Below are 49,865 nucleotides of genomic sequence, written 5' to 3' on the forward strand. Positions count from 1 at the left end.
GCAGCTGTTTCGCTTCCTGGAAGCCGCCGAGTCCGATGCCCATGGTGCCCGCCTCGGGCGTGACGATGACCACGGGGCTGTGCGCCCAGTAGGCGGCGGCAATCGCGGTGACGGCGTTGCTGATGCCCGGGCCGTTCTGCCCGATGACCACGCCATGGCGGCCCGAGACGCGCGCATAGCCGTCGGCCATGTGACCGGCGCCCTGTTCGTGGACGACGGGGATCAGGCGGATGCCCGCGGGCGCGAAGATGTCCATCGCGTCCATGAAGGCGGAGCCCATGATGCCGAACATCTCGGTGACGCCGTTGGCGGCCAGGGTTTCGACAAAGGCTTCGGACGGGGTCATGGCCTGCGGACCGCTGGCCGTCTGGGTTGGGGTCTTTTCGCTCATCAACTGTCTCCGGTTATCGTTTGACGGAATGCCGTATCTCGAATGCTATTCGGTGCCCCATACGGGTCAAGGGATTCCGCCGTCGTTGCATGAATTTGAAATGAAATGGAACGTTTTGTTTCAAAATGACCGGCCCGAGCAAGCGCCGATGCACTCGGGTCAGGCGGGCTGCTGAAAAAGCCGGTGCCGTACGTCAAAGGAGAAGACGGGCGCGGCACGGTATATCGACACGTTAGGGTTTGCCCGTCGAAGGCGGTAGCACCAGTGCGAAGCTTTCGCCTGGGCCAGCGCGCGGATCGAGAGAGCGTCGCAAAACCGTATGCGATCCCTTCGCCGTTGATCGGCAGATCAAGAAGAACAATTGATCGAACTGGCCGTAGACGAAGGAATATGCGTAGTTCTGCAAATTGGCCGGACGTTTGTGAGACTGGTTATCGGCCAGTCAATCAACACCCGGTATTCAATACCAGCCGCCCGAGTCGCTCAGGTAAATTCAGACTGACTGTTGGCGATGAGACAGTCCGAACAGCGGCTTCGGGAACAAGCTCAACACGAGCGCGGGCGTCGTGCCCTTGCTGCGGGCAGTTCTGCAGTCGAAATAATCGGAAGAAACCAAGCCAGGTTTCCCGCGACACCGCGAAAGACAAAGAACGATGCTCATCGGGCGCTGGACCCATCGGATCTTCTCGCCTGGTACTACCCCCCGCTTTATTGATTGAGAATGCTTGACTTAACGAGCGAGATCGCAAGTGCGAATGCGAGAAGCTGAAATCTGTCCGGGTAGCCGCTGACTATACTTGAGACGGAACCAAAACAGGACGCGGAACTTCAAGTTGCCGACCGGCAGTTCAACGTCGCAATCGTACGCCGCGCGTGCGAATTGGGTGACAAAGGGCGTTCCTTGGCGTGCTCATTGTTTTTCAACTTGAGGAGACGGCGGTGAGAGCCTTACCCAGACTAGCAAGGACGATGAAGCATCCCGCCGACTCGACAATCGAGCCGGTGATCAAGATCCGCCGCGCCCGCGGGAAATGGAATTCGTACTGGTTGACGACTGCTGTACTCGTGGTATCCGTCATGCTTTGGCAGGCGGTATCGATGGCGGGAATCTTCCCTGCGTTCGCGCTGCCGTCGCCGGTGGCGGTGTGGCAGGCCTTCGTCGAAATTGTCCACAATGGATATGGCGGGCAGACGCTGGTCAGCGACGTTCTGATTAGTTGCTTTCGCATCGTCATCGGCTTCGTTGGCGCGATTGCGATCGGCGTTCCAATCGGACTCCTGATGTCGCGGAACAAGATCGTTTTCGACATCATCGATCCCTTGCTGCAGTTCGTCCGGCCAGTTCCGCCGCTCGCCTATATCCCGTTGCTCGTGGTGTGGTTCGGCATCGGCGAATTGCCTAAAGCCATCCTGATTCTCGTTGGCACGATCCCCGTCATCATCATCGGCACCATGTCGGGCGTGAAAAGCACGCCGCCTTTGCGCATCTCGGTCGCTCGCACGCTCGGTGCGAGCAACGCGCAAATCTTCCGCAAGGTCGTGCTGCCTTCGGCGATGCCGGAGATCTTCACCGCGATGCGCGTGGGGATCGGCGTGGCCTGGACGTGTCTTGTTGCAGCGGAACTGATCGCGGCGAGCAGCGGGCTGGGCTGGCTTGTGCAGTTCGCCGGACAGGCGCTGCAGGTCGGCATCGTGATCGTTGGCATCGTGATCATCGGGTTGATCGGGTATGCGATGGAGCTGGTGATTCGCAAGATCGAGAATTTGGTCGTTCCCTGGCGCGGACATAACTGATCGGGTTATCGGAGGAGACGAAAAATGAAAAAGATGCAATGGGTCTTTGGTGTCACCGCGGCTATGCTTGCCGGCAGTTGTCTTGTTCCGGGCGCGGCTTACTCGCAGAACAAGCCCGAGGTCATCATCGGCTACGAGGATAACGGCGCCGATCCGTACATGGTGTCAATGGCCGAGCATATGTTCGAACACCAGATGAACGCTAACGTGCAGTACAAGCTCTTTAGTTCGGGCCCTGCGGCGATGAGCGCGTTGGCGTCGAACAGTCTCACGTTCATGTGCGGCCTCGGTGTTCCACCGCTCGTCACCGCGATCGCGCAGGGCTTGCCGATGACGATCGTATACAACCAGGAGCGCTACACAGAAGCGGCCGGCATCGTGGTCAAGCCCGACAGCGGCATACATGACGTCGCTTCATTGCAAGGCAAGAAGATCGCGATCGTGGCCGGCTCGCAGGCCTCCTTCGAACTGGCGACTTTCCTCGCGGCTGCGCATGTGCCGTATTCGTCGGTCACGCAGATCAACATGGCGCCGCCGCAGATGCGTACGTCCTGGGTGACGGGCGCGATCGATGCGGCAATCGTCTGGGACCCGGTATTCAGCGCGCTGCGCGCGGCCGGCGGCAAGGCAATCAAGACCGATGGCGATCTGCCGCGAGAAGCCTCGAGCTACAACGTCTGTATTGCCAACTCGGAGTGGGCGAAGGCGCATCCGGATCTGGTCCGCGGTTTCGTCGCGGCTCTCGACCAGGGCTATCAGGTGACGATGAAGAACCGGGACCAGGCGCTCGCTGAAATGGCGCGCGCGACGGGCGTGACTGTGCCTGTTGCGAAGAGTGAGCTTGCCGGTTACGAACTGTTCTCCGGCGCCGACCAGACCACGCCGAAAGTAATGGGCCTCGACGCAGGCGTGAAAACCTCCGCAACTTATCTGACGCTGGTGAATACAGCCAAGGTGCTCAACATGATAGGCCGCATTCCGTCAGTGCCGGCGAACTTCGACTCGAATGTCGCGCCACAGTACTCCAAATCTTTCGCACATTGATCCATTGACTGTCTGACCATCAAGCAGGAGACGAACTTGAACATCGTCATCGATTCACTGTACAAGACATTCGGTGCGACATCGGCACTGGAAAACATCAATCTGCAGTTTCGGGGCGGCGAATTCGTCACCGTGCTCGGCGCCTCCGGCTGCGGAAAGACCACCTTGCTGCACCTGCTCGCCGGTCTGACGTCACCCTCGCGGGGCAACATCTATATCGATGGCGAGATCAAGGACCAGCCTGGTGCCGACCGTGTCGTCGTGTTTCAGCAGGCCGGTTTGTTTCCGTGGCTCAGCGTGGAAGAAAACATCGAGTTCGGACCGTCACTGCATTCGGTGCCCAAGGCGCAACGCCGAAAGGACTCGGCCGACATCCTGCGGATCATCGGCCTCGAGTCTTTCGCCCGGCACAAAACCTATGAACTGTCGGGCGGAATGCAGCAGCGCGTGGCGATCGCGCGGGCACTCGTCATGAAGCCGAAGGTCCTGCTGATGGACGAGCCTTTCGGAGCATTGGATGCGCAGACCAGAAGTTCTATGCAAACCTTTTTGACGGAGCTGTGGGAGCAGCTCCACTGCACGGTCGTGTTCATCACCCATGACATCGACGAAGCGATCTTTCTCGGTACGCGCCTTGTCGTGCTTTCGGCGCGACCGGGGCGAGTCGCGCTCGACGTGCCCATCGAACTCGAACGGCCGCGCACGCCGAAGGTCGCATTCGAACCGCACTTTCTGGAGCTGAAGAAGCGCGCGATGGGAATTCTCGCGCATTGATGTTAGGCGGGAAGGGCGTTGTCATTGATGGCCGTAGGTTAACTGTGGCGCAAGAATGATTACTCGTATCAGACAACTGCATCGACCGCGGACGAGACAGTTCAACCATGCCATGCGCCGCGACTACGGGTCAGTTGGTGGCTGTTCTCGGCGCGGTTGTTCACGCGTGCAGCCGCTTTGACGAGAATGTGGGTGCCCTGAGCGCGCTCAGGTGTATCGGCCTTTGCAGCCGGATAACTGCGCAGTTGGTCGGTAACGTGCGCGTGCAATCGAAACCTTGAACACGGAGACTCCGTCACGCAGACCGCGTGGTGCAAAAGTGAAGTGTCGCGAGAACGCAGCCGCAAAGTGCTTCTTTCGGCGGGTGCTGCGTTCGAACCCGATGCCGCGTAGATTGCACGCGAAAAATATTTCAGACCCGAGAGCGATACCTCAAGGCCAACGGGGCGTGCTTGCTGTCTGGATGATCATCCAGACAGCAATGGCGTGTCAGCCTTGAGGACTAAAATTCTCGCTATGCAATCGATGCGCGGGAGGGCGATCATGGTCAGGCTTTTCGGCATACTGGCTTTAGCGGCCGGCGTTGGTGGATGCGTTGCCGCCCAGCCGTACAGCAGCTACCCGGCTGACGGATACGGCCCGGGCTATTACGCGCCAGGTCCCAGCATTGGCGTCGGCGTTGGAGGTGGCAGCTATGGTGGTGGCGTGGGTGTGGGTGTCGGCGTCGGTTTCTAGCCGATGAACGCAAAGGCAAGCGGGCACGTACAAACTGGGAAAATTTCACGCGGGAAGACCGAATTAGCCACGTTTATTAGGATATCGAACCAGATTGGAGGCTACTGTGTAATAGTCTTTCGACTAACCGATGAAATGAACACCGCCGCCACGTTCCTCAAGACGGTGCACCGTGCAGGTGTGATCGCATACCGCAGCATGGTCGCGCAGGTCGAGGACAGTACGCAGTATTTGTCGACGACGATCTGAACGCGATAGCACGCTACCTGAAGTCGTTGCCCGCGCAGCGCGCGTCCGGCACGTATTGACCGAAAGCCGATCCCGCGCGCTCGCCGGCCAATGGCAGCCGCGTGCCGGATGCGTTGTCGACGGGATTCAATGTCTGCTCACGCTGCCACCAGGACGATGGCGCGGGCATTCCCAGCGTGTTTCCGGCACTCGCGGGAAACCCGTCGGTGCTCGCGGAAGATACGACATCGCTGATCCGGCTGCTGGTCGAAGGCGGCAGCAGTCCCGCCACGCGCGCCGGGCCGCCGCGTCAGCAGATGCCTGTGTCTATGAAACAGTATTGGACGGGACCGCTCGCGACGCCTTCGACGGGCGTGGTCGGATCGAGGCCTTGTGATACTGCGCGCACGACGATGTCGCGGTCCGTCACGATGCCGATCATCGTCACTCCGTCGCAGACAGGAAGCGCACCGACATTCAGCCGCTCCATCATGGACGCCGCATGGCGGATGGTATCGCTGGGCGCGAGCGTCGCGGCATCGCGCGTCATCACTTCGCTTACGGTGGTCATGAGAGGCTCCTTCAATGTCACCGAGACAGGTATCCAGCGAGCACCCGCCGTTCCATCAGCCGATGAGGCTCGGCAAGCGCATTCAACCTGCACATGCGCGCCCGTGATCGATTCCTGTCGCCCGCCAATGCGGATCCGGCATAACGGATACTCATTATCCGGGTGCGAAAGGATTGCGGCGTCAGGCTGGCGCCGTTGCCCGCATGCGAGACGAGGTTGGGGATGGAGCTGGGCTGAAGGCTTGCACGAAAGGAGGCGGATATGAAAACACTCCTGGGTTGCGTGGCTGCCGCGGCGGCTGGCGCGGTGGCGATGTTCCATTTCGACAGGCAGTCGGGGAGACGGCGGCGGGCGATGCTGCACGACAAGGTGACCGCTTCCGGAAGAAAGCTCGGAAAGCGAGCCCGCGCGCAGGCGAGACGCATTGCAGGGCGCGTATACGGAACCATGCATGAAGCCGTATCCAGTGCGCCGACGAGCGACGTGCAGTTGGTCGAACGGGTGCGTTCGCGGTTGGGCAGAGTGGTCAGCAATCCGAAGGCGGTCGACATCAGCGCGGAGCACAGCCATGTTTGCGTCAGCGGAAATGTGCTGGCTGCGGAGCGTGCCCGGATGATCAGGGCAATCAACGCCGTGTCCGGCGTCGAGCATGTGGACGACCATCTTTCCGTGTACGACGGACCGGGTAAGGTTCCAGAACTGCAGGGCATTGCAGGGCTCAGGCATTGAGCGACCCGTTGTCAAGGCCTTGCAGATGGATGGCACAGCAGAAGCGGCATGTTCGTTCCGTGCTGCCAGGCAGACTGGCTACTGCGACACGCCCTTTTTTGCCGCAAGGTCTTGAGCCATCTGGTAGTGCTTCTGGATAGTCGGCAATGCGTTCTTTGCCGCTTTTTTCAGGCTGCCGTCCTGGCCGTCCGAGATTTCCTTTTCAAATGCGGCTACGGCTTCCTTGTGACCCACGAGGCCTATCCTGGAGATATAGGCATCGTCGAATGCCTTACCCTTGAGACCTTTCAACGAATCGATCATCGCCGTGTCCGGGTTGTCCTTTGGCACTGTCACATCATGCGGTACGGCGAGCTTCAGTTGCATCGCCAGTTTCGTGTGATCGACCATCATGCGATGCGCGAAGGACTTCACGTCCTTGTCGTTCGTATTGTGCAAAGCGAGCTTTGACGCATCGACTTCCGTCGATGACGCCATCGACGCCGCTTCTACGAACTCCTTGTCGACCTGACCGACGGAGCTTGCGGCCGTCGCCGAAGGCGCGGGCGTTTGCGCTGACGCGAGCGAAGGTATCGCGAGTGCACTCGTGCACACGGTTGTGCAAATGACGATATGGCTGAATTTCATCGCTGCTCTCCCGATCATGCATCGACTTGCCGATCGATGGTTTGTGGACCTTTTATACCGGGAGCAAGTGGCGAGCCGCTCGCTCTTTCTTGCAAGAGGTTGCGTCGAACGGACATGGGCGCGGGCATGGCGAATGCTCAGCGCAACGCGCGCGTCATGGTGGCCGGCGCCACTCGTGTACGTCAAAGGCAGGGTCAGCGTAGGGCATAGCATCTGCTCCGAACCATGTGGAGCCAGTCGGTTGACGCGCTGGTTGTCCCGGAGGGGTCCAGGTTCGGTCGAAGAAGGGAGAAAATCACGTACGAAATACCGCACTCATATAGCTCTGTGACTCGAAAGGCACCCGCACGCGGACCCGCAGCGGAGGCCCTATTTGGCGCTAGCCAAGGCACGTAAATGAGAAAACCCATCCGGTGTTGGTCTCCGATCGACGTTTTTCAGTGAGGTCGCCGTTGGCGCTGCACATCGGTAGCACCCATCTAAGTTTCATCCGACCAGATGCGGCAGCGCCGGCTCATACGTCAAGGCCGGGGTGAGCATCGTCGTGCAACAGGACATCCTATGCTGCAGCCATTCGCGTCATCAGATCCGTTCACGATTGGAGTCGAACTTGAAGTTCAGGTCGTCAATACCCACGATTACAATCTGACGAAGGCGGCGACGGAGTTGCTGAATCTGGTGAGAGAGCAGCATTTTGCAGGGGCGATGAAGCCGGAGACGACGGAAGGGATGATCGAGCTGTCGACAGGCGTGTGCCGGAATTTCGACCAGCTGAAGAACGAATTGCAGGCCCTTCGTGATACGTTGGTCAGGGCAGCCGACTTTCTGAATGTCGGGGTTTGCGGCGGAGGCACAAATATTTTCCAGAACTGGTACGACCAGCGTTCTGACGGGCGCGAACGCTCAGAATACCTGATGGGACAGTATGGGGCTCTCTATCAGCAATTCACGATCTTTGGCCAACACGTGCATGTAGGCTGCTCAGACGCTGATTCGGCGCTCGTTCTTCTGCATTCGCTTTCGCGTTACGTTCCACACTTCATAGCCTTGGCTGCTTCCTCGCCGTTTGTACAGGGCTGCGATACGCAGTTCCAGTGCGCCCGGCTGAATTCGGTCGCCCCATTTCCCTTGTCTGGGCAAGCGCCTTTCGTTACGAGGTGGTCCGAATTCGAGCAATATTTCGATCGCATGGCGGTCACGGGCCTCGTCAATAGTCTGAAAGACTTCTACTGGGATATACGTCCAAGCCCGGGGTATGGCACGATTGAAGTACGTGTCATGGACACACCGCTACGCGTGGAATGGGCCGCCGCAATCGCCGCTTATATTCAGGCAGTTGCGCGTTATTTGCTCGTGGAAAAGCCTGTGCGCTTCAGTGAGCGGGATTATGAGGTATACAAGACGAATCGGTTCATGGCGTGCCGCTTCGGGCTCGATGGAGTATGCGTGAACCCGCAGACCAGGCATCGCGGTCCGATTCGAGACGATATTCTTGCCACGCTGGAAGCAATCGCTGGCCACGCGCAGATTCTGGGCGCTGAGGAAGGCCTTGATACCATCAGGCGCACTGTGGCTGACGGTTTCGGCGACGCCATGTGGTTGCGCCGCATTTACGCCGCGAATGACTCGTTGCATGAAGTTGCCCGCCAGCAATGTCAGATCTGGCGTGGTGCGCAGATGGAATAGACGTTGGATTTCCGCGAGCTCTATGTTTATCCGATTTATGCACGCGATCGGGCACGCCAGGCGAAGCCGGTAGGGACAAGCCGCTTGAGCGTGTACTACGTGTGACGTGCTGCAGGCGACACCGAACCGGCGTTGATGCGTCGTATCGACGAGTACATCTGGAGCATCCGTTTGCTGGTGCCGGGGTGACCCCATGACCCCTCACGAGGTTTATCAACAGTTCACCTATGTTGCACATACGGAACCTGCCTGACCTTCACGCCGCACTGCGGCTTGAGAGAGACCGTCCTTGTGTGGTTTTGCGCCCCTCGTCTCAGCGATGAGGCGAATCAACGATGTGACGCTTGCGAAGGTTTCGTGCAACTCGGCGAGGCCGGCGTCAGCGGGACGCTTAATGCCGTGCACGCACGTGCGGAGTGCGGTGAGAGTCGCACGCTCCGTTCTTCGGGGGCCGCTTTTCCGAGAGGGAATGCGGCTACCCTCTAATCTATGAGCTCCCGCATCGTAAGCAGAAATTTGAGCGCGCGTTGAGGAGCAGTTCCGTCTCATGTCCTGAACCGTATATGCCGTTTTGCGGCTTACCAGGCGGACGCGCGAAATCGTCGTCAATCGTCAGCATCTTTATTGTCACGAGCGGAACCCGGCCTTGCTCTTTTTCATTCGAAAACACCTTCTGTGAGAAAGCATCCGCAACTCTGGCGAGCAGGCATCGATTGCAGCAGATGGGTCAAGGCATGGAGCTTGCGCTTTCGGATGGAGGTACGCGTGGTCTTTCGCAGATCGCACGGCAGCGATCCCGTCTGGTCACGAATCAGAATGTTTTCGTCCCGTTGAATGACGAAAGGAGAGACCGTGCAGCCCCATCCGGATACCAGAGATATTGTCGCAGTCGGCGCCTCCGCAGGCGGGGTACCGGCGCTGACTGCCCTGTTCAGCCGTTTGCCTGCTTCGCTGCCCGCGGCTGTGCTTGTGGTGCTTCACATTCCTTCACATTCTCCAAGCTTCCTGCATAGCATCATCTCGAGAGCCACGCGACTCCGTGTGGTCGCCGCCGAAAACGGGATGCGACTGGAGAAAGGGACTGTTTATGTCGCCATCCCTGACAGGCACCTGACGGTGGATGCGGACCGCGTCAAGCTGACACGCGGCCCGAAAGAATGCCGCGCAAGGCCATCTATCGACGCCCTGTTCAGGTCAGCGGCTGTCCACTGTGGGCCTCGCGCCATTGGCGTGCTGCTTACGGGCGCATTGGATGACGGCACGGCCGGCCTATGGGCGATCAAGGATCAGGGTGGCATGGTATTGGTGCAGGAGCCCTCCGAAGCCGAACACGCATCGATGCCAGAAAGTGCGATCGAGCACGTTGAAACAGACTTCGTTGGCAATCTCGCATCGCTGGCGCAACAGATCGCCGAACGCTCTGGGGAACCGGTTGCAACAGGCCGTCGCGGCGTTGCGCCGGAACGCATGGTCGTGGAAAACCGTATAGCCGGTGGTGCGAGCGGCATGGAGTCGGGAATCATGGAGCTTGGGAACGTATCGCGATACACATGTCCTGAATGCCACGGCGTTCTGGTCGAGATCCACGAAGGTTCAATCGTCCGGTTCCGTTGCCACACAGGTCACGCCTTTTCCATGAAGACGCTGATGGCGGAACTCAATGTCGAGATCGATCGGACCTTGTGGGATACGGTCAGATCCATTGAGGAAAAAATCATGCTTTTGAGGCAGGCGGCGGAACTGGCCCGGCATTCGGGAAACCTTGCCAATGCAGACCGATACCTACGGGTTACCGAAGCTGCCAACAAAAGCTTGAAGCCACTGCGTGAGCTCGTGGAGGACCCAGCTCTCTTCCATGACGGAGAAAGCAGTAGTTAAAGGCCGGCGATAGCGCGCACGTTCACCGACTGTCCTGCCGGGTTGTGTGCTCGTCAAGACCACGCAGTCACAAAAAACATTGATGTGGCAGCCCGGCGGCTAATCCCGACGGGTGCTGCCCTTGATGCCCGTCAAGCCGCGCCCGATCATAACGAGCCCCGACCAGACAGACCTTGATTTCAGGCTTGAACGCCAACCGGTCAGCGGGTCACGCTTGAAACGTCAAACTGGCTACCAACCGCGATTTTGCATCGGCTCCGCTTGAGATGGAGCCTCGGATTCGCTCGCTCACATCCCGAGATGATCTCACCGTCCGCCAGCGGGTCGCCGTTAACCGGTACCTGCAGGGGCTGCGGCTCATCAGTCCATCAGCTTATGTGTCACGCCTCGTGGCCCTCAAAAGGCGCTAGTACTTTTCGAGCGTGGAACTAGCATCGGTATTCAGAAGGACAGTTCGATAGCGTTGACAAAGAGCAAGCCCTTCGCACCAGTCAAACGCGACCTCAACATCCAGTACGGCTGACGGGGCGGAAGGTGAACGCCTATTGGGACGAGCCAAACCGGTCACGATCATCGGCCGTCCGTTGCGCCTCAGGGCCATACGCGACTCCGGGGCGCAACGTCTAGTGCGAGCACTTGGACTTGTGTTTTGCCAGGAAGGCTTCGATCCCATGGCTGCGCGGGGACGCTTCCTCGACGGCCGCGCCCCAACGTCTCGCCCATCGGCGGTGTAGAGATCGGCGACCGATGCGGTCCCGCTGCCCACCGGGATGTCGACGGTGGCCGCGATAGCGATGAAACACGTGAGCATCGTGCGCCCGCGGGTCACGAGCGCCGGCGGGCTGGCGATGCAGATACGGTACGGCCTCCGGCTTTTTCCCGAGCTTGCCGCTACGGACTCGATTGCACTGCTGCAGCGGTTGAAAACGCCTCCGTGAAGGATGCGCGGCGAGCTTCAGTTGGGAGCGAGTACAACTCACCAGCTCGCGATGGAAGAGCCGGAAAACAGCCCAGCAGGAGACCGAGAGGCTGAGAAAAAAGCGTAAGCATCTCGGGAAAGGGAAGCGCTAACTGTTAGACGCCTAGTCAGGAGGTTTTTCTATATCGAACGACCGTTGGACATTCAAGAACAGCCGTTGCAGGGGCGGCGACCCGGATGGCGACAACGGGTCGTTCTGGGGCATCGGGCCACGGTCTCAAGTCCGTGGCAGCGATTGTCGTTCATCAACGTTCGATCCTCTTAGCAACCGAATCGGTCAGCGCGGAACGGAAGAGGATCCGCGACCGGTTTGGCGCCGGTGATCATCTCAGCGAGCAAACGCCCGGTGACAGGGCCGAGCGTCAACCCGTGATGCGCGTGTCCAAAGGCGAACCATAGATCTTTGTGTCGGTTCGCGGGCCCGATGATCGGCATCATGTCCGGCGTGCAGGGGCGACGACCGAGCCACGGTTGTTCATCGAGCCGCTTGTCGAGCGGAAACGTTTCCCGCGCGATCGGTTCGATCGCGTCGAGTTGCAGGGGCGTAGGAGGCGCATCGCAATAAGCCAGTTCCGCGCCCGTCGTGAGACGAATGCCGCGCGCCATCGGCGTCATCATGTAGCCGATTTCGGCGTCGAGCAAGGGCTGATTCAGGCGCGCGCCTTCCTGCGCCGCGTAGTGCATGTGATAACCGCGCTTGACGGCAAGCGGCAGTCGATATCCCAGACGCGTCGTGACCACATCCGACCAAGGGCCGAGCGCGATCACGGCCGAACGCGCATCGATGCGGCCTTCCTCCGTCGCGACGCTCCATCCCGTTTCGAGCGTCGTCGCATCGCCGATGAAAAGGCGTCCGCCCAGCTTCTCAAAATAGCGTGCGTACGCGGTCACGAGCGCGTTCGGGTCCCTCACGGAATCGGCGTCGGTGTACCGCAATGCACCGATCAACGCGTGACTCAACGACGGCTCGTCGTGCCGCAAGCGCGCGGCATCGAGCGCCTGAAAGCCGACGCCGTATTCTCTTCTCCACAGTTCCGCGACGCGGACCTCGGCGTCGTGCTTGGACGCGCTTCGAAACACCTTGAGCCAACCGCCGGTGCGCAACAACGCCTGCGCACCAGATGCCTCGACCAACGCACGATGCTCGCTGACGCAGTGCTCGATCAGCGTCGCGTAAGAACGCGCGATGGCCGCATGGCGATCCGCGCGCGAGTGATGCCAGTATCGAACCAGAAACGGCATCACCGACGGCATGGCGCGCGGATGGTATCGGACATCCAGCGAACGGTTGCAAGCGTAGCGCGCGAGTGTCCCAATGTCGCGCGGGAGCGCATAGGGATAGACGCCTTCGCGCTGAATCAGCCCTGCATTGCCGAGCGACGTCTCGTTTCCCGGCGTCTTGCGATCGACGAGCGCGACGGACAGCCCACGCTTTTGCAGATGCACGGCGATGGACACGCCCACCATGCCGCCACCGAGTACGAGAGTATCGAACTTCATTGCGGTTCTCGTTATGCGAGCGCGGTGACAGCAACTTCGACATTGAGACCGGGCTTCATTAGCAATGCCTGCACGCAGGCGCGCGTCGGTGCATGGCCTGATGGAACCCATGCTTCCCAGACCGCATTGAATTCGTCGAAGTGCTTCGGATCACTGAGCCAGATATTGGCCGAGATGACGCGCGTCTTGTCGATGTTCGCCGTCGCGAGCAGCGCATCGATGCGCGTCAGCACTTCCGTCGCCTGCACGGTGACCGATGCATTCGCCGTATCGGGTACCTGTCCCGATAGATACACGATGCCATTGGCGATCACCACCTGGCTCATGCGTGTGTTGGTTTGCAGTCGTTTGATTTCGTTGGACATGAACGGCTCTTCAAAGTTAGACGGATGACATGCCAGATTCCATTGCGCTGTTCGCATCGAGGACAGGCGGCGCCGTGACGATCGACTTCAGCGCCGGGTTCGGCTGCGTAAGCTTCGACAAATCGGGGCGCGGTCTGCGCAGTGCCGGGTCGTTGTCAAACGCGCGCTCCATCGCGCGCGCAACGGACAGCGTTTTCAGGTCGCCATGGAACGGGCCGACGACCTGCAAGCCGAATGGCATGTCCGCATGATCGACGCCGCACGGCAGCGAGATCGCCGGATGCGTCGTGAGCGTCACGACATAGGTCAGCGCAAGCCACCGATAGTAGTTCTCCTGCGCGCGGCCGTTGATCTGCGCCGCATACAACTCGCGCCACGGGAACGGCGACACCGGCGTGGTCGGCGACACGACCACATCGTATTGCTCGAACGCCCACTGGAAGCGCTTGAAGATGCGCGTCTGCTCGGCTTGCGCCCAGGCGCTGTCGGCGAGCGTCATCGATGCGCCCATTTCATAGTTCGCGCGCGTATTGGGCCCGAGCGCGTCGGGATCGCGCGTATAGGCATCGCGCAATCCGGCGACGAAGCTTTCCGCGTCGTCGGGATCGCGCGTATAGGCATCGCGCAATCCGGCGACGAAGCTTTCCGCGCGGATCACATCGAACGCGCGGTGCGCATCGCCGAGATCGAAGTGGACCGGCTCGCACGTATGCACCATCTTGCCGAGCGCAGCCATGCGCGAGCGGAACACCGCGCGAATGTCGTCGTTGACGTCGCACGCGCCGAAATCCTCTGTGTAAGCGACGCGTAGCGTCGCCAGATCGAACTCGGGCAATCTCGTGAAACGGCTCGCATCGACTTCGTAGCTGAGCGGATCGCCCGAACAGAGACCCGCCGTCGCCGCGAGTTGCAGGGCGGTTTCTTCGACGTCGCGGCCCATCGGACCGACAACGGAAATCGGCGTCCATCCGAGGAGTCGGCGCGAGTTCGGCACGAGTCCCGCCGACGGCCGAAAACCCACGACGCCGCATTTCGATGCGGGAATGCGCAGGGAGCCGCCAGTATCCGATCCGGTGCAAACGGGGAGCATGTCGCAGGCGAGGGCGGCGGCCGAGCCACCCGAAGAACCGCCCGCGTTCAGTTCAGGATTGAACGGATTGCCCGTCGCGCCCCAAACGGGATTGCGCGTGTTGGCGCCGGCGCCGAGTTCCGGCACGTTCGTCTTGCCGACGAGAATCGCGCCCGCCGCGCGCAGCCGCTCGACCAGCACTACATCGCGCGAGGGCACATGAGCGCGCGACATCGGCGAGCCATATGTCGTGAGCAGGTTGGCCGTATCTTCGAGATCCTTCACGCCGAGCGGCAAGCCGTGCAACAGTCCCAGCGGCGCGCCGGCGAGCACCTTGCGTTCGGCGGCCTTCGCGGCTTCGCGCGCGGCGTCGTAGCAGGTCGCCGTAACAGCATTCACGGCAGGGTTGATGGCTTCGATCCGATCGATGCACGCATCGAGCAGTTCGACGGGCGAAATCTCTTTCGCGCCGATCATGCGCCGCAGTTGGACTGCATTGCGGCTCACGAGGTTGTTATCGGACATGGCTTTTTTGTGGATGCGAAGAACGTTCAGTTGAGGGCTTCACCTGTGCGGTCGCGCAGCCAGATGACTGGCACGAGCGAGATTGCGCAAGCCGCAGCGACGTACCACGCCGGCGCGAGCACATTGCCGGTGCGCTCCACGAGCCAGCTGGCGATGAACGGGGAGAAGCCGCCGAAGAACGAGGCGCTCACGACATAGGTCAGGGCGATGCCCGTCGCGCGCACGTGCTTGGGGAAAAGTTCGGGGATCATCACGAGCACCGGCACAATTTGTCCCGCGACGAAGACCGAAAGGAATGCGGACACGGCGCACAGCAGGGCCATCGACGGCTGCGCGGACAGCCACGCAAACGCGGGATAGATGCTCAGCAACAGGACCACGCGCGACGCCACGAGCACGCGCTTGCGGCTGTAGCGATCCGCGAGCTTTCCCGCGACGGGCGCGGCGGCGAACAGCGCAAGTGAACTGATCAAACCCGCGACGACCGATGCCGTCGATGAAAGATGCAGCGTGCGCACCGCATGGCTCGGAAGGAAGAACGCCGTGATGTACACCGAAACCGAGCCGCCGAGTTCAGCGAACGTGCCGAGGATGGTCAGCTTGAGGTGCGTAGTGAGCGCCGCCTTGAATGCGCCGCTTCGAGGCGTGCGGCCCGACGATGCGTCGCTCAGCGTTTCTTCGAGGCGTCGGCGGATCAACATGCCGACGGGGGCCGCGACGATTCCCAACACGAAAGGAACGCGCCAGCCCCACGCGAGCACGGCTTCCTTTGGTAGCAGTAGGTTGACGAGCGTCGCGACAGCCGCGCCCAACGCAACACCGAGCGCGGTGGCCGAAAAATTCCAGCTTGCGAAGAAGGCGCGTGTCGAATCGGATGCATATTCGACGAGTAGCGTCGTACCCGGGCCGAACTCGCCGCCTGCCGCGAAGCCCTGTATCAATCGCGCAGCGAGCACGATGAACGGCGCCGCCATACCCGCGACCGCATAGGTCGGCGCGCAGGCGATCAGTGCGCAGCTGAGCGCCATCAACATGATGGTCAGCACCATCGCCTTCTTGCGTCCCGCGCGATCCGCATAAGCGCCGATGATGATGCCGCCCAGCGGTCGCACGACGAAGCCCACGCCGAAGACGCCGATCGACAGCAGGAACTGGTTCACCGGCGACGCGGAAGGGAAGAACAGTTGTCCGATCTGGATCGCGAAGAAGCTGTAAATCGTGAAGTCGTAGAACTCCAGCGCCGTACCCAGCGTCGTCGCGGCGATAACCTGTGTTTTCGAGAGACCTGCCTTTTCCAGTGCAAGCGTTGACACGGCGACGGCTCCTTCGGGATAGGTCTCGATGTGAGTTATCATATACGAGAAAAAATCAGTTCTCGTATACGACAAAACCCTCATACCCGATTCGAGCGTACCGGTCATGGCCAGATCCAATGGGCGACAGGCGTCCACCTCCGTCGAAAGCTCGTCGCAGATCGATCACAAGGCGGTCGGCGCACGCCTGCGCGATGCGCGCAAGGCGCATGGACTGACGCTGATGGAGTTGTCGGCGCGCTCCGGCATCGCCCTATCGACGATCTCGAAGGCGGAGCGGGGCGACATCGCGCTGACCTATGACAAATTCGCGGCGCTTGCCCGCGCACTGGAAGTCGGCTTCGACGAGCTGTTCGGGCGCGCGCAACGAGCTGCGGGCCATATCGTGCCGACCTTTACGGCAGCGGATCAGCAAATGGTCTACGACACGCCTAACTACGAGTACCACATGCTCGCCAACGAACTGACGGGCAAGCGGATGGTGCCTATGCGCGGACATGTGCGGGCGCGCAAGCTTTCCGATTTCCCGGACTATATTCGACACAGTGGCGAAGAGTTCGTGTTCTTGCTTCAGGGTTCACTTGAACTCAGGTTTGAGACTGGGGCAGTGTTCGAACTGAAACCCGGCGACAGTCTGTACTTCGACAGTTCTGTCGGACATGTGTATCTGAGCACCGGCAAGAATCCTGCGGAAGTGTTGGTGTGCTGCGTGGACACGGACGCCTATCGGCCCGCTGATGCGATGTGATCGCGGGTTGAATCGCGCTGACGCGGGGGCGGGGCGGCGGAACTTCGCGTTCAGGCCCGATGCACCTTCATATTACGATCAGATACTTGCGGTCTCCCGCTTGTGAAGCGTACCGGATCACTCCAACAGCGGCGACGGGAGGCGAAGCAGGGCAACGGCGTCGAAGCTTGCAGGAAGTGCCGGCATACCTTGTCTTCCATACTTTTGACGAGCCAACAAAGCGACTGGATGAGTACGTCCGGCCAAGAAGCGTCGTTGGTCTGATCGGCTACAACGACATTCAGACGGCGGCCTCCGCTCAACTATCGGTCGTTCGATCCCCCAGAATGGTTGTGACCCATGGACCTTTGCGCGCGTTTGAGGAATTCCACGCAGAGGTGCGGAATCTCCTCCACCTGGTGATGCGCCTCACCCGATCGACGAAAGGCCCCCGCGATCTGGACCCGTTGTCTGCGCCTTGCGTCCGGTCCGCGATCTGAGGCCTCCGTTATGTGGAAAATTGAAAGCCTGTCTCGGGTTTCGCCGTGTGAGCGGCTGGTTGGCATTAAACCAGCCAATGACCTGCACCTACCAGGGCCATGCATGGATCGTGCGTCGTCGGCTCGTGCGAAGCTAGTCGAAACGAACCTTCTGTCCCCGCCGCACGCCCCCAGATCTCCGTCGATGTCGACCGACTTGCTCTATCCCAGATTATCCATAGCCGCACCTCGACATCACGCGAATGCTTGTAACGTCCACCCGTTTCGAGTCTGAACGCGGTGTCTCACGAGGTTTATGCCACGCCTGATTGCATCCGCCGTCGCGTGCTTGTGAGTTTGCGAATAGCAGAGGCGTCGACCGACTTTCACCGTCTACCACCCGCGCACGACTTCGCGCGAGCTGCTGAAATGAGCTTCGACGCTCCTCTGCCAGCGACACAAAAAATCAATCTAAACGGCAAAAAAAGTAGTTTGCGTCGCAATCGCGGGCAAACCTACGATGCCTCCATGTGCTCAGTTGGCGGGACGGTACGTTCCGGTTCCCCACGCTAATCGCTCGAGATGCTGGCTAACTTTCCGCGCACTTAGATGCGGAAAGTCGGGCAGGCATTTGCGCGACACCACGACTGACAGTCCGCTTTAGCAATGAAGATCGATGGAGACAGAAATGAATACCACAGTATCCGACGTTATCGTGGAACGGTCGGTCCCGTTCACGCGCGAGCAGAAAAAAGCGATTGCCGCCGCGACTCTCGGCACTATCGTCGAGTTTGCCGACTGGATTATCTATGCAACGTTCGCGTCACTATTTTCGCGGCATTTCTTTCCGGCTCACAACGAGAAGATCTCGCTGCTCTCCGCTTTCGCGGTATTTGCGGTCGGATTCGTCATGCGGCCAATCGGTGGTGCGGTTCTCGGCGCCTATGCGGATCGTCACGGGCGAAAGAATGGTCTGACGCTTTCGGTTGCGTTGATGGCCGGCAGTTCTCTGGTCATTGCAGTTTGTCCCGGATACGCGACGGCCGGCGTGCTCGCGCCGGTGATTCTCGTTGTCGCACGGCTGGTGCAGGGCTTTGCAGCCGGTGGAGAATTCGGTTCCGCCTCCACCTTTCTCATCGAGTCGTCAGCCCCGTCACGGCGCGGATTCACTGGCTCCTGGCAGCACTTTGCGGTGAACGCCGGGGTGCTTGTCGCTGCGATGATCGGCTATGTGCTGACCTCCTGTATCAACGAACAAAGCATGGCAAATTGGGGATGGCGGCTGGCGTTCGCGATTGCTGGTCTGATGGGATTCGTCGCGCTGTGGGTGCGGCTTTCGGTTGCGGAGACCGAAGCGTTCAAAAAGACAGCGGTGAGTCATCAAGACCGCCGGCATCCGTTTTTTAAACTGATGGGCGAACATCGTCGGGCCGCGTTGCGCGTGATCGGCATCGCAATGGCAGGAAACCTGTCTGTTTATCTTTGGCTCGTCCTCTTTCCGACCTTCGCCCACATGCGGACTGGTTTGCCACTGCGCGACGGCTTCAGCGCCAGTGTCATTTCAATCGTGGTTTCCCTGTTCGCGATTCCATTTCTTGGAAAGCTCTCCGATCGAATTGGCCGCCGGCCTGTTCTGTTGGCATTCGCTGGCGGCTCCGCTGTGTTCGCATGGCCGAGTCTTCATTTCCTCGTTAACGATTTGTTGACGGACACGATCATCGTGACGATTGGCATGTTGCTCTCGTCGGGCTTCACTGCCACTTGCGCGGCAGTGATGGCCGAGCAGTTTCCCGCTGAGGTTCGCGCAACTGGCGTGGCCTTGCCTTACGCGGTCTCGGCGACACTTTTTGGCGGGACGCTTCCGTACATCGTGACCGCCATGTCGAACGCGGGTCTATCGGATTACATCTGGGTCTACATCGCACTCGTTTGCGCGGGTGGATTCTGCGTGTATATGGCAATGCCCGAAACGAAGGGGAAGGCGCTGGATGACGCGTGCTAATGCGGATGCCTCGAAAGAGCGCTTCCGCAACATTCTTGAAATTGATGGAGAGAGAAATGCGTAAGGTGGTTATTGGCGGTATCGGTATGACGCAGTTTGGCAAATTTATCGAACGCAATTTGAAGTCACTGTCGGAGGAAGCGGTCGGACTCGCGCTCAAAGACGCTCGCGTAACGGTCAACGATGTAGGGCGTGTCTTTTTCGGCAACGCGGCAGCGGGCGTTGTGACCGGCCAGGAGATGATTCGCGCGCAATCGTCGCTTCGCAATACCGGGCTCGACGGCAAGCCGATGTATAACGTCGAGAATGCGTGTGCGTCCGGCAGTTCGGCGCTTAATCTGGCATGGCTCTCAGTCGCCTCCGGACAATCGGAGACCGCGCTGGTGGTCGGTACCGAAAAACTGATACACGAAGATAAGTCCGTCTCATTCGGTGCATTTGCGAAGGCCGTCGATCTCGAGGAACCGCTGCCCGATGGCGTGACGACCGGTACCGGGTCGCTCTTCATGGATATTTATGCCGCCAAGGCGCGCAAATGGATGGAAAGGACCGGCGCGGAAGCGAGCGATTTTGCGCGGGTCGTGGTGAAGAGCCGTCGCGCCGGCTCCGTTAATCCGCTTGCGCAATTTCGCAAGGAAACGACGATCGAGGAAGTCCTGCAGAGTCGGATGGTCAGCGATCCACTCACTCTATTCATGTGCTCATCCATTGGCGATGGAGCAGCCGCGCTCTTCATCTGTTCGGAAGATTATGCGAAAAAGCACGATATTCATCCGGTGTACATTCGCGCAAGTTCGATCGTATCCGCGAAAGCAGATGGGTCCGGCGAGCTGGTTGCGGTGCGCGCGGCGAGAGCCGCATACGAACAGGCGGGCATAGGGCCGTCGGACGTTCACGTAGTCGAACTTCACGACGCGTCGGCGCCGGCCGAACTGATTCACTATGAAAACCTCGGCCTTTGCGCACCGGGAGATGCAGCAAAACTGGTCCGCTCAGGGGACACCGATATCGGTGGCCGCATCTCGGTCAACCCGAGCGGTGGCCTTCTTTCGCGCGGTCACCCGGTCGGGGCGACAGGAGTCGCGCAAATTGTCGAACTAACCCAACAACTTCGCGGAACGGCGGGCGCTCGCCAACGCCCCGGTGCGAAAGTGGCACTCGCCGAGAATAATGGTGGTCAACTTGCGGGTGACTCGGCCGTCGCTCTCGTCACGATCCTCTCGGCTTGATCGCGCGACCTGCCGCGCGGCGGGCAGACTAGCTCTGCCCGCCACCAAACGAGAGAAGCCACTCGCGGAAAGCAGCAAATTCGCGCGACGAAGTGCGGCTCTTCGGATAAACAAGGTAGTACGTAAACGCACCCTCATCGAGAACAAAAGAGAACGGCATCACGAGGCGGCCGGAATCCAGATCTTCTGTTATCAGCACACGCTGCGCTATTGCGACACCATGCCCTTGCGTGGCCGCGAAATACGCGAGGATCGAACTCTCATAGCTCAGGCCGGCGAGTGGATTGACGCCTTTTACGCCTGCGGCATCGAGCCACTTAGCCCAATCTTCCCGGCGGGCGAGCGAGTGAAGCAAAGGCACCCCACGCAACGCTTCCGGGGTGGCATCCGTCAGATCCGGATGATCGCGCAAGAATTCCGGGCTGCACACAGGGACGAGCTCGTTAGGCACGAGCCGATCAAAGCCGATATCCGATGACGGCGCGTGAGACAGCCGTATTGCAGCGTCGACATCATCGGTGTTGAAATCAACCGGGTGAAGCGACGTCGTCAGAATCACTTCGATATCCGGATGCTGAAGGTGAAATGACGAAAGACGCGGGATGAGCCAATTCCTTGAAAACGTCGTATATGCGCGGATCTTCAGGTGTCTCGTGCGTCGGCTTTCGGTCAGATTGACGGTCGCGGTGCGCATCGCGTCGAACGCACGACCGATGTCCGCCAGATAACGCTCGCCCATCGGCGTCAACGTTATTGACCTGTGTCCGCGATCAAACAGCGTCACGTCGAGCTGATCTTCGAGTAGCTTGATGTGGCGGCTAACAGCGGCGGGCGTGACATGCAATTCCTCCGCGGCCAGTTGGACGCTGAGGAGTCGGCCCGCAGCTTCGAAAGCTCGCAGAGCATTGAGAGATGGGAGCGTTCGCATCGCGAAATATTAGCATGTGCGCACGGCGGCGGATCTGCCAGAATCTGCGTCATGTGGCTGCCAGAAACGCCTACGTGGCGCAGGAAGGAAGTAGGGCGAAGAACCGCACACAGCGAGGCGGATCTTTCGTGCCGAGTGCGGAAGAACCTGTGATCGTCGCCCCGAACTCTGGGTGTGTCGGGCCGATTTTCTGGCCGGCCGCCCGTTGTAATTTCATTCTTACGCGGCGAGCGCGGGCGAAGCGGGTGCATCACCTTGAGTGGGTCGTTGAACCCGGCCCCCCGAACGTCGAGCGTTCAGCGAAGACCTAGTCTCAAGCAGTGGACTTCTGCTGGGGAAGACTCCGGAATACTTCCAACGCGCTGCGCTCCACCCAGTTGTGTGTCAGCAGCCCGTCCTCATCAATCTGCAGGACTGCGGTTCCCGTCATGTCAATCGGCGACCAACATGGATCGGAGCCCATAAAGCCGTTGTTTTTACCTGTGACGCGCCATCGAGTCGCCACCCGGTCGCCCGTTTCGTTCTGGAACGTCTCGATGACATTGAATTCGAAGTCGTCGATGCTCGACAGGAATGCCGCCACCCACTGTTTGAACGTTTCGCGCGATCTGATATCGACACCGCCGGACGTTACCGTGAAGTCTTCTGAAACCAGATTATCCGCGGCGGCCGGATTACGTAACTGCCATACTTCACGCCAGAACGATTCGGCGATCTGCACTGAATTCTTCTTTGCCATTTTCAACTCTCCTGCGTGTTGGCACTATAGGTTTCGTCAGTCGAATCCTGCTGTCGAGTGCACTGCGCCATCACCGGTTCAGGGCGTCCAGGAACGGTACGAACCTTCGCTGGCGTGCGGGACAGCCGGTACGGTACTTTTATCAGCGGCCAGAATGTGCCATCGCTATCCCAGCCAACACTCAAGATATCCGCGAGGAAATCCGCGTCGTCCATCAGCTCGCTCATATGAACGACAGGCACGGACGCAATACCCATTGACTCGAGCTTTGCGATGAAGCGCTCACAAGTCATCGCTTCGTACGCAGCGCCCTGTGTATGGACACGAGCCAAGTCGAGCAGCTCCGCGTTTTTTGCGTCAGCCAGCACGTATCCGTCCGAGCAGGCAACGGCGGTGCCTTTCGAAACGGGATTGCCGGCAGCAAAAAGACAACTCCATGCCGCCACGTCCTGCATCGATATTTCGATGAACCTCCCGCTTCGTTCGGTTGGTGCGACGAGTTCGGCGACTATCGCAAACAAGGCTGCCTGACCGCCGAGAATGTCGGCTGCGGATGCGCCCGCTTTCACTGGAGAACCGTTACGGTCGCACGTGAGGTCCATGAGACCGCCCATTGCCTGGATAACCGTATCGAAAGCTGGCCGAGTCGGATAGGCAGACTCGATTCCGAATCCCGAGATCGAACAGTAGATCAGAGCAGGATTAATCTTCTTTAACGAAAGTCGATCGAGGCCAAGTTTGGCTAGCGCGCCAGGCCGAAGATTCTCCACGAGGACATCGCTCGTGGCGAGCAATGTTTCGAGGTAATGCAGGTGAGTTGCCTGCTTCAGGTCCAGCGCTATGCTCTTTTTGTCCGTGTTGTTGAGGGCAAAGAAATAGCTCAGCCCGTCTTGCCCCGGAGCCCAGTTTCTCGCAATTTCGCCTTCCAGCGGCTCGATCTTGATGACTTCAGCGCCAAGCGCCGCAAGATGTTTTCCGACCAGAGGTGCGGTCGTATATTGCCCGATCTCGATCACCCGGATGCCTGCCAATGCGCCGCCGGGACGGAGGTTCTGCCGAGCCTCGCATGCCCCGGCATGATCGGCGGCTCGCGCGCTCGACGCTCGCCGGCTTCCGATTGCATCAGCGCGAAACTCGCGGTCGTTCATCAGAGGGAAGGTGCGGAACGGCGCAACGGCCTGATAAGTGTGCTTGCCGATCTCGCCTGCTGAAATGTGTGCGGCGGCGACCGGATGCCGCAGCTTGAAATTCGGCTCTTCATGGAGCGACGAGATCGGTACGATCGGCCCCGCCGCCACGCCGATTTTTTCGCACACGGTGCAGCATTGATCGGTAGTCAACCTGGAAGACCAGGCGTCGATAAGCGGGTCGAGTGAATCGACGTTGCGTACTCGGTCATTCAAGGTCGCGAAGCGACTGTCGTCCAGTGCCGGTTGATCGATCGCGATCTTCAGCTTTCGCCACTGGTCTTCCGTGCTGGTGCAAATGAGGACCCAACCGTCGAGCGTTCGGTAGGCGTTCCACGGGGCGCAAGCCGGGTGCCGGTTCCCGACGCGTTCGACATTGCCGCGGGTGAACGCCTTCGGCAGGAAGGTGGTCAGTGCGTTGCTCGCGCAGGCGAACAGGGAAACGTCGATGTTCTGCACAAGTCCATGCGTACGACGGACTCGCGCTGCCGCCGCGATGGCCGTGGCAGCGTATAGCGCCGCGGAGACTTCGGTGAACGGGATACCGATATTGACCGGTTCGCCACTTTCGAAACCCGTCGTGCCCATGAGACCCGTGATCGCCTGGATTTGCGCATCCGTCCAGCGGCCATCCGAGCGCGCACTTTGAGGGGCCATCGCGGATATGTCGCAAACGATGAGCTTGCCGGATGCCTTCAAACTCGATATCTCCGCCGACGCTCTGACACTCGCTGTGTCGGTCGAGACGATTACCACGTCGTAGCCGAAGAACAATTGAAATGATTCGGGATCTGCAACATGCACCTGCGCGCCCGCTTGTCCAAGCAGACTTGCACTCAATTCAACCGCACTCCGTGAGCCCCACGCGAGAACTCGCATTTCGTCCAGCATTCCAGTCTCCCAAACGTCCTGCGCCAATCATTGACCCATGACGGAATTAATCGCGTGGTAGCAGATAACACCGCCTTCTGATTCAACGATACGGCGACCATCGAGGAGGTACAACCGACATTTCCTGCTGTCTGGATTGACTTTTGATGAATTGAACAATGAATGGTGGCGCGATGCGCGTGGACTCGATGCAGCGAAAGTCAATCGAAGTCCACGAAAAAGTGATTTGTCGTTCAAACAGCGAGGAAATAGCATCTATTGCAATCGGTCCTCCGCTCACATGAGGCTGCCTTCAAGCGCTTGCCGGCAGCCGGGACGGCCGTGTTCTTCTATTTCCTCTCGCGTGTACACACTATGAACTCATCTGAAACGGGTCGCGACGCCGAAGTCGCGGTCATCACGGGCGGTGCCAAAGGAATTGGCCTTGGTATTGCATCCGCGGTCGCGAAAACGGGTCGCCGGATCGTGCTGTTCGACCTGGATGCCGACAGCCTGGCGCAAGCCACGACTGATCTTTCACGCGCCGGTGCCGACGTCCTCGGCATCCCGGTCGACGTAACGAGCAGCGAATCGGTGAACCGGGCGGTCGATGCGGTCGCCGAACGGCTGGGCCGCCTGGATGTTCTGGTGAACAACGCCGGCATCGTGAAGGACAAACGCATCACCAGAATGAGCGACGATGAGTGGGACGCGGTCATCAACGTCAATCTGAAATCGCAGTTTCTGTGCTGCCGGGCGGCGTTGAAACACATGGTTCCGGCTGGCTATGGTCGCATCGTCAACATCTCGTCGCGCGCCTGGCTGGGTGGCGTGGGGCAATCGAATTACTCGGCGGCCAAAGGAGGTGTCGTCAGCCTGACGCGAAGTCTGGCGCTCGAATGGGCGAGTGCTGGCATTACGGTGAACGCCGTCGCACCGGGCATCGTCGACACGCCACTGTTTCGCAAGTTCGACGTGGAACTGCAGGAACGCCTGAAGAAATCGGTGCCCGTCCAGCGTATTGGAACCCCCGACGATATCGCGCAAGCGGTTCTGTTTTTCGCGCAAACGGAGTCGTCCTACATCACGGGACAGACGTTATATGTGTGCGGCGGGCGATCGCTGTCCTCGCCGAGCGTTTAAGGAATAACGCCATGACCATCCATTACTCGGTAACGCGTCAAATCGCAACGGTTACTTTGGACCGTCCGGAAGCACTCAACGCACTCGATCTGCAGAGCCTCAAAGAATTGCGTGCGGCTCTGGCGGAGGCTCGGGATGACGAGGAAGTCCGCGTCATCATCCTGACCGGCGCCGGGCAGAGGTCATTCTGCGTAGGGGCGGACCTGAAAAACACGCTGCCGCCGTCCATCAACTTCAGTTCGTCGTTCGTCAAATCGATCGATCGTGCCGGTGATGAAGGCATCTATATCCGTCTGATCGAACTTGGTTCGCTGCGAATTTTCAAGCCGATGATTGCCGCCATCAACGGCTACTGCCTGGGCGGAGGCCTCGAACTCGCCCTTCAGTGCGATTTGCGTATTGCCGCCACCAACGCTGTGCTAGGCCTGCCGGAAGCTGTGGTGGGCAGCATTCCGGCGGTCGGTGGCATTCAGGCGCTTCAGAAAGCGGTTCCGTCCGCCGTTGCAATGAAGATGCTGTTGACAGGTGGCAAGGTCGACGCAGCCTACGCGGAACGTGTCGGGCTGGTGTCGGACGTGGTCGAGCCTGATGCGCTGATGAATAAAGCCGTCGAGCTGGCGACGGTGATCGCCGGTAATGGGCCGCTCGCTGTCCAGATGATCAAGAAGGTTGCCGAAACCAGTAGCAATGTGCCACTGACGCGGGCTCTCGAGTTCACCGAGCTGGCGTGGGGCGCAATGCGCGAGTCAGAAGACCGCATCGAAGGGCGCAGGGCATTCGCGGAAAAGCGCAAGCCGCAGTACAAGGGGCGATAAAACCCGGCCGGTGTCAGGCGGTGTTCAAGGCCAGTGCGGACGCGGAGCGTCACGACTGGCCTTTTACACCTGAGAATGAAGACGTATTGCTCTCTACGAGCGCGGCAAGTTCAAGAATGACTGCGCGAGCGCTCAGAAGAAACTGATTGCCATGGGGCCTGCCGTTGCGAAGTTCGGCATCGGCTACGATCAGTCGCTGATGCCACGATTGCAGTTCGAGACTGTGCAGCTCCATCAGCAAGTCGTCGATCGATTGTCTGGCGTTCAACGGAAGCGAGTCCTCGCGCGAGGCCTCCATCAACTTGAGAAGCCCAGCGCCAACCTCTATCCAGCCCATGCATTCGTCCGACTCCCTGATGGACGCGACGGGCAACGCGTGCCGCACCAGCGTATCGATGCTTCGGCATTGCCACGCACGGCGCGTGTCAGCGGTCTGCTGTTCAACGGGTGACGCGATCAAGGATCTGACTGCGCGAGCTATCCACTGGAGACGCTGAGTGCGCCACCGCTGCTCACGGCTGCGCGACGGGGCAACATGGAATGCAAGCACGGCCAGTGCGGAGCCTGCGAGTACACCGAGCGCGTGCTGGCCTATCGCGACCGCCGGCGTATGAGCGATCGACTGAGGATCCGACACGACGAGAAACACCAGGCAAAAGCCCGACGCCCAAAAAGTGTTCGCAAGCAAAGACGCGACAATCATCGCAAGCAGAACGACGCCGCCTTCTGCGAGCGAAACGGGCACCGCGTGAGAAAGGAGCGGCGGAGCCGCGAGGTAAAACAGCAACGCGGCGCCGGCCCCGACGGCGCCCGACGCAAGAAAATGACAGCCAGTATTTCGCGGGTCGGGTCGAACAGCGAAGAGGGACACGGTGATCGCCGCAAACGCGACGAACAGCGGTCCGCCTTGCCAGCCGGTTTCGATCCAGACGGCGCCGGCGACCAGCAATGCGAATCCGGCGCGCAGCGCCGCCGCGATCGCGCAGCCATGGTCAAATGTGTAGACCGGGATGGGATAGGTATCTGTATCGCCATATTCCCGTTCCCCTGCCAACGTCGCATAGGCTGTCAGTGCGGCTTGCGTTGCGCCGAGGAGTGACGATGCGAGATCGATGCGCCGACGTTCAACCGCATGTCGCGCCGGAATGGATGCGAACTTGCGACGCAAGGTATCGGCCTGATGCCGAAAGCCCTGCAACTTTTCGATGGCGGGCGTTTGATCGTCGCGCAGTGCGTCAGCGATGGACTTGAGCAATGCGGAAGTTTTGGCGACGGAGGCACCGACCTCTTCGCTTATCGGATCATTTTTTGCCGCGGCCTCTCCAAAGTTCCGCTCGACGCTTCTCGACACGACGAGCAGATCGAGCAGCGCCGGCACGATCTTGTGTAACCGGCTGGTACTCGCCCACAGCGAGGGCGACTCGGCGACTGCACTCTGAACGGCGCCGTCAAGCGCCAGGATGTCGGTCAATTGGATGCGCAGCCGTTGCGGACCGCTGCCGTCGGCGGAGCGAGGCCGCGGCAAGCCGGCAAGCCGGTCTGCGCTCCACGTGCATGCAGTAACAATCGCGCCGCGAATACGCTGGCTTGCATGTCCGCTTTGCACGTCACGCGACAAAAGAAGTACGAGCAAGCTGATGGCGATGCCGATGAAAATGCCGGCGCAACGATCTCGCCCCACGTCGAAAAGTGGACCGGCTTCGCCCGTAACGGACATCGCGATGATGACCGCGCTGTAGCCCGCCAGTACCGCTGCGTACGCGCGGTAGTGGCGCAGCGAGAAAGCGGCATACACGGACGCCGCGAGCCATACTGCCAGCAGCGCGACGAGCAACGGCTCGCTGCCGTGCGCCGCGAAAGCAAGCAGAACGCCGACCGGCGCGCCAATGGCGGTGCCGATCACCCGGTTGAGCGACTTGACCAGACCGTCGCCGCGTGTGGGAAGCCCGACGGAGACCGCGGTCCATGCGGCCCAATGGGGCTCATGCAGACCAAGGAGCAGCGAGCAGAGTAACGCGAGCGTTGCGGCCAGAGCCGCGCGGCCCGCGAACATCACGAGGTTATGGGAGGGTATCCACTTCGAACGCATTGCCTTCAATCCCTTCAGTTCCTGTAGGCGCTGGTTTGGAGACTTGTGCAGCCGGTGTCCTGCGAGGACGATCGTTTGCGTATGGCTACGCCGGCGGTCGTCCTCGCTGCACAGCCCCCTCAGCTCAGTACGAATGGGTTTTCGACACCCGGGGTGGGGTTGATGAACACACTTTTGGCTTCGAGATATTCGTAAATCGCGCGAATGCCATTCTCGCGGCCGATTCCCGATGCTTTCACGCCGCCAAACGGCGCCAGGTAGCTGACGAGGCGATACGCATTGACCCAGACGGTGCCGGCTTCGAGCTGCTTCGGCACCGTCATCGCGCGGCGAAGATCGCGCGTCCAGACGCCGGCCGCCAGACCATAGTTGCTGTCGTTGGCAATCGCGATCGCTTCTTCTTCGGTATCGAACCTGATCACTGCCACGACCGGTCCGAATACCTCTTCCTGAGCGATACGCATGTCGTTGCGAACATCGACGAAAATGGTCGGTTCGACGAACAGCCCTTTCTCGGTGCCCGACCGTGTGGAACGTGCGCCGCCCAGAACGAGACGCGCGCCTTCCTGTTTGGCCACGTCGATGTAATACAGCGTCTTTTCGAGTTGCGGCTGGGTCGACACAGGGCCCATGTTCGTCTCCGGCGACATCGGGTCGCCCAGTCGCACGTCCCGCATGAATTTCACGAGCCGCTCGACGAACTCGTCATGGATGCTGGAATGCACGAGCAGGCGCGAGCCGGCCATGCAGCTCTGGCCGGTTGCCGAGAAGATGCCGGTCACCGCGCCTTTCACCGCATCGTCGAGGTTCGCATCCTCGAACACGATATTGGCCGACTTGCCGCCCAGCTCCAGTGAAACGCGCTTGAACGAACGTGCAGCGTTCTCGTACACATGGCGGCCACCACCCTCGCTGCCAGTGAACGCGACGCGTGCGACCAGTGGATGAGCGACGAGCGGTTCACCCACTTCCTTGCCGAAGCCGGTCACGATATTGACGACGCCGTCCGGCACGCCGGCCTCCTCACACAGCTTCGCGAATAAAACCGAGGACGCAGACGAGAACTCGGACGGCTTGATGACGACCGTGTTGCCAGCTGCGAGCGCCGGCGCGATTTTCCATACCGCGAGCAGCAGCGGGGAATTCCACGGCGCGATGGTTGCCACTACGCCGAGCGGTTCAAGCGTGCTGTAGTGAAAAATCCCCGGCTTGTCGATCGGTGTGACGTCGCCTTGAATCTTGTCGGCGAGGCCGCCGTAGTAGTAGAACCATTGCGGCAGATATTGCATCTGCTTGAGCATTTCGGCTTTCAGCTTGCCGTTATCCTTCACTTCCATGTCGGCCAGCTCCTCGGCATGCGCGGCGATAGCATCGCCGATCTTGTGAAGTACCATGCCGCGCTGGCTCGCTGTCATGCTTGCCCATGGGCCGTGCCTGAACGCTGCGTGCGCGGCACGCACTGCCGCGTCGACATCTTCTGCCGTGCCGCGCGGCAGCTCCGCCCAGATTTCCCCGTTGTACGGGTTATGACTTTCGAAAGTCCGACCGTCACTTGCACCGCGCCACTCGCTGCCGATGCGCATCTTGAACTGTTCCATCTCGTTACTCCTTGGCTGTTGCGTTGAGTTCATCGCCGTTGCGCTGAACGGCGCGGCGGAACTCTCCATTGCTGCACGCCGCATGCGAAGGAATTCGCATGCTGGCGTGACGCGTCGTTCATTGACCGAAATACACGCGCTCCCATGCCTGCGGCGCGGCTACCGTGTGGCGTCCACTTTGGGTGTGGCCCGTAACGGCGCCCCCCACGGCGGATGCTCTGACGTTCGCGGCGGCTGCGTTAGGGGCTTGCAGCGCGGCCGCCGCGCGCAACTGAGCGGTGGGGTAGGTGGCATCAGGTGCGTCGAGTACACCCGCCTGGCGAGCCTCGGCCAGTTCCGCTCGCACTTGCGCTCGCGTTTTGCCATCGGTGGCCGTTTCGGCGAACACAGTGGACGATGCGATCAAACTCGCAATAACAACAGCCGGAATCAATACGCGTTTCATTTCATGCTCCTTGGAAGATCGAAGAGAAGACGTTCGACGGCGAGGCGGAGAATCTACGATCTGTCTCGCGGTGTTCGTCGATCGGTGAGCTGATTATTCGCACCGCTCTGCTGTCTGCCAATTCCTGAAACGCGCGGATGGTCAATGAAAAAATGCACAAGCTGTGGTGCTGTGACGCTGGCGTCAGCCGTCGCTGGGAAAGCAGCTGGCGATGAACTGCATGACGCTGCGGATGGCTGGCGCGTGCCGCAGATCGTTGTGGATCGACAGCCATACTTCACGCATCAAAGGTTCACCGGTGCTCTCGATGACGCTGAGTCCGTCGTCCCAATCGCCGAGAAAGTAAGGCAGCGCGGCCACGCCGACGCCAGCGCGCGCTGCCGCGACCTGCACGTCGAGACTGTTGCTGCGAAATACGACCGGGCGCGAATTGGCCTGAGTGTCCAGCCATATCTGTTGGACGGTTCCGTCCATGCTGTCGTCGTATCCGATGAACTCGTAGTCTTCCGCCGCATGGGATGCCAGGTATGCGGGCGACGCATAGAGTGCAAACGGAACGACAGCGATCTTGCGAGCGACGAGGTCGGCTTCCGTCGGCCGGCTCAAGCGCACCGCGATATCGGCTTCGCGGCGTATTAGCGAAGCGTTGCGCACGTCGGCGATCAGCCGTACGTGCACCGCCGGATGCTGCGCGCGCAGTTTGCCGAGATGCGGCGCGATAACGCTGCTCGCCATCGAAGGCGGTGCGCTGATCACCACATCGCCGGAAACGACTTCCTGTCCGGCAATCGACATCCGCTCGACAGCAAACGACTCTTCTTGCATCCGCGTGCCGCGTTCGGCGATCCGCTCGCCGTCTATGGTCAGAACATACGCGCGCGGACGGCGGTCCACCAGCTTCAGTTCAAGGGCCTGCTCGAGCGAAGCGATTCTCCGCGCGACCGTCGCGTGATCGACCTTCAATCGACGCGCCGCTTTCGCGAGAGATTCTTCCTGACTGAACGTCACGAAATAACGCAAATCCTCCCAGTCGAACATGGATGCTCTCCCTTTTCTGTCCTGATCGTCCGAATCTCGAGGTGACGTTGCCAGACAGAGATATTAGAAGCGGAGTGAACCAACCTCAATCAACTATTTGTGCGCGCACGATTGACTTTAGATGCGAGGCGGCGGATGCGCGCCGGCTTGTGCATTGCTGCGCCCGCAGCCAGCATGTTTGGGGAATTGGACAGACCGCGCAGGCGAGCAAGACTAGCGAAACGGATCGACGCACCGGAATGCGAGGACGAATTTCGAGCGGACACGGGTCGTTGGATCCCTTCCTATCCGTCAGGGAGCCTGACATGAAGCACACTCTGATCGCCGCCAGCGCCGCCGCCGGCCCCTTCCTGTTGAGCACAGCCGCGCGCATCGAGCGCGGCAGCATCGATTTCAGTCATTGAGCGAGGACATCATGAGCAAGAAAACACTGGTCATCCTCGCCCATCCGGACCTTGCCGGGTCGCAGATCAATGCGGCGTGGCGCGCGAGGCTCGAGGAGGCCGCGACATCGGTTGTGATCCGGAATATCTATGAGCTGTACCCTGACTGGAACATCGACGTCGCCGCGGAGCAGGCGCTTCTCGAGAGCCACGAGCGGATCTTTCTTCAGTTCCCGCTGTACTGGTACAGCACGCCACCGCTGCTGAAGAAATGGCTCGACGACGTCCTCGCTTATGGCTGGGCGTATGGCCCTGGTGGAAACCTGCTGGCGCATAAAGAAATCGGGTTGGTCGTATCGACTGGCAGTCCCGAGGCCGCTTACCGGGCAGATGGCCGTCTGGGCCACACACTCGCCGAGTTGCTTCGTCCGCTAGAACAAACAGCGCGTTTCGTTGGCGCGCGCTATTTGCCGGTTTTCGCGTTACAAGGCGCGAATCACATTATCCCTGCGGAGCAATTGCGCCGTAACGCGAACGACTATGTCGAACACATCGCGGCGCCGCACGATAAGCCGCGATGATTTTCGCAATGAGTTTTAAGGCAGGCGCCTGGTGGGGGACAATGTCCCGGGAGCGCCGGCTCGAAGTGTGACCACTGTGGCCGGACGGTTCCGGACGGTCTGGGGAAATCGGCGGCACGAGCATACACGCCGAATCTTTGCAATTACGAGTGCGACGGCAAATCGAGGGCTGCTTGATGCCATCGAGGGCGACAATGTTGCACCATTCCCCAGCGCTCATCGAACTTCAAGCTCTAGCCCACGGCGGTGACGCGCGCCGCCGAACGTTATTTGGCGAAAAAGGCGAAGAAAAAGCCCCGCACTAGGCGGGGCTTCGTTTGCTGGCGCCAGCCGGAAGGGTTTCCCGGCCTTCGCAATTCATCGCGGGCGCGCGCAGCTTCCAGCGATTCAGTCGGCGGCGGATCGTCTATGCCTGGGCAACTGCTTGATTGGCATCGTTAAGTTTGGCTGGGCTGAATGACCGGACCGGACCCGGGACCGGCCGTCGCTGCCGTCTCCGGACGAGTGACAGCTTGGGGTCTATTTCGTTGAAAAACTGCGCTTTCGCGCGCGGGCGCGGTGATTTTTGGTTATGCAATCGACGCGCTCAGCGCTCTTTCCGATCGCGCTGCTTCTGCGCATCGCTTCGCGATGCGTATCAAGCGGCCACTGCCATCATTTTTTCGTGCTTTGGCATCAACCGCTTCGCCATTCGCCTCAGATTCTGCGCAGTTGCAGCCGGCAAGAACTCGTCACGGGCACCTGACGGACCTCGCAGTCGGAGACGATTCAGGTTCATGACGCGTTTGAGGTGAGCAAACAGGATCTCAACCTTCTTGCGGTCTTGCGTGACTGCCTGTATGCCGGTGTTTTCGCAATAGCCCTTGCCTTATCGCGCGCTGATTCGTGGACGCTTCGGGTTATCTTTCGTATTGGCGTGTTCGGACAGCATTGATCTTTCAATGAACATCCAGCGCAGCCCAACTGGCTTGATCGATAGACGACCGTGTTGGCCTTGGTGATGTGCGTTCGCGGATTCTTGAATGGACGCCGTTCGCTGCGCAATGCATGGCCAGCCGGGCAGCGATACTCATTGCTTTGCCCGAGCCACTGGAAATCGCTGTTCGCGAAGGTTTCGTCGCTACGCGCTCCTTTCTCCAACACTGGGACATGCGGCTCGATCGCCTTGTCATTGATCATCCAGGCAAGCATCGATGCAGTGCCATATGCGGTGTCACCCACCAGACGATGTGGCTTGAGACGAAAACGCTGCTCGACCCTATCAATCATGGTCCTGGTCGAGTCCACTTCCTGTGTGCGGTATGCGGGAGTGGCCTCGACATCGACGATGATTTCTGCCTGCAGAACAATCAGGTAGTTGGTCGAGTAGGCAAAGAACGCTGGGCCACCGGGTGCAGCTGTCCAACGTGCAGCAGGATCGGTTAGCGAAATGTTCTTTGGTGGCGTAACGGGTTCCTGCGATGGCTCCATGGCTTGGGCGTCAGTGTCGTTCGCGTCGAGCGTCGCCAGATACTCACGCACTGCGCGGCTGGGCCCTTCGCCACGACTCCAGTCGATCGCTTCAGTCCCGGCGATGCCTCGAGTGCGATTGGCGTCGGCTTTGATGACACTGGCATCGATCGCGAACCCTTCACCACCTATGAGGCCTTCGCTCATGCAGCGGCGTAAAACTGACTCGAATACATGGCGCAGCATATCGCTGTCGCGAAACCGGCCATGACGATTCTTTGAAAACGTTGAGTGATTGGGAACCGTATCCTCAAGGCCGAGGCGGCAAAACCAGCGATAAGCCAGGTTCAGATGGACTTCCTCACACAGGCGTCGTTCGGAGCGGATGCCGAAGCAGTAGCCGACGATCAGCATGCGAATCATCAACTCTGGATCGATCGAAGGGCGTCCCGTATGACTGTAAAACGACGCCATGTGCTGACGGAGGTCTCCGGCATCGAAGAACTGATCAATACCGCGTAACAGATGGCCCTTCGGAACATGTCGTCAAGCTTGAACGCGTAAAACAGCTGCTCCTGATCGCCGCTTCGCTGACCCATCATGACGATGCACTCCCATCGATTGATGGATTCCAGGATAGCCAAGAACCGGGCTCTCAGGGGAGTTTTTCAACGAAATAGGTCGGTTTGGTGCGTTCGCCGTCTGCACGGATTGGAAGAGGCGACGAATGCGTACAGTCGGCCATGAAGGGTCGTTGTCCGTCGTGTCACCCGGACATTCGGATGGCGGCTCACTCCATCGAACGGCCATTATGAAGATTGCTTGATAGAGCACTACTCCCGTCGGCCAAGACTGCCGATAATTGGCCCGTATTGAACCAGTCCACGAAAAATCGACTACGCGCTGACCTCGAGGGGGCTACACACCTACCAGCGCGGCGTCATGTTCACCTGCTGAATGACCACGGCGGCCATTCAACAACCCTCAAAGAGCCTGGACAGTCGCGCAGGCATCGACAAGAGGGGCCCCGTTCAGAGCCACGTGCCACCCTGCCGTTCGGTCGGCTCTTGAGCAAGCGCGTCGAAATCGTGAATCCAGCCGAGGTGATGCAGCAGGCTCTCGCGTTCGCGAAGGCGGGCGTTGCGCGCCTGCGCTTCGGGGCCATCCGGCAAATGCAACACGTCAGCCGTCGTTATCGACGCGTATTGCACCTTGCGCGTACGGCCCCGGCGCAGCCGCTCGTAGGCTTCCTGCGCTTCACGCCAGCGCCCCTGTCCCGCCTTGGCCAGTTGTGCGGCCAGCACTACGGCATCTTCGATCGACTGATTGGCGCCCTGGCCATGATGCGGCACGAGCGCATGCGCAGCATCGCCGATGAGCGTCACGCGGCCCTTGCTCCAGCGTCCAAGCGGCGGACGATGGAACAGGCCCCAGCGCTGGCTGATAGGCACGGCCGTTATCATCTGCACCACGGCGGGATGCCACGCCTTGAACAGGCGTAACTGCTCGCCCTCGCTCGCCGGCGTAACCCAGTCGCGTGACGGCCACGGCGAGGGATGACGCTCGACGAGGAGAAAGTTCTGGTCGCCTTTGTCGCCGATTGGATAGTGGAGCAGATGACCCTGTGGTCCGACCCAGAACTGGATGGCCTCGGGATCGGGCAACAGATCCATGCGTTCGGCCGGTACGACGCCACGAAAACCCGAGCAGCCCGAATACAGGGCGTCGTCGTAGCCGAGCATCCAGCGCCGCGTGATCGAGCGCGCTCCGTCCGCGCCGATCACCAGATCGGCGTCGATCTGCTGTCCATTGGAAAAACACAAACTGACACGATCCGGATGCTGCACGAGGTTGGTCAGCCGATGGCTGAGGTTGATGCGCTCGAGGCCGACCGCTTTCGACAGCACGGCCTGCAGGTCTGCACGATGTACGCCCCAATAGGATCCGCCGAACTGCTCGCGATAGCTCGGATCGCCGCGATGCTGTCCGATCACTTTGCCGCTGAGCCCGTCGCGATAGATCAGCGCGGGGATTTCGGCGCACACCGCGTCGAAGGCCGCGCGCAGTCCCATGCGTTCGTAAAATCGCGTCGCATTCGCCGACAACGCGACCGCCGCTCCGACCTCGCGCAGCTCGTCGGTCTGCTCGTACAGTTCCACGTCGATTCCGTGTTCCCACAGTGCGAGCGCGAGCGTGAGGCCGCCGATGCCAGCACCGACGATTGCGATCTTCAGATCCAGCTGTTCCATGGGTGTCTCCTGTATTCAGACTGTGTGTTTGAGTCGGCACGGAACGCATACCTTGCTGAAGCCGAATGCGCCGTCGTGTCCTGTCTGAATTCTCGGCACCCGTCGTCCATTTCACAATAAAATGGGGTGAATCTACATCATCACTGAAATCAATGAGTCCCGGGATACCCGCGTCATGAAGCTAGGTGAAGTCGATCTCAATCTCCTGCTGCTTTTTCAACGGTTAATGCAGGAGGGGCGGGTATCGACCGTGGCCGAGCAGATGAACATGAGCCAGCCCGGCGTCAGCAACGCGCTCGCCAAGCTGCGGCGACGGCTCGGTGACCCGCTGTTCGTGCGCGGGCCGGGCGGCGTCGTGCCCACGCCGTTCGCGTTGCGCCTCGCAGAGCCGGTTTCTCAGGCACTCGCGATCCTGCACAACGCACTCAATCCCGAGACCGGGTTCGATCCGCTGCATGTCACGCGCACGATAACGATCGGCATGACGGATATCGGCGAAGTCGTCTTTCTGCCAGCGCTTGTCGAACGGTTGTCGCGCGAGGCGCCCGGCATCGCGCTCAATACCGTTCGCGACACAAGCGTGAATCTGAGCAACGAGATGGCCGAAGGCCGGGTCGATCTCGCGATCGGCCTGCTCCCGCAGCTCAAGGGCGGCTTCTATCAGCGCCGCCTGTTCGATCAACGGTACGTTTGCCTGTTCAGGCGAGGCCATGCGCTCGAAGATGCGCCGCTCACGCTGGCGGCGTGGCGTGAAGCCGAGCATCTGGTCGTGATGTCCGCCGGAACCGGGCATGGCCAGGTGGATGACTGGCTGAAACGGCGCGGCGTGGAGCGCCGGGTGCGATTGACGGTGCCGCACTTCATGAGCGTCGGCTACATTCTGCAGCGCACCGATCTGATTGCCACGGTGCCGGAACGACTGGCCTTGCAGCTGGCCGCGCCGTTCTCACTGAGCATGTGCGCATTGCCCGCGACGCTGCCCGCCGCGCCGATCCACTTGCTGTGGCACGCGCGAGTCCATCAGGACGAAGGCAATCGCTGGCTGCGCGGAATGGTAATCGACCTGTTCGCGGACTCGGAGATGCCAAAGCGCAGAACGAAGTCCGTTAAAAAACCCTCGTAGTTCGAAACAGGAGATCAGATCGAGCGTCCTGATCGAGACGGTCGAACGAGCATATGGCTGGAACGGACATCATGAACTGCTGCTTACAGCGTCGTCGGGCCGACATTCCGAGGTCGGCTCCGCCCCGTTCTCGCACGGCCACGTTCGACTTGCGCCTGTCGAACGTTCCTCAAAGTGTCATTTTCCGGCCCTATTGCTATAACGGAACAGTCGAGGTACCACGATGATCGATCACACCGGAATTGGAGTCGCGGACGTCCCTCGTTCCGCCACGTTTTACGACGCCGCTTTGAGCGCGCTTGGCATGCGCCGCGTGATGCAAATGCCGGGCAACAGCGGGACCGATGGCATCGGCTACGGCCTCGATTACCCGGTTTTCTGGATTGACCGCTTTCACCCGCATGGCGTGAAACAGCACACTGCCTTTGTAGCGAGGAGTTGCGCCGAGGTAGACGCGTTCTACCAGGCAGCCCTGAAAGCCGGCGGCACTGATAACGGCGCACCCGGCTACCGTGACACCCAGCATGGCTATCCGCCTGGTTACTACGCTGCTTTCGTGCTCGATCCGGACGGCAACAATATCGAGGCTGTCTTTCGTGGTGGGTAGTGAGAAAGGCACACGCCCCGGCGGCATTGCGTCATATATCGGTCTGCGGACCGCGTCGGGCAGTAGGCGGCCATCTGCGGTCACTGGTCCTTGCATTTTCACTGGCATTCGAGCGTCGGCAATGCATCGCACCGCGGAGATCGGCTCATCTACCGTGTTTAAAGTCTCGTTGGTCTCCTGCGAAGAAGGGACTACAAGGACAACCTCCACGCGGGCAACCTTGGCGACGTGAGATTAACGTGTTCGATCTATCGACCGCTGAGTTCGTATCTATCGTCACCTTGTCTGAGGTTCGCAGCACGCGCGCTTGTGCTGAACAGGCGGACACGGTACCGAGCCGAATGAACAGAATACGCAGCAGTCGCCCGGCTTCGGACGCAGCAGCGCATGACAGGCTGGACACTCGTAGTACGACTGGCATGCATCCGTGGGCATGGTTTCGGGCGTAGCAGCTCCGCATTGCGGGCAGGTCAGGACAGATGTGAGAACGATTGTGCTCACGGTGGGGGTCTGTCGAGTTCAACTGTCACCGCGCTGACGCGCGGGGACTTCCGACGAAGCGTCCCTCCACCATCGCTGACGTATCAGATGGTCAAGCGACAAGGCTCCGGCGCCCCGGCACAACAGGACGAGCAGCATGGCAGCCCATTGAATATGCGTCGGCCACGCTTGCGGGTACACAAAGATCTCGATCACGGAGGTCATCCCTAGCAGAACCAGCGCGGCGGGCCTGACGCCCAGGCCGAGCACCAGCAACACCGGCATGCTCAGTTCTATCGATACGGTGATGTGCGCTGCCACATCCGGCGGCAATACCGGCAGCCTGTATTCGTCGCGAAACAGTTCGAGCGCCGCATCCCAGTTTGCGAGCTTGGTCATCGCCGAATTCCAGAAGATCGTCGCAACCGCGAGGCGCAGCGGAATGGCCAATAGCCAGTAAGGCACGCGGTCCAGCAGCTGAACCGCGCACTGAAAGACGTTGCGGCCGTCTGCGGAGTGGGAGAGGCGAATCATGGTGACAATCCCTCGTCGATCCGAATGCAGCCAGCAATCTGCGACGTCTGCGCGAAGCATCCGCGCGCAAGGTATGCGCCGATAAGTGCAAATCCATCCGCTTCCGGCGCGCTGGCCAGCGCCGCGCCGAGTGCCTCGCCTGCAAAAAGCGCCTTGCTGATGCGCCACTCTCCGGTGCTCAGGCGCAGCGTATCGACGCCTTCGGTCACGCGTTGCACGAGCAGATAAACCGGGTCGTCCGCGAGTTCGATTGCACGCAGCGCCGCGTCGTCCTGCTGGAGCACGGCGCGCCAGATAGCGTCAGCGGGAGCGTCGCAGCGCAGCAGCCGCGTGGCCGGATGAGGCGACAACCGCAGTGAGCCGAGCGCGTCCTCGTCGAGCCGTTCGAGACACGCGGGATCGAGAGGCGGGACGTCGGGCGCGTGCAGTACGCCATTCACCTGCCACTCGAGCTGCGCGACGTCGGCCACATACGGCACCGATGAGAGCTGCGGCATCTTCCCGAGAAAGGCCGGAAACTGCGCGCCATATTCGTCGAGCCATGCGCTGCGCGGCGGCTCGGCGCGCACGAACAGGTGCACCGCGCCCTCGAAGAAGTCCGCGCCGACCAGACGCTGAACGGCGGGAAAGGCAAGTTGCAGCGCATTGACCAGCACACCTTCCGCCGTGTTCCGGTAAATGTTCAGACATGCTTGCGGATCGAGACCATCGGCCAGCACGGCGGCGGCTGCGTTTTCATCGGCACCTTCCACCAGGTTGCGGCGCATGGCCTGTTGAAGATCAGCCAGCGATGGCGTGTGCATGTTCATGGCGAACCGCCTCCAGTGCCGACTCCGCCGTTGCGGCTTCATCGATCAGAACATCGAGCGGCGGCACGTCCGTGTCCCATTCGATCAGCGTCGGCACCGGCCCGAAGCGTTGCAGCGCAGCCGCATAGAGAGCCCACACCTGCGGCGCGACACGCGAGCCGTGATCGTCGATTCGCAAGACCCGTCCGCCCTCGAGTTGTCTCAAGCTGTGGCCGGCAAGATGGATTTCGCCGATGGACGCCGGCGGCAGCGCGTCGAGATACGTGAGCGCATTCCAGCCGTGATTGCACGCGCTGACGTAGATGTTGTTCACGTCACACAGAAGTCCGCAGCCCGTGCGTCGCGCGAGGAGCGCGAGGAACTCGCACTCCGGTATCGTCGAATGCGAGAAGCGAAGATAGGTGGACGGGTTCTCCACGAGAATCCGTCGCCCTAGTGCCGCCTGCACCTGATCGACGTTCCGGCACACTACATCGAGCGCCTCTTCGGTCATCGGCAACGGCAGCAGATCGGCGAGGTACGTGCCGCCCGTCACACTCCACGCAAGATGATCGGAGATGAGGCCGGGCTGCACGCGCGCGACGACCTCGCTCACGCGTGCGACATGCGCGGCGTCGAGTCCGTCGGCGCTGCCAAGCGAGAGGCCCACGCCATGCAGCGACACCGGATAGTCGCGGCGTATGGCATCCAGACAGCGTGTAGCGGGACCGCCGCCCATGTAGTTTTCAGTGTGTACCTCGAACCATGCCACTGCCGGGCGTTCGTCGAGCACGGCGCGATGATGGCGAAAACGCAGACCCACGCCGGCCGTCGCGGGAATCGCGCCGGCCGGCACGCGTGCGCGGGAGACGGTTGCGCTCATGGCCGCAACGCCTCTCAACCTGCCTTGGTTCGGCCGCCTGCGATCTTGCCGCAATCGCCTGCCGGCAACAGCACGAATGACTTCGGGTCGCGCGCCTGCGTGGCCTGGCCGGCGCACGAGTGAGCCCCTTCGGCGCAGTCGTTCTTCGCCACCGCGTTGATGCCGTAGCACTTTTCGAGGTGGTTCTGTGCCATTCTGGCCATGTTGTCCTTCACGACCTGCGGCGGGTTGCCCATACCCTGCGCCTGCGCGGGGAGCGCCTGCATTGCGAGCGCCATGCCGACTGCCGCGGACAGCGACGATATGGTCAAAGCGGACTTGCTCATAGTATCTTCTCCGAGGGTTGGGATCGCGAAGACGCGACCACACAACCAGATTCGGTCCGGTGCGGCCAAAGGTTACCCGGCGCGCCGAAAATATTTGGGCCGCTTGCATCATCGACTAACTGCAACGATGTCCGACTACCGACACCGTGGCGCCGCGCACATGCAGCCCGGCCGATCCGCAACGGCCGGCAAGGGGCCGCGCGGCGCCACGCTCGACGACGCAATCCGGCCCGACGGCATGCCTGACTGGTCCGTTTTGATGGCGCGCGCGCAGCAAGGCGATCGCGAGGCCTATCGTCGGCTGCTGCAAAGCATGACGCCGTATCTGCGCAGCCTTGCGAGTCGCCACGGGGTCCATCCCGACGCAGTCGAGGACGTCGTGCAGGACGTCTTCGCCACCGTGCACCTCGTACGCCATACCTACGATCCCGGGCGGCCGTTTGGCCCCTGGCTGCTGACCATCGCCATGCGCCGCATCGTCGATACGCTGCGCCATCACGGACGTCTCGACGCCCGCGAACTGCCGCTGGACGATGAGCATGAAACCTTGGCCGACCCCACAGCGAATCTGATGGAAGAGGCCACGGATGCGCGCATGCTGCGCGAGACGATCGAGCGCTTGCCGCCCGGGCAGCGCGACGCGATACGCATGCTCAAACTCGAGGAAATGTCATTGAAAGAGGCGGCTGTGGCGAGTGGAATGACCGTTGCCGCGTTGAAGGTCGCGGTGCATCGCGGGCTGAAGGGCCTGCGCAAGCTCCTGACGCAGGGAGACCGCAAATGAGTCAGACCTCCGATCTGATCGAATCGCTGGTTGCCGACGCGAAGCCGGTGCGCCCGCTGCGCGCGCCCGCGATCCGCGCGGCTGGCTGGCTGCTGTTCGCCGCATTCGTGCTCATTCTGCTCGGCGTGGCGCACGGTGTGCGGCCCGACCTCGCGGCGAAGCTCCAGCAGCCGGTATTCGTGACCGGTGTGGCTGCGGCCGCGTTGACTGGGATTCTTGCTGCCATCGCGTCGTTCGTTGCCAGCGTGCCGGGAAGGCCGTTGCGCTGGCTGCTGTTGCCGCTGCCCGCGCTCGGGGCGTGGGTATCGACGATCGGCTATGGATGTCTGACGAACTGGGTGGAGATCGGCCCGGACGGCATGTCACTGGGGGAAACCGCGCGCTGTTTTGCGACGCTCGGTCTCACGGGTATTCCGCTCTCGCTCGCCTTGCTGATCATGCTGCACCACGTTGCGCGGCTCGCGCCCGCTCCTGTGGTGATGACGGGCAGCCTGGCCGTCGCCGCGCTCACGGCCGTGGCGCTCTCGATGTTTCATCCGCTCGACGCGACGGTCATGATCCTCGTCTGGAATTTCGGCGTCGCGACGATACTGTTGCTGATTAGCGCGCGGTACTCAAACCGAGTGTTCGCGTGGGTGATATCGCCTGTCCGATGACAGCACTGGCGGCCCACTTGTGGTATCGAGCGCACGCGAATCGCCCATCAATATGACGTGCTTATGGACGAAGACGATACTGGCGATTTTCCGGTACCGTACGACTTTCGTACCGTTGCTCGTGGCCGCTCCGGTGTCTGACATGCATGCCATTGCGGACGCTCACGAAGTCGAGCACTGAATGACGGAAACGGGTCGCTTGCCGTCCTCGCAACGTGAGTAAAACAGCCATCCGAACTCGTTGAGGGTCCGACGTCGGCAATGCTGACTGTAGCCGCCGTTGGCGGATGGTCGCGCCGGCAGCTGCTTTGGCCGACGGGTCGACAAACTGCGGTATCTCCAGATCCGGTGTCCAGGGTTGAGCCGACGTTCGAGCGTCCACGTGCTATCGCGAGCACAGATCCGTATGTGACCGACTACGGTCGCATGTCAACCGCCGACGTCGCGCGGGCCAAGTCATGATCAGGGCACCGCGGTCGACACGCATCCGCTTCTCCGAAAAATTCGCGCCGAAGATCTGTTTGGTGTACCAGGCTATCCGAGCCACGTCCGACATTTGCATCGAGACTCGACATCGCATCCACGCCTCATGGCACAAGCCATACAAACCGTCTGCGCAAGAATCGAAGCGTGGATTGCAGCGGTTTGTTTGAAGGCGCGAACAGATCCACCAACCCCACAAGGACGAGCGTGCCACTTAAGCGCTATTACGGCCGTAGAATCCTCGACAAGCAGGATTGCAGCGGACAGCCAGCAGGCGATGGCAAAGCCAACAGCGTCTTTCATGACGACACCTCGCTGCCGGGGCAATGGCAGGTGCTCCAAAGCACGCTGAGGGCCGCGCAGACCCAGACCGGCCGTTCCCTGGATGACCACATGAACAAAAACATCAGGACGCATCTTCCGCGACCAGGCCGCGTGCTTGTTGCGCTTTGCCGTTGTGTCTGGCGCCGGCCGAAGCCGCCAGCGAAAGGCCAACAAGGACGGCAACAAAACTGAAAGTGAGACGCGAGTTCACGGATTCATGCAGGAACACAACACCGCCGAGCGCCGCAACGGGTGGCACTAGCAGCTGGAAGGCAGCCGTGGCCATGGCCGGCAGCTTTCGGATCGCCGAACTCCAAACGACAAAGCCGAACGCCGATGTCACGGCCCCAGATGCCACGGCGAGGGCAACGCCGGTTGCGCTCGCATGGGCGTGACCGTGAAGAATCAATCCGAGGACGATGCAGATTGGTGTCGCCCGAAGGAAGTTTCCTGTCGTGGCCGACAGTGGATTCGCCATGCGCCTGCATCGCAGGGTATAGAGCCCCCACGCAGCGCCCGCACCGACCATCATCAGCAAGCCAGAGAATCCCGGAACGCCAACGCCAGGCGCGCTCAGGCATAGTACTCCGGCAACAGCCAGCAGATACCCAACCAGCGTCACGCGGTGGAAGCGTTCGCCTTTCAGGAGACAGGCAATCAATATCGTCAGTTGTACCGCCCCGAACAGGACAATCGCACCGGTACTGACGCCGAGGGATAGATACGACAACGAGAACAGGATCATGAAAGTCCCGAGCGCACTTGCCGAAATCCAGTCAGGGCTGGACTGCCCCACACGCCCCGGCCTTAGTTTCGTCACGATCAGCAATGTGACACTGCCGGCCACCAGCCGGATATCTGAAAACGTAGCTGCGTCGATGCTGTGACTGAATAGCGCGACGCGACATAGCAGCGAGTTTGATGCGAACGCAGCGATCGCGACCGCGCCCTGTACTGCGCAAGAAGGGGTGATTGCACTCACGTCTGCGGAATTCAGGTATGCATTCGTCACGGTTCCTCCTCAGCGCCGCAAGCCTGCGGGCGATTAGCATGACCACATTGCCGGGCGTTCGTCTCGCGCGAGTATTGCAATCGCCTGCCGGGCACCCTGTCCCTTGCTTGTTGCTCGTAAGCGTATAAACTCGTTGCGTGCGCCGCATCATCGGAACCGATGACGGGACAGGCTCGAAGAATAAGAAAGGAGTTCGGCATGGACGGTTTGGCGGGCGTGACTGCTCAGCAACTTTCCGACGTGATTGGCGCCATCTACGACTGCGCTCTCGACCCCGAACGCTGGCCAGCCACCTGCAGGACGGTTGCGAACCTGTGCGCTAGCACAGGCGGCGGCATCTGCGTGCATGACCTCAAACAGGTGCGCAACGACCAGTTGTTCGTGTTCGGCTATTCACCGCAATTCCTGGAGGCGCTGGGCAGCCAGTACGCCGACAGTCCGATGGCCGCCGCCGATATCGTCTCGAATGTGGGCGACGTCAACTCGCTGGCGAGGGAGCCGCGGCAGTTGCATGAAAGCCGCTTCTACCGCGATGTTCTGGCGCCCTACGGGCTGACGGATATCATCTGGTTTCCAGCACTGCGTGCCGGCGGACGAATGGCCTCGCTGCATGCGTCCCGCAGCGACAAGCGGCCCGACTACCAGCAGCCAGAGATTCAGCTTTTCAAATTGCTTGCTCCGCACGTCTGCAGGGCACTGACGATCTCCGACGCGCTTGACATCCGTGCGCTTCGGTCGGAAATGCTCGAAAAGACGCTTGACGGACTGTCAGCTGGCGTCTTCCTGACTGCGCGCGATGGCCACGTTGTCTACATGAATGCCGCAGCGGAGCGGCAGGTGAAAGCAGGGCATTCGATCCGCCTCGCCCACAATCGCCTGACCCCCGTCCATCCGACGGCGCAGGTCGCGCTCGCGACGAGCATCAACGCCGCAATGCGCGCGGACACAGCCTCAGCCTGGAGTGAGCATTCCGTGGCGATTCCAGACGGCACCGGGGACGGCGGCTACGTCGCCACCGTATTGCCGATCGAGAACGGTGAGCGCAGCGGAATCCTGGCACCCTTCGCCGCGTCGGTCGCCGTATTCATGCAGGACCCTATCCACGTCCCGCTCATGCCGGGCGAGGCCTTTGCGCGGCTGTATAGGCTGACGGGCGGCGAACTGCGCGTGCTGCTGGCCCTCTCGCAAGGGCTCGGCGGAATGGAGTCGGCCGCTATGCTCGGCATCACCGAGCCAACCGTTCGCACACATCTGCAGCGCATCTTCTCCAAGACCGGCACGACAAGGCAGGCCGATCTTCTGAGCCTACTGCATCGCTACACTCCGCCGGTTCGTAGTGACGCGTACTGAAGCGAGGGTTGGGGAAAGACCGTAGCCGGATGCGGCACCGTCACCGGGATGCTCGCGTTATTGACGCGGAGATCCCACATTGGCCGCCTACTGTCCCGTGCGGTTGGCCGTGGTCGACCCTGACTGCCCTTCAATCCAGCACAGACTCAGCGGCGGCTCTCAAGTGGTCAAGCCGACATCCAGATGTGTGCGCGACGGCATGGATGAACGACCGTAGTTGGCCGAAGGCACCAGTTCCGTGAACGTTCCACAGAGCTGACGTTCGAGTCTCAACGACAAATTTCCGTCGACGTGAATGAACGCGTACTCCCGGCCATGAGGAGTCGTTCGTAGGTCTCGTGGACCTGACATTCAGATGTCGGCTTCGTTCAGTTTCCGGCCATCCCACCGATTGGTGACCGTCTCCTACTGCACCGTGACGGTCGCTTTCATGTTCGGGTGTATGCCGCAGAACACCTTGTAGACCCCCGGCTTGTCGAACTTGAATTGATATGTATCGTTCTGATCGAGTGCGGCGGAGTGGAATATGCCGGCATCGTTGACGATCGTATGCGGTTCGCCATCCAGGTTTTTCCACGTCACGGTCGAGCCGACCTTGACCGTGAGAGACATCGGCGAAAACATGAAATTCTTGATTGCAACCGCGTTGGCGTCCTGCGCATGCGCGACAGTCGACACGCAAGCCAATGCCGCCATGAGCATCCCGCCTCCGATAGAGCCGACAAATGCGCGACGAAAGATGGTGGAAAGCATGATTGGATCCTGGATGAGTGAGCAAGGGGTGTCTGGAATCAGGCGAGCGTCGTGTCTGCAAGCGTCGCCTTGAGCGGATGGCGCGAGATCTTGACACTGGTCACGCCAAGCATCCTCGGGAGCTGATCGTTCGACACCGTTAGCGGCATGGGTCCGGGTCCATTGCCGGCCGTTGGTTGTGGATAGGCGGTCGAGCGTGCTGTATGGAAGGTGACATTCCCCTCCACCCTGGAAACGATCTGATGGATATGTCCATTCAGGACTGTCACCGAACCAAACCGCTTAAGATGGCTCATCGCCAGGCCTGCATCGCCGGTGCCCCAACCCCACGGTTCGTAAATCGTCCACATCGGCATGTGTGCAAACACAACGATCGGCGTGCTGGACGAACGTCCCTTCAGATCGTTCTCCAGCCAGGAAAGCTGGTCGTCGCCCAGGCTCCCCAGACCATTTGGCTTGAAATGCATCACGTTGACGAGCCCGATGAAGTGCACACCACTGTGGTCAAAGCTGTAATAGCCCTTGTTGTCCGAAGCCTGGCCGAAGCGGTTGAAGTATTCGGTTCCAGGCCCGTCCGTCACATCATGTTCTCCAGGCACGGTGTGCAACTCGGTGATGTTCAGCCCCGCCAGCAATTGAGCCGCAAGGTCGAACTCTGCGGGCCGCGAGAGATGGGTGATATCGCCCGTGTGAATTGTCAGGACCGGCTTGACCGGCATGGCGGCAACGAAGTCAATCGTCTGCCTGAGCGTTCCCGCGACATCCGGATTGGCTTCCTTGTTGAAGCCAATATGCGTGTCGCTGATCTGCAGGAACAGGGGAACGCCTGCGGCCGCGGACTCGTCCTTCGTACTGGCGGCGAGGGCCAATTGCACTGGCGTGAGGACGCCACCGGTCAGGACGAACAGGGTGCCCGCGCCACCGTACGCCAGGCATTTCAATGCGCTGCGGCGCGATGGATTGGAAGGAAGATCTGACGACATGGTGTCCTCTCGACTGGGGTTCAGGAGGTAGACCGCCGGATCATCCGGTGGACCTCCGTGGCTGGTTTCGAGCGCTAAACTGCCGCGTCGATCGTTTTATTCCCCAATCGGAAATCTCACCGCTGGCGCACAATAGACCACTCACCCTTCACCGCGCTACTGCAACGTGCTTGCGCGTGTCGAGCGCAGGCGCACCTCACATTACCTTACCCTCTCGGGGATCTCGTCGAATCAGGGAATAACCGTCGCGTGCTCACGGTATTGCAGGCTGGACACACGAACTGGGTGACCACGCGAATCAGAGCGACTTGACCTCGCGCTGTTCAACGGCGACAAACCCGCCTGGCAGGATGCGCCGGTGTGCTATCGAAGGTGCCGGACATCCCGCGCAAGAAACGCGTCTGCTCAACGCATGTCGCGCGGCACTCAGCAGAGTGTGAAATAAGAGACGCCCCGGTGCGCACATCACACCGTGAATCGAGGGTTCAGATGCAATCCGTTCTGCGCGGGTTTCAACTCGGGTCGGGCATGGTGCTGCTGACCTATCTTTTCCTCCACCTGACCAATCACGCGCTCGGCATCTGGTCACTGGACCTTGCCGGACGCGGTCTCGTTGTGGCGCTCCGGTTCTGGCGTAGCGCCCCTGGAACGATCGCGCTGTACGGCGCAGCTTTGCTGCATTTTGCATTGGCGGTGCGCACGATATACGAGCGCCGCCACTGGGCACTGCCGCCCGCCGAATGGATCCGCCTCTGGGCAGGCCTCAGCCTGCCGCTGCTGCTGATCCGCCACGCGGTGACAACCCGGCTCGCCTCCTCGCTCTATGGCTTCGAGCCTGATTACGAGCGCGTCGTCACCGTGCTGCTTACCAGCGGCACGCAGGGCCTGCAACTTGCACTGCTCGCGCCTGGCTGGATACACGGATGCCTCGGACTGTGGTTCCGGTTGCGCCATCATCCGTTGGCGCACCGCGTGAAGCCCGCGTTGCTGGCACTCGTCGTCCTGTTGCCACTGCTGTCCGCAGGAGGCTTTATCCGGATGATGCAAGCCGTCGAGGCGAAGGGCTCCATGCTTCCGCCCGCCGATCCGAAACTGGTTTCGCACCAACTCGCCCTTGATGCCTGGCGTCATCATCTTGTCATCCTTTATCTGTCCGTGATCATTAGCGCGTTCATCGCAGGCCAGTTGCGCAACAGCCTTGAACGTCGAAGATTGCAGAACAGGTGATGAATGCCGATACGATACGACCGCACGCGAGGGCGAATCCGCCGACGTCCTGTTTGACCAGGATCGGGAATATCCCGCGACGAAGCGGCGTCTACACAATGCGCATCGCACAACACTCAAACGTTAACTAAGGAGTATGAAATGATTAAATCGATCGTGATCGCCTTTTCGCTGGCGACTCTCGCAACGTCGAAGGCGTTTTCTAAAGGCAAAACCCGCGCCGAAGTCTATCAGGAACTGATCGAAGCACAGCAAAACGGTCTGAACTTTGTGACCGAAACCTCCTATCCGGATGTCAATCCGATCTACGCGGGGCAGGTCGCACGTATGAAGCGTGAACATCTCATGCGGCAGAACGCTTCTCTCCCCGACGACAAGGCGCATTGAACGCCAGCCATTCCATTTTGCAAATGCCTCCCGAGGTAAAAGGAGTACCGCATGAAATCGGATTCGATGGCCGGGTGCGTTGTACCGCCGCTACGCATCTTTGTGATCGCAGGCACCATGCTGATGGCCGGTACAGTGAGTGTTTATGCGCAGACCATGCCGGAGCCTGCCACTCATCAACGCACCCGCGCGGAAGTCATGCATGAGCTCGAAGAACTGGAGGCGGCGGGTTATAACCCGTCGCAGGGTGACGATGGTTCGTACCCCGCCGATATTCAGGCCGCGGAAGAGAAGGTTGCCGCGAAGCATCGAGCGGAAAGAGACGCGGCGATGAGTGCGGGCGGAAACGGACAGGCGACGCCGGCGCCTTGAGATGCAGACTGTGGTCAATACTCCGTGTACGAGGCGCTCGCACGGAGGCGATAGCCGACGCGACGCTGCATAGTTATAGCGCTTTCTTCCGATTATCGTGAGGCCTTGCAGATCTTCGTCGAGAAGGACGTGCAGCAGTTATATGGGCGGGGCGTACCGGGCGTCCGGCTCGGCCGAAAGGCAGTCGACACGACAGGCTGCAATCGTGATTCATCAACGGCGACCGCGTGCAATTGTGATCAATCGGTGGCCAGCGCGAGGAAAAACGGTGAAACCGCGACGGGAGACCAGTTCCGCACGAGCAATGCCGTTTCAAGGCTGACGGCCACACGGCAACGATGATCACATGCTGACGAAATTGGGCCGTAGGTGGTGTCTGAGTTCACGATTGCTTCACGAGCGTGATCAAGATTGCCGAGGGCGGCCAGAGGCGAGCGACGCTTCCGTACGATGCTACTGGACGTCGGTAAAGAAGTTTGACATAAGACAAATTATCAACGTTCCTATTGTAGAAGCTTTTTAGTAATGTCCGATTCAGGCTAATTAGAAATGTCCGATTTTTGCCCCCTTAGGCTCACGCTGTCGCGATGCGTTGACCCGGGGGTGAATCATGAATGGGCGTGGTCTGATCACG

Annotated in this window: 42 protein-coding genes and 4 pseudogenes; 21 read left to right on the top strand and 25 right to left on the bottom strand. The window is 60.4% G+C overall.

What is annotated here, in order from left to right:
* Nucleotides 1–391 (bottom strand): thiamine pyrophosphate-binding protein (locus VSR68_RS39860; RefSeq protein WP_342944966.1); only part of this gene is annotated, 391 nt, incomplete at its 3' end.
* A 969-nt stretch (nt 392–1,360) separates the two neighbouring features.
* On the opposite strand from VSR68_RS39860, the gene VSR68_RS39865 reads away from it, so the two are divergent.
* Genes VSR68_RS39865 through VSR68_RS39875 form a run of 3 tightly spaced genes read left to right on the top strand, consistent with a single transcriptional unit; the run spans nt 1,361 to nt 4,003 of the window.
* Nucleotides 1,361–2,185, top strand: a complete 825-nt coding sequence (locus VSR68_RS39865) for an ABC transporter permease (protein ID WP_342944967.1) — start codon at nt 1,361–1,363, stop codon at nt 2,183–2,185.
* Nucleotides 2,186–2,209: 24 nt separating this feature from the next.
* Nucleotides 2,210–3,229: an ABC transporter substrate-binding protein gene (locus VSR68_RS39870; RefSeq protein ID WP_342944968.1), complete on the top strand. Its 1,020-nt coding sequence runs from the start codon at nt 2,210–2,212 to the stop codon at nt 3,227–3,229.
* 36 nt (nt 3,230–3,265) lie between these two features.
* Nucleotides 3,266–4,003, top strand: coding sequence for an ABC transporter ATP-binding protein (locus VSR68_RS39875; protein WP_342944969.1), 738 nt, complete (start codon nt 3,266–3,268; stop codon nt 4,001–4,003).
* Nucleotides 4,004–4,122: 119 nt separating this feature from the next.
* On the opposite strand, the pseudogene VSR68_RS39880 reads toward VSR68_RS39875, so the two are convergent.
* A pseudogene (locus VSR68_RS39880) lies at nt 4,123–4,260 on the bottom strand (IS6 family transposase); the annotation flags it as partial.
* A gap of 625 nt (nt 4,261–4,885) precedes the next feature.
* Between VSR68_RS39880 and VSR68_RS39885 the strand changes: the two are divergent.
* Nucleotides 4,886–5,289: pseudogene (locus VSR68_RS39885) on the top strand (c-type cytochrome); the annotation flags it as partial.
* Here the strand turns inward: VSR68_RS39885 and VSR68_RS39890 are convergent.
* Nucleotides 5,283–5,537, bottom strand: a pseudogene (locus tag VSR68_RS39890) (CBS domain-containing protein); the annotation flags it as partial. The pseudogenes VSR68_RS39885 and VSR68_RS39890 sit on opposite strands and share 7 nt — an antisense overlap.
* A gap of 261 nt (nt 5,538–5,798) precedes the next feature.
* Between VSR68_RS39890 and VSR68_RS39895 the strand changes: the two are divergent.
* Nucleotides 5,799–6,266, top strand: a complete 468-nt coding sequence (locus VSR68_RS39895; RefSeq protein ID WP_342944970.1) for a BON domain-containing protein — start codon at nt 5,799–5,801, stop codon at nt 6,264–6,266.
* Between the two features lie 78 nt (nt 6,267–6,344).
* On the opposite strand, the gene VSR68_RS39900 is transcribed toward VSR68_RS39895, so the two are convergent.
* Nucleotides 6,345–6,893: a DUF4142 domain-containing protein gene (locus VSR68_RS39900; RefSeq protein WP_342944971.1), complete on the bottom strand. Its 549-nt coding sequence runs from the start codon at nt 6,891–6,893 to the stop codon at nt 6,345–6,347.
* 561 nt (nt 6,894–7,454) lie between these two features.
* Between VSR68_RS39900 and VSR68_RS39905 the strand changes: the two genes are divergently transcribed.
* Both VSR68_RS39905 and VSR68_RS39910 read left to right on the top strand, forming a co-directional pair.
* Complete coding sequence (locus VSR68_RS39905) at nt 7,455–8,579, top strand: YbdK family carboxylate-amine ligase (protein ID WP_342944972.1); 1,125 nt, start codon at nt 7,455–7,457, stop codon at nt 8,577–8,579.
* Nucleotides 8,580–9,431: 852 nt separating this feature from the next.
* Nucleotides 9,432–10,457, top strand: coding sequence for a chemotaxis protein CheB (locus VSR68_RS39910; protein WP_342944973.1), 1,026 nt, complete (start codon nt 9,432–9,434; stop codon nt 10,455–10,457).
* A gap of 1,240 nt (nt 10,458–11,697) precedes the next feature.
* Here the strand turns inward: VSR68_RS39910 and VSR68_RS39915 are convergent.
* Genes VSR68_RS39915 through VSR68_RS39930 form a run of 4 tightly spaced genes read right to left on the bottom strand, consistent with a single transcriptional unit; the run spans nt 11,698 to nt 16,208 of the window.
* Complete coding sequence (locus VSR68_RS39915; RefSeq protein WP_342944974.1) at nt 11,698–12,936, bottom strand: FAD-dependent oxidoreductase; 1,239 nt, start codon at nt 12,934–12,936, stop codon at nt 11,698–11,700.
* 11 nt (nt 12,937–12,947) lie between these two features.
* Nucleotides 12,948–13,301: a RidA family protein gene (locus tag VSR68_RS39920; protein ID WP_342944975.1), complete on the bottom strand. Its 354-nt coding sequence runs from the start codon at nt 13,299–13,301 to the stop codon at nt 12,948–12,950.
* Between the two features lie 16 nt (nt 13,302–13,317).
* Nucleotides 13,318–14,895 carry an amidase gene (locus VSR68_RS39925; protein ID WP_342944976.1) on the bottom strand — a complete coding sequence of 526 codons (1,578 nt, stop codon included), beginning with the start codon at nt 14,893–14,895 and terminating at the stop codon, nt 13,318–13,320.
* A gap of 26 nt (nt 14,896–14,921) precedes the next feature.
* Nucleotides 14,922–16,208: an MFS transporter gene (locus tag VSR68_RS39930; RefSeq protein ID WP_342944977.1), complete on the bottom strand. Its 1,287-nt coding sequence runs from the start codon at nt 16,206–16,208 to the stop codon at nt 14,922–14,924.
* A 106-nt stretch (nt 16,209–16,314) separates the two neighbouring features.
* On the opposite strand from VSR68_RS39930, the gene VSR68_RS39935 reads away from it, so the two are divergent.
* From VSR68_RS39935 to VSR68_RS39945, 3 genes are all read left to right on the top strand, one after another.
* Complete coding sequence (locus VSR68_RS39935; protein ID WP_342944978.1) at nt 16,315–16,956, top strand: XRE family transcriptional regulator; 642 nt, start codon at nt 16,315–16,317, stop codon at nt 16,954–16,956.
* 1,146 nt (nt 16,957–18,102) lie between these two features.
* Nucleotides 18,103–19,416: an MFS transporter gene (locus tag VSR68_RS39940; protein WP_342944979.1), complete on the top strand. Its 1,314-nt coding sequence runs from the start codon at nt 18,103–18,105 to the stop codon at nt 19,414–19,416.
* A 56-nt stretch (nt 19,417–19,472) separates the two neighbouring features.
* On the top strand, nt 19,473–20,645 hold the full coding sequence (locus VSR68_RS39945; protein ID WP_342944980.1) for a thiolase family protein: 1,173 nt from the start codon (nt 19,473–19,475) through the stop codon (nt 20,643–20,645).
* Nucleotides 20,646–20,673: 28 nt separating this feature from the next.
* Here the strand turns inward: VSR68_RS39945 and gcvA are convergent, their stop codons facing one another.
* The 3 genes from gcvA to VSR68_RS39960 form a co-directional block, all read right to left on the bottom strand.
* Nucleotides 20,674–21,573 carry a transcriptional regulator GcvA gene (gcvA, locus tag VSR68_RS39950; protein WP_342944981.1) on the bottom strand — a complete coding sequence of 300 codons (900 nt, stop codon included), beginning with the start codon at nt 21,571–21,573 and terminating at the stop codon, nt 20,674–20,676.
* Nucleotides 21,574–21,886: 313 nt separating this feature from the next.
* Nucleotides 21,887–22,312, bottom strand: a complete 426-nt coding sequence (locus VSR68_RS39955) for an ester cyclase (protein WP_342944982.1) — start codon at nt 22,310–22,312, stop codon at nt 21,887–21,889.
* Nucleotides 22,313–22,314: 2 nt separating this feature from the next.
* Nucleotides 22,315–24,390: a CoA transferase gene (locus tag VSR68_RS39960; RefSeq protein WP_342944983.1), complete on the bottom strand. Its 2,076-nt coding sequence runs from the start codon at nt 24,388–24,390 to the stop codon at nt 22,315–22,317.
* A gap of 354 nt (nt 24,391–24,744) precedes the next feature.
* On the opposite strand from VSR68_RS39960, the gene VSR68_RS39965 reads away from it, so the two are divergent.
* Nucleotides 24,745–25,512, top strand: a complete 768-nt coding sequence (locus tag VSR68_RS39965) for an SDR family NAD(P)-dependent oxidoreductase (protein WP_342945005.1) — start codon at nt 24,745–24,747, stop codon at nt 25,510–25,512.
* A gap of 11 nt (nt 25,513–25,523) precedes the next feature.
* Nucleotides 25,524–26,327 carry an enoyl-CoA hydratase/isomerase family protein gene (locus VSR68_RS39970; RefSeq protein ID WP_342944984.1) on the top strand — a complete coding sequence of 268 codons (804 nt, stop codon included), beginning with the start codon at nt 25,524–25,526 and terminating at the stop codon, nt 26,325–26,327.
* A 49-nt stretch (nt 26,328–26,376) separates the two neighbouring features.
* Here the strand turns inward: VSR68_RS39970 and VSR68_RS39975 are convergent, their stop codons facing one another.
* The 4 genes from VSR68_RS39975 to VSR68_RS39990 form a co-directional block, all read right to left on the bottom strand.
* Nucleotides 26,377–28,416 (bottom strand): FUSC family protein, encoded by a 2,040-nt coding sequence (locus VSR68_RS39975; RefSeq protein ID WP_342945006.1) that lies wholly within the window; start codon nt 28,414–28,416, stop codon nt 26,377–26,379.
* Nucleotides 28,417–28,535: 119 nt separating this feature from the next.
* Nucleotides 28,536–30,014, bottom strand: a complete 1,479-nt coding sequence (locus tag VSR68_RS39980; protein ID WP_342944985.1) for an aldehyde dehydrogenase — start codon at nt 30,012–30,014, stop codon at nt 28,536–28,538.
* Nucleotides 30,015–30,132: 118 nt separating this feature from the next.
* Entirely contained in the window at nt 30,133–30,459 is a 327-nt protein-coding gene (locus VSR68_RS39985; RefSeq protein ID WP_342944986.1) for a DUF4148 domain-containing protein, read from the bottom strand.
* Between the two features lie 183 nt (nt 30,460–30,642).
* Entirely contained in the window at nt 30,643–31,497 is an 855-nt protein-coding gene (locus VSR68_RS39990) for a LysR family transcriptional regulator (protein ID WP_342944987.1), read from the bottom strand.
* 415 nt (nt 31,498–31,912) lie between these two features.
* Between VSR68_RS39990 and VSR68_RS39995 the strand changes: the two genes are divergently transcribed.
* Complete coding sequence (locus tag VSR68_RS39995) at nt 31,913–32,461, top strand: NAD(P)H-dependent oxidoreductase (protein WP_342944988.1); 549 nt, start codon at nt 31,913–31,915, stop codon at nt 32,459–32,461.
* A 637-nt stretch (nt 32,462–33,098) separates the two neighbouring features.
* Here VSR68_RS39995 and VSR68_RS40000 read toward each other — a convergent pair.
* Together VSR68_RS40000 and VSR68_RS40005 are read right to left on the bottom strand one after the other, a co-directional pair.
* Nucleotides 33,099–34,512 (bottom strand): annotated as a pseudogene (locus VSR68_RS40000) (IS1182 family transposase).
* A gap of 429 nt (nt 34,513–34,941) precedes the next feature.
* Nucleotides 34,942–36,159, bottom strand: coding sequence for an FAD-dependent monooxygenase (locus VSR68_RS40005; RefSeq protein WP_342944989.1), 1,218 nt, complete (start codon nt 36,157–36,159; stop codon nt 34,942–34,944).
* Nucleotides 36,160–36,334: 175 nt separating this feature from the next.
* On the opposite strand from VSR68_RS40005, the gene VSR68_RS40010 reads away from it, so the two are divergent.
* The gene (locus VSR68_RS40010) at nt 36,335–37,282 is read left to right on the top strand and encodes a LysR family transcriptional regulator (protein WP_342944990.1); all 948 of its coding nucleotides are present in this window, start codon (nt 36,335–36,337) and stop codon (nt 37,280–37,282) included.
* Nucleotides 37,283–37,505: 223 nt separating this feature from the next.
* Complete coding sequence (locus VSR68_RS40015) at nt 37,506–37,889, top strand: VOC family protein (RefSeq protein ID WP_342944991.1); 384 nt, start codon at nt 37,506–37,508, stop codon at nt 37,887–37,889.
* A 276-nt stretch (nt 37,890–38,165) separates the two neighbouring features.
* On the opposite strand, the gene VSR68_RS40020 is transcribed toward VSR68_RS40015, so the two are convergent.
* From VSR68_RS40020 to bufA1, 5 genes are read right to left on the bottom strand one after another with little or no spacing between them, the layout of a single operon-like run.
* Complete coding sequence (locus tag VSR68_RS40020; protein WP_428983695.1) at nt 38,166–38,381, bottom strand: GDCCVxC domain-containing (seleno)protein; 216 nt, start codon at nt 38,379–38,381, stop codon at nt 38,166–38,168.
* A gap of 27 nt (nt 38,382–38,408) precedes the next feature.
* The gene (locus VSR68_RS40025; RefSeq protein WP_342944993.1) at nt 38,409–38,903 is read right to left on the bottom strand and encodes a DoxX family protein; all 495 of its coding nucleotides are present in this window, start codon (nt 38,901–38,903) and stop codon (nt 38,409–38,411) included.
* The gene (locus VSR68_RS40030) at nt 38,900–39,712 is read right to left on the bottom strand and encodes a DNA-binding domain-containing protein (RefSeq protein ID WP_342944994.1); all 813 of its coding nucleotides are present in this window, start codon (nt 39,710–39,712) and stop codon (nt 38,900–38,902) included. The genes VSR68_RS40025 and VSR68_RS40030 overlap by 4 nt, the downstream gene beginning before the upstream one ends.
* Complete coding sequence (locus VSR68_RS40035; RefSeq protein ID WP_342944995.1) at nt 39,684–40,574, bottom strand: DUF692 domain-containing protein; 891 nt, start codon at nt 40,572–40,574, stop codon at nt 39,684–39,686. Before VSR68_RS40035 ends, VSR68_RS40030 begins: the two co-directional genes overlap by 29 nt.
* A 14-nt stretch (nt 40,575–40,588) precedes the next feature.
* Entirely contained in the window at nt 40,589–40,900 is a 312-nt protein-coding gene (gene bufA1, locus VSR68_RS40040; RefSeq protein ID WP_342944996.1) for a DUF2282 domain-containing protein, read from the bottom strand.
* A gap of 127 nt (nt 40,901–41,027) precedes the next feature.
* Between bufA1 and VSR68_RS40045 the strand changes: the two genes are divergently transcribed.
* Together VSR68_RS40045 and VSR68_RS40050 are read left to right on the top strand one after the other, a co-directional pair.
* A complete protein-coding gene (locus VSR68_RS40045) occupies nt 41,028–41,684 on the top strand; it encodes a sigma-70 family RNA polymerase sigma factor (protein WP_428983694.1) in 657 nt (218 codons plus the stop codon).
* Nucleotides 41,681–42,340 carry a DUF1109 domain-containing protein gene (locus VSR68_RS40050; RefSeq protein ID WP_342944997.1) on the top strand — a complete coding sequence of 220 codons (660 nt, stop codon included), beginning with the start codon at nt 41,681–41,683 and terminating at the stop codon, nt 42,338–42,340. The genes VSR68_RS40045 and VSR68_RS40050 overlap by 4 nt, the downstream gene beginning before the upstream one ends.
* Nucleotides 42,341–43,229: 889 nt before the next feature.
* Here VSR68_RS40050 and VSR68_RS40055 read toward each other — a convergent pair.
* A complete protein-coding gene (locus VSR68_RS40055) occupies nt 43,230–44,159 on the bottom strand; it encodes a DMT family transporter (protein ID WP_342944998.1) in 930 nt (309 codons plus the stop codon).
* Nucleotides 44,160–44,357: 198 nt separating this feature from the next.
* Here VSR68_RS40055 and VSR68_RS40060 point away from each other — a divergent pair, with 198 nt between their 5' ends.
* The gene (locus tag VSR68_RS40060) at nt 44,358–45,509 is read left to right on the top strand and encodes a helix-turn-helix transcriptional regulator (protein WP_342944999.1); all 1,152 of its coding nucleotides are present in this window, start codon (nt 44,358–44,360) and stop codon (nt 45,507–45,509) included.
* Between the two features lie 405 nt (nt 45,510–45,914).
* Here VSR68_RS40060 and VSR68_RS40065 read toward each other — a convergent pair whose 3' ends face one another.
* The gene (locus VSR68_RS40065) at nt 45,915–46,262 is read right to left on the bottom strand and encodes a cupredoxin family copper-binding protein (RefSeq protein WP_342945000.1); all 348 of its coding nucleotides are present in this window, start codon (nt 46,260–46,262) and stop codon (nt 45,915–45,917) included.
* Nucleotides 46,263–46,300: 38 nt separating this feature from the next.
* Complete coding sequence (locus tag VSR68_RS40070) at nt 46,301–47,245, bottom strand: metallophosphoesterase family protein (RefSeq protein ID WP_342945001.1); 945 nt, start codon at nt 47,243–47,245, stop codon at nt 46,301–46,303.
* A 489-nt stretch (nt 47,246–47,734) separates the two neighbouring features.
* Between VSR68_RS40070 and VSR68_RS40075 the strand changes: the two genes are divergently transcribed.
* The 3 genes from VSR68_RS40075 (at nt 47,735) to VSR68_RS40085 (ending at nt 49,231) form a co-directional block, all read left to right on the top strand.
* Nucleotides 47,735–48,472 (top strand): hypothetical protein, encoded by a 738-nt coding sequence (locus VSR68_RS40075; protein WP_342945002.1) that lies wholly within the window; start codon nt 47,735–47,737, stop codon nt 48,470–48,472.
* A gap of 141 nt (nt 48,473–48,613) precedes the next feature.
* Complete coding sequence (locus VSR68_RS40080; protein WP_342945003.1) at nt 48,614–48,859, top strand: DUF4148 domain-containing protein; 246 nt, start codon at nt 48,614–48,616, stop codon at nt 48,857–48,859.
* Nucleotides 48,860–48,910: 51 nt separating this feature from the next.
* Nucleotides 48,911–49,231: a DUF4148 domain-containing protein gene (locus tag VSR68_RS40085; RefSeq protein WP_342945004.1), complete on the top strand. Its 321-nt coding sequence runs from the start codon at nt 48,911–48,913 to the stop codon at nt 49,229–49,231.
* Nucleotides 49,232–49,865 lie beyond the last annotated feature (634 nt).

Origin of the sequence: Paraburkholderia phymatum (assembly GCF_038900715.1) — a bacterium.
Taxonomy (GTDB): Bacteria; Pseudomonadota; Gammaproteobacteria; order Burkholderiales; family Burkholderiaceae; genus Paraburkholderia; species Paraburkholderia phymatum_A.

Bases quoted from the DNA above. Each gene is read 5' to 3' on its own strand.
- gcvA (WP_342944981.1), bottom strand. From the start codon at position 21,573: ATGCGAACGCTCCCATCTCTCAATGCTCTGCGAGCTTTCGAAGCTGCG.
- VSR68_RS40030 (WP_342944994.1), bottom strand. From the start codon at position 39,712: ATGAACATGCACACGCCATCGCTGGCTGATCTTCAACAGGCCATGCGC.
- VSR68_RS39905 (WP_342944972.1), top strand. From the start codon at position 7,455: ATGCTGCAGCCATTCGCGTCATCAGATCCGTTCACGATTGGAGTCGAA.
- VSR68_RS40045 (WP_428983694.1), top strand. From the start codon at position 41,028: ATGTCCGACTACCGACACCGTGGCGCCGCGCACATGCAGCCCGGCCGA.
- VSR68_RS39980 (WP_342944985.1), bottom strand. From the start codon at position 30,014: ATGGAACAGTTCAAGATGCGCATCGGCAGCGAGTGGCGCGGTGCAAGT.
- VSR68_RS40080 (WP_342945003.1), top strand. From the start codon at position 48,614: ATGATTAAATCGATCGTGATCGCCTTTTCGCTGGCGACTCTCGCAACG.
- VSR68_RS40075 (WP_342945002.1), top strand. From the start codon at position 47,735: ATGCAATCCGTTCTGCGCGGGTTTCAACTCGGGTCGGGCATGGTGCTG.
- VSR68_RS39965 (WP_342945005.1), top strand. From the start codon at position 24,745: ATGAACTCATCTGAAACGGGTCGCGACGCCGAAGTCGCGGTCATCACG.
- VSR68_RS40070 (WP_342945001.1), bottom strand. From the start codon at position 47,245: ATGTCGTCAGATCTTCCTTCCAATCCATCGCGCCGCAGCGCATTGAAA.
- VSR68_RS40060 (WP_342944999.1), top strand. From the start codon at position 44,358: ATGGACGGTTTGGCGGGCGTGACTGCTCAGCAACTTTCCGACGTGATT.
- VSR68_RS40065 (WP_342945000.1), bottom strand. From the start codon at position 46,262: ATGCTTTCCACCATCTTTCGTCGCGCATTTGTCGGCTCTATCGGAGGC.
- VSR68_RS39895 (WP_342944970.1), top strand. From the start codon at position 5,799: ATGAAAACACTCCTGGGTTGCGTGGCTGCCGCGGCGGCTGGCGCGGTG.
- VSR68_RS39915 (WP_342944974.1), bottom strand. From the start codon at position 12,936: ATGAAGTTCGATACTCTCGTACTCGGTGGCGGCATGGTGGGCGTGTCC.
- VSR68_RS39960 (WP_342944983.1), bottom strand. From the start codon at position 24,390: ATGCTGGACGAAATGCGAGTTCTCGCGTGGGGCTCACGGAGTGCGGTT.
- VSR68_RS39920 (WP_342944975.1), bottom strand. From the start codon at position 13,301: ATGTCCAACGAAATCAAACGACTGCAAACCAACACACGCATGAGCCAG.
- VSR68_RS39940 (WP_342944979.1), top strand. From the start codon at position 18,103: ATGAATACCACAGTATCCGACGTTATCGTGGAACGGTCGGTCCCGTTC.
- VSR68_RS39900 (WP_342944971.1), bottom strand. From the start codon at position 6,893: ATGAAATTCAGCCATATCGTCATTTGCACAACCGTGTGCACGAGTGCA.
- VSR68_RS40050 (WP_342944997.1), top strand. From the start codon at position 41,681: ATGAGTCAGACCTCCGATCTGATCGAATCGCTGGTTGCCGACGCGAAG.
- VSR68_RS39995 (WP_342944988.1), top strand. From the start codon at position 31,913: ATGAGCAAGAAAACACTGGTCATCCTCGCCCATCCGGACCTTGCCGGG.
- VSR68_RS39985 (WP_342944986.1), bottom strand. From the start codon at position 30,459: ATGAAACGCGTATTGATTCCGGCTGTTGTTATTGCGAGTTTGATCGCA.
- VSR68_RS39865 (WP_342944967.1), top strand. From the start codon at position 1,361: ATGAAGCATCCCGCCGACTCGACAATCGAGCCGGTGATCAAGATCCGC.
- VSR68_RS40025 (WP_342944993.1), bottom strand. From the start codon at position 38,903: ATGATTCGCCTCTCCCACTCCGCAGACGGCCGCAACGTCTTTCAGTGC.
- bufA1 (WP_342944996.1), bottom strand. From the start codon at position 40,900: ATGAGCAAGTCCGCTTTGACCATATCGTCGCTGTCCGCGGCAGTCGGC.
- VSR68_RS40010 (WP_342944990.1), top strand. From the start codon at position 36,335: ATGAAGCTAGGTGAAGTCGATCTCAATCTCCTGCTGCTTTTTCAACGG.
- VSR68_RS39975 (WP_342945006.1), bottom strand. From the start codon at position 28,416: ATGCGTTCGAAGTGGATACCCTCCCATAACCTCGTGATGTTCGCGGGC.
- VSR68_RS40005 (WP_342944989.1), bottom strand. From the start codon at position 36,159: ATGGAACAGCTGGATCTGAAGATCGCAATCGTCGGTGCTGGCATCGGC.
- VSR68_RS39870 (WP_342944968.1), top strand. From the start codon at position 2,210: ATGAAAAAGATGCAATGGGTCTTTGGTGTCACCGCGGCTATGCTTGCC.
- VSR68_RS40015 (WP_342944991.1), top strand. From the start codon at position 37,506: ATGATCGATCACACCGGAATTGGAGTCGCGGACGTCCCTCGTTCCGCC.
- VSR68_RS39925 (WP_342944976.1), bottom strand. From the start codon at position 14,895: ATGTCCGATAACAACCTCGTGAGCCGCAATGCAGTCCAACTGCGGCGC.
- VSR68_RS40085 (WP_342945004.1), top strand. From the start codon at position 48,911: ATGAAATCGGATTCGATGGCCGGGTGCGTTGTACCGCCGCTACGCATC.
- VSR68_RS39945 (WP_342944980.1), top strand. From the start codon at position 19,473: ATGCGTAAGGTGGTTATTGGCGGTATCGGTATGACGCAGTTTGGCAAA.
- VSR68_RS39990 (WP_342944987.1), bottom strand. From the start codon at position 31,497: ATGTTCGACTGGGAGGATTTGCGTTATTTCGTGACGTTCAGTCAGGAA.
- VSR68_RS39955 (WP_342944982.1), bottom strand. From the start codon at position 22,312: ATGGCAAAGAAGAATTCAGTGCAGATCGCCGAATCGTTCTGGCGTGAA.
- VSR68_RS39935 (WP_342944978.1), top strand. From the start codon at position 16,315: ATGGCCAGATCCAATGGGCGACAGGCGTCCACCTCCGTCGAAAGCTCG.
- VSR68_RS40035 (WP_342944995.1), bottom strand. From the start codon at position 40,574: ATGAGCGCAACCGTCTCCCGCGCACGCGTGCCGGCCGGCGCGATTCCC.
- VSR68_RS39970 (WP_342944984.1), top strand. From the start codon at position 25,524: ATGACCATCCATTACTCGGTAACGCGTCAAATCGCAACGGTTACTTTG.